The 57,671-nt window shown below is 29.6% G+C and carries 52 protein-coding genes, 1 tRNA gene and 2 pseudogenes (2 of these 55 running past the window's edge); 31 read left to right on the top strand and 24 right to left on the bottom strand.

Features of this window, described 5'->3' with window-relative positions:
* The 21 genes from N5A56_RS13345 to N5A56_RS13440 all read left to right on the top strand — a co-directional run.
* A protein-coding gene (locus N5A56_RS13345) for a GDSL-type esterase/lipase family protein (protein ID WP_265725889.1) crosses the window boundary here: on the top strand, positions 1–370 show its 3' portion. It extends 281 nt beyond the left edge of the window; 370 of the gene's 651 nt are visible here — the last part of the coding sequence; its start codon lies off the left edge, out of view; the stop codon is at positions 368–370.
* A 52-nt stretch (positions 371–422) separates the two neighbouring features.
* Positions 423–1,523: a beta-N-acetylhexosaminidase gene (locus N5A56_RS17535; RefSeq protein ID WP_337994812.1), complete on the top strand. Its 1,101-nt coding sequence runs from the start codon at positions 423–425 to the stop codon at positions 1,521–1,523.
* Between the two features lie 38 nt (positions 1,524–1,561).
* Positions 1,562–2,752 (top strand): family 20 glycosylhydrolase, encoded by a 1,191-nt coding sequence (locus N5A56_RS17540; RefSeq protein ID WP_337994813.1) that lies wholly within the window; start codon positions 1,562–1,564, stop codon positions 2,750–2,752.
* Positions 2,753–2,755: 3 nt separating this feature from the next.
* Entirely contained in the window at positions 2,756–4,102 is a 1,347-nt protein-coding gene (locus N5A56_RS13355) for an alpha-L-fucosidase (RefSeq protein ID WP_265725891.1), read from the top strand.
* Between the two features lie 177 nt (positions 4,103–4,279).
* On the top strand, positions 4,280–5,383 hold the full coding sequence (locus tag N5A56_RS13360) for a PNGase F N-terminal domain-containing protein (protein ID WP_274270480.1): 1,104 nt from the start codon (positions 4,280–4,282) through the stop codon (positions 5,381–5,383).
* Between the two features lie 196 nt (positions 5,384–5,579).
* Complete coding sequence (locus N5A56_RS13365; protein WP_274270481.1) at positions 5,580–8,936, top strand: glycoside hydrolase family 2 TIM barrel-domain containing protein; 3,357 nt, start codon at positions 5,580–5,582, stop codon at positions 8,934–8,936.
* 19 nt (positions 8,937–8,955) lie between these two features.
* On the top strand, positions 8,956–12,072 hold the full coding sequence (lacZ, locus tag N5A56_RS13370; RefSeq protein WP_265725895.1) for a beta-galactosidase, LacZ type: 3,117 nt from the start codon (positions 8,956–8,958) through the stop codon (positions 12,070–12,072).
* Positions 12,073–12,474: 402 nt separating this feature from the next.
* Positions 12,475–12,588 carry a sulfatase-like hydrolase/transferase gene (locus N5A56_RS13375; protein ID WP_265726154.1) on the top strand — a complete coding sequence of 38 codons (114 nt, stop codon included), beginning with the start codon at positions 12,475–12,477 and terminating at the stop codon, positions 12,586–12,588.
* A gap of 294 nt (positions 12,589–12,882) precedes the next feature.
* On the top strand, positions 12,883–14,424 hold the full coding sequence (locus N5A56_RS13380; RefSeq protein WP_265725896.1) for a hypothetical protein: 1,542 nt from the start codon (positions 12,883–12,885) through the stop codon (positions 14,422–14,424).
* 37 nt (positions 14,425–14,461) lie between these two features.
* On the top strand, positions 14,462–15,505 hold the full coding sequence (locus N5A56_RS13385) for a hypothetical protein (protein WP_265725897.1): 1,044 nt from the start codon (positions 14,462–14,464) through the stop codon (positions 15,503–15,505).
* 538 nt (positions 15,506–16,043) lie between these two features.
* Positions 16,044–16,934: a sulfatase-like hydrolase/transferase gene (locus N5A56_RS13390; RefSeq protein ID WP_274270482.1), complete on the top strand. Its 891-nt coding sequence runs from the start codon at positions 16,044–16,046 to the stop codon at positions 16,932–16,934.
* Positions 16,919–17,581, top strand: a complete 663-nt coding sequence (locus N5A56_RS13395) for a sulfatase-like hydrolase/transferase (protein ID WP_274270483.1) — start codon at positions 16,919–16,921, stop codon at positions 17,579–17,581. Before N5A56_RS13390 ends, N5A56_RS13395 begins: the two co-directional genes overlap by 16 nt.
* An 8-nt stretch (positions 17,582–17,589) precedes the next feature.
* Positions 17,590–19,185, top strand: coding sequence for a sulfatase family protein (locus N5A56_RS13400; protein WP_265725898.1), 1,596 nt, complete (start codon positions 17,590–17,592; stop codon positions 19,183–19,185).
* A 159-nt stretch (positions 19,186–19,344) separates the two neighbouring features.
* Entirely contained in the window at positions 19,345–20,868 is a 1,524-nt protein-coding gene (locus tag N5A56_RS13405; protein WP_265725899.1) for a CotH kinase family protein, read from the top strand.
* Between the two features lie 122 nt (positions 20,869–20,990).
* Positions 20,991–21,560: a TMEM175 family protein gene (locus N5A56_RS13410; RefSeq protein ID WP_265725900.1), complete on the top strand. Its 570-nt coding sequence runs from the start codon at positions 20,991–20,993 to the stop codon at positions 21,558–21,560.
* Positions 21,561–21,572: 12 nt separating this feature from the next.
* On the top strand, positions 21,573–22,448 hold the full coding sequence (locus tag N5A56_RS13415) for an AraC family transcriptional regulator (RefSeq protein ID WP_265725901.1): 876 nt from the start codon (positions 21,573–21,575) through the stop codon (positions 22,446–22,448).
* A 24-nt stretch (positions 22,449–22,472) separates the two neighbouring features.
* The gene (locus N5A56_RS13420; RefSeq protein ID WP_265725902.1) at positions 22,473–23,360 is read left to right on the top strand and encodes a pirin family protein; all 888 of its coding nucleotides are present in this window, start codon (positions 22,473–22,475) and stop codon (positions 23,358–23,360) included.
* 328 nt (positions 23,361–23,688) lie between these two features.
* The gene (locus tag N5A56_RS13425) at positions 23,689–24,402 is read left to right on the top strand and encodes a pirin family protein (protein ID WP_265726155.1); all 714 of its coding nucleotides are present in this window, start codon (positions 23,689–23,691) and stop codon (positions 24,400–24,402) included.
* A 30-nt stretch (positions 24,403–24,432) separates the two neighbouring features.
* Complete coding sequence (locus tag N5A56_RS13430; RefSeq protein WP_265725903.1) at positions 24,433–24,720, top strand: GNAT family N-acetyltransferase; 288 nt, start codon at positions 24,433–24,435, stop codon at positions 24,718–24,720.
* 7 nt (positions 24,721–24,727) lie between these two features.
* Complete coding sequence (locus tag N5A56_RS13435; RefSeq protein WP_265725904.1) at positions 24,728–25,159, top strand: DoxX family protein; 432 nt, start codon at positions 24,728–24,730, stop codon at positions 25,157–25,159.
* Positions 25,160–25,171: 12 nt separating this feature from the next.
* Positions 25,172–25,693, top strand: coding sequence for a YceI family protein (locus N5A56_RS13440; protein ID WP_265725905.1), 522 nt, complete (start codon positions 25,172–25,174; stop codon positions 25,691–25,693).
* A gap of 114 nt (positions 25,694–25,807) precedes the next feature.
* Here N5A56_RS13440 and N5A56_RS13445 read toward each other — a convergent pair whose 3' ends face one another.
* The 8 genes and pseudogenes from N5A56_RS13445 to N5A56_RS13475 all read right to left on the bottom strand — a co-directional run bounded on the left by N5A56_RS13445 (position 25,808) and on the right by N5A56_RS13475 (position 34,409).
* Complete coding sequence (locus tag N5A56_RS13445; RefSeq protein ID WP_265725906.1) at positions 25,808–26,146, bottom strand: hypothetical protein; 339 nt, start codon at positions 26,144–26,146, stop codon at positions 25,808–25,810.
* Between the two features lie 57 nt (positions 26,147–26,203).
* The gene (locus N5A56_RS13450; protein WP_265725907.1) at positions 26,204–26,518 is read right to left on the bottom strand and encodes a hypothetical protein; all 315 of its coding nucleotides are present in this window, start codon (positions 26,516–26,518) and stop codon (positions 26,204–26,206) included.
* 159 nt (positions 26,519–26,677) lie between these two features.
* The gene (locus N5A56_RS13455; RefSeq protein WP_265725908.1) at positions 26,678–28,903 is read right to left on the bottom strand and encodes a beta-N-acetylglucosaminidase; all 2,226 of its coding nucleotides are present in this window, start codon (positions 28,901–28,903) and stop codon (positions 26,678–26,680) included.
* A 19-nt stretch (positions 28,904–28,922) separates the two neighbouring features.
* Positions 28,923–29,048, bottom strand: coding sequence for a hypothetical protein (locus tag N5A56_RS13460; protein WP_265725909.1), 126 nt, complete (start codon positions 29,046–29,048; stop codon positions 28,923–28,925).
* A gap of 84 nt (positions 29,049–29,132) precedes the next feature.
* Positions 29,133–29,354: pseudogene (locus N5A56_RS17755) on the bottom strand (DUF4091 domain-containing protein); the annotation flags it as partial.
* Entirely contained in the window at positions 29,245–30,687 is a 1,443-nt protein-coding gene (locus tag N5A56_RS13465) for a glycoside hydrolase domain-containing protein (protein ID WP_265725910.1), read from the bottom strand. The gene N5A56_RS13465 and the pseudogene N5A56_RS17755, both read right to left, overlap by 110 nt.
* A 2-nt stretch (positions 30,688–30,689) precedes the next feature.
* Positions 30,690–32,309 (bottom strand): beta-N-acetylhexosaminidase, encoded by a 1,620-nt coding sequence (locus tag N5A56_RS13470; protein WP_265725911.1) that lies wholly within the window; start codon positions 32,307–32,309, stop codon positions 30,690–30,692.
* 15 nt (positions 32,310–32,324) lie between these two features.
* The gene (locus N5A56_RS13475) at positions 32,325–34,409 is read right to left on the bottom strand and encodes an alpha-L-fucosidase (protein ID WP_265725912.1); all 2,085 of its coding nucleotides are present in this window, start codon (positions 34,407–34,409) and stop codon (positions 32,325–32,327) included.
* Positions 34,410–34,593: 184 nt separating this feature from the next.
* On the opposite strand from N5A56_RS13475, the gene N5A56_RS13480 reads away from it, so the two are divergent.
* Positions 34,594–34,944: a hypothetical protein gene (locus tag N5A56_RS13480; RefSeq protein ID WP_265725913.1), complete on the top strand. Its 351-nt coding sequence runs from the start codon at positions 34,594–34,596 to the stop codon at positions 34,942–34,944.
* Positions 34,845–37,202: a sodium:solute symporter family protein gene (locus tag N5A56_RS13485; protein ID WP_265725914.1), complete on the top strand. Its 2,358-nt coding sequence runs from the start codon at positions 34,845–34,847 to the stop codon at positions 37,200–37,202. The genes N5A56_RS13480 and N5A56_RS13485 overlap by 100 nt, the downstream gene beginning before the upstream one ends.
* Before the next feature lie 1,168 nt (positions 37,203–38,370).
* Here the strand turns inward: N5A56_RS13485 and N5A56_RS13490 are convergent.
* Together N5A56_RS13490 and N5A56_RS13495 are read right to left on the bottom strand one after the other, a co-directional pair.
* A complete protein-coding gene (locus N5A56_RS13490) occupies positions 38,371–39,144 on the bottom strand; it encodes a M15 family metallopeptidase (RefSeq protein ID WP_265725915.1) in 774 nt (257 codons plus the stop codon).
* A gap of 1 nt (position 39,145) precedes the next feature.
* A complete protein-coding gene (locus tag N5A56_RS13495; protein WP_274270484.1) occupies positions 39,146–40,414 on the bottom strand; it encodes an SH3 domain-containing protein in 1,269 nt (422 codons plus the stop codon).
* Positions 40,415–40,469: 55 nt separating this feature from the next.
* Here N5A56_RS13495 and N5A56_RS13500 point away from each other — a divergent pair, with 55 nt between their 5' ends.
* On the top strand, positions 40,470–40,709 hold the full coding sequence (locus tag N5A56_RS13500) for a helix-turn-helix domain-containing protein (RefSeq protein ID WP_265725917.1): 240 nt from the start codon (positions 40,470–40,472) through the stop codon (positions 40,707–40,709).
* A 214-nt stretch (positions 40,710–40,923) separates the two neighbouring features.
* Here N5A56_RS13500 and N5A56_RS13505 read toward each other — a convergent pair.
* The 4 genes from N5A56_RS13505 to N5A56_RS13520 all read right to left on the bottom strand — a co-directional run bounded on the left by N5A56_RS13505 (position 40,924) and on the right by N5A56_RS13520 (position 42,344).
* Positions 40,924–40,994: transfer RNA gene (locus N5A56_RS13505), tRNA-Cys, on the bottom strand.
* A gap of 61 nt (positions 40,995–41,055) precedes the next feature.
* The gene (folB, locus tag N5A56_RS13510) at positions 41,056–41,412 is read right to left on the bottom strand and encodes a dihydroneopterin aldolase (protein ID WP_265725918.1); all 357 of its coding nucleotides are present in this window, start codon (positions 41,410–41,412) and stop codon (positions 41,056–41,058) included.
* A gap of 70 nt (positions 41,413–41,482) precedes the next feature.
* Entirely contained in the window at positions 41,483–41,866 is a 384-nt protein-coding gene (locus tag N5A56_RS13515; protein ID WP_265725919.1) for a VOC family protein, read from the bottom strand.
* A gap of 262 nt (positions 41,867–42,128) precedes the next feature.
* Positions 42,129–42,344 carry a zinc ribbon domain-containing protein gene (locus N5A56_RS13520; protein WP_265725920.1) on the bottom strand — a complete coding sequence of 72 codons (216 nt, stop codon included), beginning with the start codon at positions 42,342–42,344 and terminating at the stop codon, positions 42,129–42,131.
* 176 nt (positions 42,345–42,520) lie between these two features.
* Between N5A56_RS13520 and N5A56_RS13525 the strand changes: the two genes are divergently transcribed.
* Together N5A56_RS13525 and N5A56_RS13530 are read left to right on the top strand one after the other, a co-directional pair.
* On the top strand, positions 42,521–44,140 hold the full coding sequence (locus N5A56_RS13525) for a glutamine--tRNA ligase/YqeY domain fusion protein (RefSeq protein WP_420793211.1): 1,620 nt from the start codon (positions 42,521–42,523) through the stop codon (positions 44,138–44,140).
* Between the two features lie 44 nt (positions 44,141–44,184).
* Positions 44,185–44,490, top strand: a complete 306-nt coding sequence (locus N5A56_RS13530; protein WP_265725921.1) for a DUF6370 family protein — start codon at positions 44,185–44,187, stop codon at positions 44,488–44,490.
* A gap of 15 nt (positions 44,491–44,505) precedes the next feature.
* On the opposite strand, the gene N5A56_RS13535 is transcribed toward N5A56_RS13530, so the two are convergent.
* Positions 44,506–47,130 (bottom strand): DUF5916 domain-containing protein, encoded by a 2,625-nt coding sequence (locus N5A56_RS13535; RefSeq protein WP_265725922.1) that lies wholly within the window; start codon positions 47,128–47,130, stop codon positions 44,506–44,508.
* Positions 47,131–47,368: 238 nt separating this feature from the next.
* Here N5A56_RS13535 and rplM point away from each other — a divergent pair, with 238 nt between their 5' ends.
* From rplM to tsf, 4 genes are all read left to right on the top strand, one after another.
* Positions 47,369–47,824 (top strand): 50S ribosomal protein L13, encoded by a 456-nt coding sequence (gene rplM, locus N5A56_RS13540; RefSeq protein ID WP_265725923.1) that lies wholly within the window; start codon positions 47,369–47,371, stop codon positions 47,822–47,824.
* A complete protein-coding gene (gene rpsI / locus N5A56_RS13545) occupies positions 47,824–48,210 on the top strand; it encodes a 30S ribosomal protein S9 (RefSeq protein ID WP_036827435.1) in 387 nt (128 codons plus the stop codon). Before rplM ends, rpsI begins: the two co-directional genes overlap by 1 nt.
* A gap of 153 nt (positions 48,211–48,363) precedes the next feature.
* Positions 48,364–49,155, top strand: coding sequence for a 30S ribosomal protein S2 (rpsB, locus tag N5A56_RS13550; RefSeq protein WP_265725924.1), 792 nt, complete (start codon positions 48,364–48,366; stop codon positions 49,153–49,155).
* 13 nt (positions 49,156–49,168) lie between these two features.
* The gene (gene tsf / locus N5A56_RS13555; protein WP_265725925.1) at positions 49,169–50,140 is read left to right on the top strand and encodes a translation elongation factor Ts; all 972 of its coding nucleotides are present in this window, start codon (positions 49,169–49,171) and stop codon (positions 50,138–50,140) included.
* A 32-nt stretch (positions 50,141–50,172) separates the two neighbouring features.
* On the opposite strand, the gene N5A56_RS13560 is transcribed toward tsf, so the two are convergent.
* Positions 50,173–50,736, bottom strand: a complete 564-nt coding sequence (locus N5A56_RS13560) for a hypothetical protein (RefSeq protein ID WP_265725926.1) — start codon at positions 50,734–50,736, stop codon at positions 50,173–50,175.
* Positions 50,737–50,980: 244 nt separating this feature from the next.
* Here N5A56_RS13560 and N5A56_RS13565 point away from each other — a divergent pair, with 244 nt between their 5' ends.
* The gene (locus N5A56_RS13565; protein WP_265725927.1) at positions 50,981–52,822 is read left to right on the top strand and encodes a PLP-dependent aminotransferase family protein; all 1,842 of its coding nucleotides are present in this window, start codon (positions 50,981–50,983) and stop codon (positions 52,820–52,822) included.
* Between the two features lie 94 nt (positions 52,823–52,916).
* Here N5A56_RS13565 and truB read toward each other — a convergent pair.
* From truB to N5A56_RS13605, 8 genes and pseudogenes are all read right to left on the bottom strand, one after another.
* A pseudogene (gene truB / locus N5A56_RS13570) lies at positions 52,917–53,611 on the bottom strand (tRNA pseudouridine(55) synthase TruB).
* A gap of 24 nt (positions 53,612–53,635) precedes the next feature.
* Positions 53,636–54,430 carry an undecaprenyl-diphosphate phosphatase gene (locus N5A56_RS13575; RefSeq protein ID WP_265725928.1) on the bottom strand — a complete coding sequence of 265 codons (795 nt, stop codon included), beginning with the start codon at positions 54,428–54,430 and terminating at the stop codon, positions 53,636–53,638.
* Positions 54,431–54,433: 3 nt separating this feature from the next.
* On the bottom strand, positions 54,434–54,676 hold the full coding sequence (locus N5A56_RS13580) for a DUF3098 domain-containing protein (protein ID WP_265725929.1): 243 nt from the start codon (positions 54,674–54,676) through the stop codon (positions 54,434–54,436).
* Between the two features lie 4 nt (positions 54,677–54,680).
* Complete coding sequence (locus tag N5A56_RS13585) at positions 54,681–55,559, bottom strand: cell division protein FtsX (RefSeq protein ID WP_265725930.1); 879 nt, start codon at positions 55,557–55,559, stop codon at positions 54,681–54,683.
* 107 nt (positions 55,560–55,666) lie between these two features.
* Positions 55,667–56,068, bottom strand: coding sequence for a methylmalonyl-CoA epimerase (mce, locus tag N5A56_RS13590; protein ID WP_265725931.1), 402 nt, complete (start codon positions 56,066–56,068; stop codon positions 55,667–55,669).
* Positions 56,069–56,322: 254 nt separating this feature from the next.
* Entirely contained in the window at positions 56,323–57,024 is a 702-nt protein-coding gene (locus tag N5A56_RS13595; RefSeq protein WP_265725932.1) for a LytR/AlgR family response regulator transcription factor, read from the bottom strand.
* A 20-nt stretch (positions 57,025–57,044) separates the two neighbouring features.
* The gene (locus tag N5A56_RS13600; protein ID WP_265725933.1) at positions 57,045–57,359 is read right to left on the bottom strand and encodes an Hpt domain-containing protein; all 315 of its coding nucleotides are present in this window, start codon (positions 57,357–57,359) and stop codon (positions 57,045–57,047) included.
* A gap of 24 nt (positions 57,360–57,383) precedes the next feature.
* On the bottom strand, positions 57,384–57,671 hold the 3' portion of the coding sequence (locus N5A56_RS13605; RefSeq protein WP_265725934.1) for a response regulator. The gene runs 120 nt beyond the window's last position; only the last 288 of its 408 coding nucleotides appear in the window; the start codon falls outside the window, past its right edge; its stop codon occupies positions 57,384–57,386.

The following is a 57,671-nucleotide window of genomic DNA, read 5'->3' on the forward strand; positions in this document are numbered from 1 at the left end:
ATTAATTGGTACAAATGATATAGCTCGTGGTAAAAGTATCGATTATGTTTTAGAAAATACAGAAAAAATTATTTTACAAATCAAAAGTCAATCACCAAAAACAATAATTTATCTACAAAGTATTTTACCGATAAACCCAAATATAGGTAAAAAGTTTTCTGGGCATAAAAAAAATAATCAAAAAATTATAGATGCTAACAAACGTTTAAAAGAGTTAGCCAAAAAGTTGAATGTAAAATTTATCAATCTAAATAAAAAAATGAGAAATGGTAAAAAACACATCAAAGCAAAATATACTTATGATGGCTTGCATTTAAGCAAAAAAGGTTATCAAAAATGGAAAAGAATAGTTCGTAAATATGTAGAATAAATGACAACAAAAACAGTAATTATAAATAAAAGAATCATATAATTATAAAGAGATGGAAAAAATAAACAAACTTTTAATGTTGGTTATAATAACCACAATTTTTTCTTGTAATAACAACCAAGAAAACAAAAATTTTACAGAAAGTGATATTGCAATCATTCCAAAACCTGCAAAATTACAATTAGATAAAGGTGCTTTTCAGTTTGATAAAAACACCCAATTTATAGTTGCAAATTCTTCTCAAAAAGAAATTTATAGGGTTTTAATTGATAAATTTAAAAACATATCTAGTTGGAATTTAGAAGTATCAGAAAAAGTGCCAAAAGATAATTTTGTTCAATTTATTATTGATGATAATATTGAAGATGAAGGCTATAAATTGGTTGTAAACTCAACTAATGTTACAATTTCATCTAAAGGAAATACAGGTTTTATGTATGGTATAGAAACGTTAAGACAATTGTTACCTGTTGAAATTGAAAGCGAAAACGCTGTTTCTGGTAAAGATTGGTTAATTCCAAATTTAACAATCGAAGATAAACCACGTTATAAATACAGAGGTTTAATGTTAGATGTTTCTCGTCATTTTTTTGAAATAGATTATTTAATGAAAACCATAGATCGTTTGGCAATGCTAAAAATGAATGTATTGCATTTACATTTGGTAGATGACCAAGGTTGGAGAATTGAGATTAAAAAATACCCGAAATTAACAGAGGTTGGTGCTTGGAGAGTAGATCAAGAAGACAAACATTGGGATGGAAGACGTAAAACCTTGCCTAATGAAAAAGGAACGTATGGAGGTTTTTACACTCAAAAACAATTAAAAGATTTGGTGGCCTATGCAGCAACAAAAAACATCGAAATTATTCCAGAAATAGAAATGCCAGCACACGTTTCATCCGCAATTGCAGCGTATCCAGAATTGTCTTGTTTAGAAAAACCAATCGGAGTTCCTTCTGGTGGTGTTTGGCCAATTACAGATATTTATTGTGCAGGAAAAGAACATACTTTCGAGTTTTTAGAAAATGTGTTGTTAGAAGTTATGGGAATTTTTCCATCAAAATATATTCATGTTGGTGGAGATGAAGCTACAAAAACAAACTGGGCAAAATGTGCAGATTGTAAAAAAGAAAAAGAACCGAAGGTTTAGAGAATGTTGAAGAGTTACAAAGTTATTTTATAAAAAGAATGGAGCGTTTTATCAACTCAAAAGGAAAACGTTTAATTGGTTGGGATGAAATTTTAGAAGGTGGTTTAGCACCAGAAGCAACAGTAATGAGTTGGCGAGGTGTAAAAGGTGGTGTAGAAGCTGCAAAAGAAGGGCATGATGTAATTATGACTCCAGGAACGCATTGTTATTTTGATCATTATCAAGGACCACAAAATGAAGAACCTTTAGCTTGGGGAGGTTACACACCATTAAGTAAAGTGTATACTTTTGATCCTGTTGTAGAAGATTTAACAGACGAAGAATCAAAGCATATTTTAGGCGGACAAGCAAATTTGTGGTCAGAGCAAATAAAAACAGAATCACATTCAGAATACATGATTTATCCAAGATTGGCAGCTTTGTCTGAAACACTCTGGTCACCCAAAGAATCTAGAAATTGGGAAGATTTTTCGAGCAGAATTGTTACCATGTTTAAACGTTACGAATATTTAGGTATCAATTATGCAAAAAGTGCCTATTTAGTTACAGAAGATGTAAAAATTGATATGGAAACCAAAGAAGTTTCATTACGTTTAAAAAACGAATTTACAAACCCAGATATTCGTTATACTTTAAATGAAAATAAACTTACAGAGCGTGCCACAAAATATACATCACCTTTAAAAATTGATAAAACAACTACAATTCACGCCTCACTTTTTAAAGATGATACACCTGTTGGAGTTCCTTTTAACAAAACAATTGAATTTCATAAGGGAGTTGGTAAAAAAGTAACCTTTAAAGAAATATATAGCAAACAATATCAAGGAGAAGGCGCGTTTGGTTTAGTAAACACTTTGCGTGGCACTAAAAACTTTCATGATGGACATTGGCAAGCTTGGTTAAGTAAAGATATGGAAGCTGTAATTGATTTAGGTGAAGAAATGGTAATTACAGAAGTAACTTTAGGAGCTATGGAAAATCAAGGTCCAGGTATTTATTATCCAACAGCAGTAACTGTTTTTGTTTCTAAAGATGGTAAGAATTATAAAAAAGTGGGTATTCAAAAAAGGGCTTATGCTAAAAACCCAGCATCTGAATTAAAAGATTTTAAAATTTCTTTTGAAAAAGAGTCCACACGTTTTGTAAAAGTGTTTGCGAAAAATTTAACAAAAGCACCAAATGGAGGTGGTGTTTGGTTATTTGTAGATGAAATTATAATTAATTAAAAGATGAAAAAATATAAACTAGTTATTATTTTATTTTTCTTGTTGATAAATACTGTTTTTTCACAAGAAAAACCAACAAAAGAAGAAAGATTATCCTGGTTTAAAGATGCTAAATTGGGTGTTTTTATTCATTGGGGTTTATATGGTGTAAATGGAATTGGCGAATCTTGGTCTATGTATCATAAACGTATTTCTTATGATGATTATATGGCACAAAGCAAAAAATTTACTGCTGAAAATTACAACCCAGAAGCTTGGGCGAAATTGTTTAAAAAAATTGGTGCTCGTTATGCAGTTTTAACTACAAAACATCATGATGGTGTTGCTTTATGGAACACCAATTTTAGCAAATTAAATGTTGTTGATAAAACGCCAGCAAAAAGAGATTTAGTAATGCCTTTTGTAAACGCTTTACGAAAGGAGAATCTAAAAGTTGGTTTGTATTATTCTCTAATAGATTGGTCGCATCCAGATTATGATGTAGTTTTTTCAAGACCAAATACACACAAAAATTATCCACAGAAAAAACAAAATCAATTAACTCCTTGGCAACGATTTATTAAGTTTAATAGTAATCAATTAAATGAATTAAATAGTAATTTTAAACCAGATTTATGGTGGTTTGATGGCGATTGGGAAAAAACAAGCGAACAATGGCGAGCAGAGTCATTAAAGAAAACTTTATTAAATTGGAATCCAAATGTAATTGTAAACTCCAGGCTAAAAACGCATGGAGATTATAGCACACCAGAACAAGGGATTCCTGTTGTAAGACCAGAAGGAGCATGGGAATTTTGCATGACCATGAACGATAATTGGGGTTATTTTCCTACGGATAAAAATTACAAACCCATAGCACAAATTATTAGAACTTTTGTAGAGGTAATTGCGTCTGGTGGAAATTTATTATTAAATATTGGTCCAAAACCAGATGGAACCATCGCAAAAAAGCAAGTAGAACGTTTAGAAGCTTTAGGTAGTTGGATTAAAAAACACGAAAAAGCTGTTTTTAGTACAAAAGCAGGTTTGCCTTATGGTCATTTTTACGGCCCAACATTATTAAGTAAAGACAATACTAAAATTTATTTAGTTTTGTTTGATTCGCCCAATAATTATATCTCCTTAAAAGGAATTCAGAATAAAGTAAAATCAATAAAAGTTGTGGGTACAAACCAAGAATTAAGTTTTAAAAGAAATGGTGGTGCAGCTTGGAATAATATTCCTGGAATATTAAGAATTGAAATTCCCAAAGAAAATAATTTAGATAAAAATGCAACTATTATAGAGGTTGAATTAGAAGGCGCTTTAAAATTATATAGAGGTCATGGAAATGCAGTTGAATTGAATTAATTTTCAAAATAATAAATCTTACAAAATTTTAAACTCTTCCTTCAAGGTTTTTAAAAACTTGTAGGTTTAAATCTAAATACTGATACATAAAATTACCACAAAATGAAATTAAACTTTCTACTTATAACAACATTCTTTTTTACTGTGTTTTGTATAAATGCACAAAAACCTTTAAACGTGAAAATTTTCAATAAACAACCCATAAATTTTATGGGAGAAAAAGGAACAGATTCAGAAACAGTTCGTTTAATGGACGGTCGATTGGTGTATAAAAAAGTAACAGTACCAAATTTTAAAAATGGTACAGATGTAAATATTAAAATTACAGTTCGTTCTGCTGGAGATATTTGGGATAAATCTGGCTCTGCTTTTGTGATAAAAGATTTAGAAAAATTATCGATACTTTCTATTGCAGAAAAGGGTGAAAAATTTCCAAAAGATTCTTATATCGATGAAAAATTTCCAGGTTTTATTAACGGAAAAAACTTTAACACAACTGTAGAATTAATGCGTTTTATGACTCCTTTTGGGGTTGGATATTATAGTGATAATAAAGTAAAATACAGAAAACCAGTATATATACCAAGTTGGGAAAAACAAGTAGTTTGGGAACAAGATATTACTCCTTTAGAAAGTCTTGTAACAGGAACATTTTATGTTGGAGTTTGGATTGATTCATGGACAGCAGAAGGTTATGACTTTGATTTAAAATTAACATATTCCAACAGGAAACAACAAAAAGTGAAGGTAATTCCTTTGGTTAACACCATTCCTTATGTTGGTGGTCAGAAAATACCAGATAATTTTGCACATAATGATTTAGAGCAAGTTATAAATTTAAAAAAAGACGCAAAAAATGTAAAATTACATTACATAACAACTGGTCATGGAGGACATAGTGGAGGTGATGAATTTATCAAAATTAAAAACAGTGTTTATTTTAATAATAAATTGGTTTTAGATACCATTCCTTGGCGAGATGATTGTGCTTCTTTTAGAAGGTTTAACCCAACTTCTGGTGTTTGGATTCGTAAAGATTCTGCTTCTTATATCGACTCTAAAACAAGATCATATCAAATTAAAGAAATAGAAGAACGGATTGCATCATCAGATTTGTCGCGTTCTAATTGGTGCCCTGGTTCAGCAGTAAAGCCAATGGTGGTAGATTTAAGCGATTTAAAAGCTGGCAACCATACGTTTAAAATTAAAATTCCTGCAACACCTGTAGATGGTGATAAATTAAATCATTGGTTGGTATCTTCTTATATGACTTATGAGTAGTTTAAGATCGATATTTTAAGAAATAAAATTTAATAAATATTTATATGTATAACATAATGCAATAAAGGTATTTTGAGTATTTTAGCTAATTAAAATTAGTTTGATTTAAAAACGTATTTTACTGCAGATTAAATAACAATTATTATTTTTATTTTAGAAAATTAGTATCAATTTTTACCATAAATATTCAAATAGAATGACAGTTTTAAAGAAGAATTTTTTACAAGCATTTCAACTCTTATTTGTAGGTTTTGCTGTTTTAAATGTAACAGCACAAGAAAAAAATCCAATAACGGATTATCAACACTACATAGAAAATGAAGCGGTTATTAACGAAAATAAATTAGATGCACGTGCATCGTTTACATCATTTACTTCAGAAAAAGATGCGTTGAATAACAATGCAAAGTTTCATCAATCTTTAGATGGTATTTGGAAATTTAATTGGGTAAAAAACCCAAAAGATAGGCCAACAACTTTTATGAATGCTAATTTTAATACTTCTTCTTGGAATGATATTAAGGTTCCTTCTAATTGGGAGGTAGAGGGTTTTGGTGTACCTATTTATGTAAATCATCAATATGAGTTTAACGATTATAAAGCACCCATTGCAGATGATATGGAACGTGTTGGTAAAGTTTATCCAAAAGATCCTGGTAATGTGCCAGACGCCTATAATCCTGTAGGAACCTATGTTAGAGATTTTACAATTGCAGAGAATTGGAATGGAAAAGAAATTTTCTTACAAATTGGTGCTATGAAATCTGGCGGATTTGTGTGGTTAAATGGGCAATATATTGGCTATTCTCAAGGTAGTAAATTACCAGCAGAATTCAACATTACAAAAGCAGCTAAAACAGGAAATAATAAAATAGCAATCCAAATTTTTAGATGGACAGATGGTTCTTATTTAGAATGTCAAGATTTTTGGAGAATATCTGGAATTGAACGAAGTGTTTACATTTATGCACAACCAAAAGTTAGAATTTTAGATTACGAAGTAGTTTCTGTTTTAGATGGTGCATATAAAGATGGTGTTTTTGGATTAACGGTTGATGTAGAAAATAATTTGTCAAAAAAATCAAAAGGTTCTGTGGCTTATAAAATTTTAGATGCAAATAACAAAACTTTAGTTTCAAGTGAGAAATCAATCAACATTGATAAAAAGCAACACAATACTATAGATTTTTCTGCAACCTTACCAAATGTTAAACAATGGAGTGCAGAGCATCCAAACTTATATACTTTATTCATTGAAACAAAAGATAAAAAAGGAAGAACCATAGAAGTTACAACGTCTAAGATTGGTTTCAGATCTGTAGAAATTAAACGTGGTTTACTTTTAGTAAATGGAGAACGTATTACTTTAAAAGGTGTAAATACACAAGAAGCAAATCCTGAAACAGGTCATGTAGTTTCTGAAGAATTAATTATGAAAGACATTAAACTTTGGAAAGAAAATAACATAAATGCAGTGCGTTTAAGTCACTATCCACAGCAAAGACGTTTTTACGAATTATGTGATATTTATGGTTTGTATGTGGTAGATGAAGCCAATATAGAATCGCATGGAATGTATTATGGAAAACATTCTTTGGCTAAAAAAGACAGTTGGGAGAATGCGCATGTAGATAGAATGGTTAGAATGGTAGAAAGAGATAAAAACCATCCTTCTATAGTAATTTGGTCTATGGGAAATGAAGCTGGAAATGGTGTAAATTTCTTTGCAGGTTATGATGCCATTAAGAAAAACGACAAATCGAAAAGACCTGTACAATATGAGCGTCCTTATAAAGATTATGATGGAAGTTTATGGGATATGGAATCGAATACAGATATTATTGTGCCTCAATATCCAACGCCTGCAAGGTTTGAAGCTGTAGGAAAATCAAAAACAGACAGACCTTACATACCAAGTGAATATGCACATGCTATGGGAAATAGTACTGGTAATTTTCAAGATTATTGGGATATTATAGAGTTGTATGACAATTTACAAGGTGGTTTTATTTGGGATTGGGTAGATCAATCTATCTGGAAAACCAACGAAAAAGGCGAACGTTTTTATGCGTATGGAGGAGATTATGGTAAAAATATGCCAACTGATAATACGTTTTTGAATAACGGAATCGTGTTTCCAGATAGAACGCCACAACCTGCTTTATACGAAGTTAAAAAAGCGCACGAATTTATCAATTTTAAAGAAAAAGGAATCAACAGACATAATGAATTAAGAGTTTTAGTAGAGAATTTATATGATTTTACAGATTTAGACCAGTTTAATTTTACTGCAGAAATAAAAGCTGATGGAAACGTTTTAAAAACGATAACTATCAAAGATGTTTCAGTAGAACCTCAAACAGGAAAAATTGCAAGAATTTCTTTAAGTGATGTTGATTATCAAGAAAACACAGAATATTTTGTAGAAATTTCTGCAACCACAAAAAAGGCTTGGGGAATTTTACCAAAAGGTTTTGAAGTTGCTCATGAGCAAATTGCTTTGTCTCGTAAATTCAGAAAAGAAATTACAGAGATTAAAGAAAAAGAGTCTTTAAAAATAGAAAAATCAACTGAAAATATTGTGGTTTCTAACAGCAATGTAAAAGTAGTTTTCAATAAAGAAAAAGGGCAAATTACTTCTTATATTTTTAACGGAAATGAATTGTTAAAAGATGGAAATGGACCAAAACCAAACTTTTGGAGAGCACCAACAGACAATGATTTTGGTAGCCAAATGCAAGCCAAAAACATCGAATGGAAAAAAGCATCTATCTTTATGAAAGTGGCAAAATTATCATCAGCAGAAAACAAAGATGGTAGTGTAAGTATTTATGTTACTTATAATTTACCTGGCATAGAAACTACATTTGATTCTCATTATCATATTCTTGGAAATGGTGTTGTTAAAATTGATAATACCTTACACGAAACTACGTATAAAGCAGATTTACCAAGATTGGGTATGCGTTTACAATTACCAAAAAAATATGAGATTATGACTTATTTTGGTAGAGGTCCTTGGGAAAATTATACAGACAGAAAAGCGTCTGCATTTATCGATTTATATGAATCTAAAGTTAAAGACCAATATGTGCCTTATGTACGTCCGCAAGAAAACGGATACAAAACAGATGTACGTTGGTCTGCCTTTGCTGATGCTAATAATAACGGATTGTTAGTGGTTGCAAATAACCAATTACAAGGTTTGGGAATTAGTGCTTTACACATGCCAAATGAAGATTTTGATACCACTGAAAGTATAGCATACAGTGGAAATGAAACTTTAAAACAAGAGTTTAGAACAGATGGAATTCCGCAAATAAACGCCTCAAAACATATTAATGATATTAAAGAACAAGATTTAGTTCAATTAAATATAGATTTAGGACAACGTGGAGTTGCAGGTGATAATAGTTGGGGTGGAAAACCACAAGAAAAATATTTAATGAAAGGACAAGAAAAACAATCATATAGTTTTTATCTAATTCCGTTTAAAAATGGTTCTAAACAAGACTTTATAGCATGGAGTAAATTGTATGCGAATCAAAAATAATTGCATTAAAGAATCAGAGATGAAATACATTAATAATTTAGCGAAAGTAGTATTCTTATGTTTTTTAGGAATCAATTTTTTACAAGCACAAACGCTTGATGCTGTAATTGAAAATCCAGATGTAATTGGTATCAATAAATTGGATGCAAGAGCAACATTTTTTCCTTATAATTCTTTAGAATTAGCAAAAGAAGATAATGTGTCAAAAGCAGAAAATCATCTTTCTTTAAACGGAACGTGGCAATTTAATTATAGCGAAACTCCAGAAAACAGACCTGTAGATTTTTACAAAGAAGGTTACAATACATCTAATTGGAACTCCATAAAAGTACCCTCAAATTGGGAAGTAGAAGGTTATGGTGTTCCCATTTATGTGAATGCTAGGTATCCTTTTCAAAAAGGATATTTGAATCCACCAGATATTCCTGATGGAGATAATCCTGTTGGTTCTTATAAACGTACTTTTAACGTGCCAAATAATTGGGATGGTAAAGATATTTTTATACATTTTGGTGCTGTAAAATCGGCTTTTTATATTTGGGTAAATGGCAAAAAAGTTGGGTATAGTCAAGGTTCTAAATTACCAGCAGAATTTAATTTGACCAATTTTGTAAAACCAGGAAAAAACAGCATTGCTTTAGAAGTGTATAGATGGAGTGATGGAAGTTATTTAGAATGCCAAGATTTTTGGAGAATTTCTGGTATTGAAAGAGATGTATATTTATATGCAAGACCAAATATGCAAATTGCAGATTATTTTGCAAAAGCAGGTTTACAAAATAATTATACAGATGGTGTTTTTAATTTAGTTTTAGAGATAAAAAATATCGCATCAAAAAAGCAAAAGGGTACAGTTTCAATTGCAATTACAAGAGACAATAAAACCGTTTTTGCTGCAAATTCTAAATATGAATTAATAGCAAATATAAACAAAACCTTAAATTTTGATAAAATAGTACCTAATGTAAAAACGTGGTCAGCAGAAATTCCTAATTTATATCAATTAGAGATTATTGTTAAAGATAAAAAAGGAAAAACTGTAGAGGCAATTTCCAGAAAATTAGGTTTTAGAACATCAGAAGTAAAAGGCAGCCAATATTTAGTAAACGGAAAACCGATTTTATTTAAAGGTGTTAACAGACATGAACATGATGCAAATACAGGTCATGTGATTTCTAGAGAAGATATGTTGCGTGATATAAAAATTTTTAAACAATATAATATCAATGCCGTAAGAACTTCTCATTATCCAAACGATCCTTATTTTTATGAATTATGTGATGAATATGGAATTTATGTGGTTGATGAAGCTAATATAGAATCGCATGGAATGGGCTATGCTTTAGACAGAACTTTGGCAAACAATCCTGCTTGGTTACAATCTCATAAAGAACGAGTTGGACGAATGGTAGAACGTGATAAAAATCATCCTTCAATAGTAATTTGGTCTTTGGCAAATGAAGCTGGAAATGGCTATAATTTTTACGAATCGTATTTATTAGCAAAAAAAATTGATAATACAAGACCAGTACAACATGAAAGAGCAGTACATGAATGGAACACAGATTTATTTGTACCCATGTATGCAACTCCAAAAGATATAGAAGCGTATGCCAAAAATGATAGAAGAACAAAGCCTTTAGTACAATGTGAGTATGCACATGCTATGGGAAATAGTATGGGTGGCTTTAAAGAATATTGGGATTTATTTGAAAAGTATGATAAATTACAAGGAGGTTTTATTTGGGATTTTGTAGATCAAGGAATAAAAACCGTTAAAAATGGCAGAGAAATTTATGCTTATGGAGGTGATTATGGTCCTGAAGGCACACCAAGTGATAACAACTTCTTAAACAATGGTTTGGTACAACCAGACAGAAAAGTAAATCCACATATATATGAAGTTGCACACATTCATCAAGATATAAAGTTTTATGAAAATAATCTTAAAAATGGTGTAATTGATATAAAAAACTGGTATTTCTTCAGAGATTTAGCAAATTACACCTTAAATTGGGAAGTAATTGCAAACGGAAAAATAGTAGAATCTGGAACTATAAAATCTCTTGATATTGCTCCACAAACTAAAAAAGCAATAAAAATTCCTTTTACAACAACTTTTATAAATAATGTAGAATATTTTTTAAATGTTTCTGTAATTTTAAAAGCTGATGAACCTTTATTAAAAGCAGGTCATCAATTAGCTTATGAGCAGTTTCAACTACAAAAAGCTACAGTTGTTGTTCCAGAAAAAGCATCAAGTGCTATAAATTATACTGTTAAAGATGAGTTGATTAATGTAACAGGAAATAATTTTAAAATTCAATTTAATCAACAAAAAGGAACCTTAACAAACTATACTTTTAAAAACAAAAGTTTATTAGAAAATGGTCCTGAAATTAATTTTTGGAGAGCACCAGTAGATAATGATTATGGTGCTAGAACTCAAAATAAATTTAAAGTTTGGAAAGATGTTGCTCAAGATTCAAAAGTAGAAACTACTGTAAAAAATGGTTCTAAAAATGAAGTAGAAATATCATTTTCAAGAACTGTTTTGAATGGAGATGCACAATTAATTCAAACCTATTTGGTTGATGGAAATGGTGCTGTAAAAATTACAAACCATTTAAAAGCGATCAAAGGAGAATATCCTAATATGTATAAGTTTGGGAATAAATTAGTGTTACCTGAAGCGTATAAGAACATCACTTTTTATGGTAAAGGACCTTTTGAAGCCTACACAGACAGACAACATGCAGCAAAAGTTGGTTTGTATAAACAAACTATTTCAGCCCAATATTTCCCTTATATTCGTCCACAAGAAAATGGAAATAAAAAAGATATTCGTTGGGCAACTTTAACCAAAAATGATGGTTCTGGATTGCAGTTTTTAAGTGAAACATCTTTTCATATTTCTGCATTAAATTATAGCGAAGATGATTTAAGTTCTGGTGATAAAAGAACACAAAAACACGCAGGAGAATTAGACCCAAGAAAAGAGGTTTTTGTAAATATTGATGGTTTTCAGCAAGGAATTGGAAGTATAAATAGTTGGGGAAGATTGCCAATGAAACAATACAGATTGCCTTATAAAAGTTACTCTTATTCATATTGGATGATTCCTGTAGAAAAATAAAATTATGTATGTAAAATAGACTAATATCGACTTTTGTTTTTGTAACAGAAGTCGATTTTTGTTTTAAAGTATTAAAAATTAAACATTTAGATTAAGGATATAATAAAAATGGAAATAATTAAATTAGCATTGCAAGGGATTGGTTTTTTAACTTTTATCTATTATTTGAGAGAATTTGTTAAATTTTTAGTCAAGTATTTTAAGTTAGATAAGTACCGTTTTTTTGCTTTTGAAGATAAAAATAAGAATTATAAGTAGGTCTATTTTTTTCAAAATAATTTTAAAAAAATAAATATGAAGTTTTTAAAAAACCTTTCGATTTTATTAGTTTTATGCTAAACTTTTAGCTGTCATAATAACATAATAACTAACAAAACCAACAAAAAAACCAATATCATTTATATTTTAGCAGATGATTTTGGGTATGGAGAATTAGGTGTTTACGGACAAACAAAAATTGAAACTCCAAATATAGACGCACTTGCAAAAAATGGAATGTTATTTACACAGTATTAAACTTACTATTGTTAACTCAAGGTTGGAGGTGCTTTGGATGGAATGAGCAAAAGCTAAAATCGCAAAACCCATTAAAAACAACACAGTTAACTAATGGAGTAGAAGGTGAGTTTACTTAAATATAGCCACCAATGTTAAGTCAATATTTAGAATTCTAAAATAGAATAATATGCACAAAGATTTTTATATTCCTTTGATTAAGCACATTCATAAAATTGTATTAACAATATTATTCTCCTTTTTTTGCCCATTCTTTTGTGGTCACAACAAAATAACGTTTCTTCACACGCTTCATTGGCTGAGAAAATTTATTTGCAGTTTGATAGCAAGGTTTATACAAATGATAAAACCATTTGGTTTAAGTCCATTGTTACCAATGCTATCGATCATACGCCTACTATATTTAGTGGAGTACTATATGTTGAGCTAATAGATTCAGATGAAAAAATAATTGAAAAGAAATTGATAAAAATAGAGAATGGTATTGGAGATGGTTTTTTTCAGTTAAGTGAAAACTATTCTGAAGGTCTTTATTTAATTAGAGCCTACACAGAATGGAACAAAAATTTCGATACAGATTTTATCTTTAAAGAATACATTCAAGTATTTTCAGCTTCAACAAAAGAAAAACCAGATCCTATAAGCAATGTTACACTTGTAGAAAAGCAAAATAATGAACGTCGTCTTACAGCATATTTTAATCCATTAACAATAGACAATCTTCACAAAAAAAATCTCACTCTTTTTATAACCCTAGATGATAAGAAAGACAGTTTGTCAATCAAAAAGAATAAAGAGGGCAAATACCTAATCGATTACACAATCCCTGATAAATGCCAATTTGTTACATTACAAATTCAAACTAAGAACCTTTTCAGGTATTCAAAAACCATTGCTTTGAATAAAGATCATCTTGATTTGCAATTTTTCCCTGAAAGTGGAGAGTTAGTACACGGAATACAAAGTATAGTAGGCTTCAAGGCATTAGACTATCTAGGAAAAGGAAAAAGCATAGAAGGAGAAATACTGAACGGAAAAGATGAGGTTATTACTAGTTTTAAGAGTAATCAATTAGGTATGGGAATTTTTACACTAACCAATGTTGACAGCAATACTACTTATTATGCTAGACTGAAATCACAATCAGAAGAAGGGCTATCATTAATTTATCCTTTACCAGATGTTGCGGCCATAGGTAATGTATTGTCAGTAATTAAAAAAGAGGATGAAATACTCGTAACAGCCTCTACCAACTATATGAAAAATGACAGTATTTCATTAAGGATTTCTTGCAGAGGATTCGTTTATTCTGATATAAAGGGTCGTTTTAAGGAAGGGACACTTCTATTTTCTTTGCCAGCAGATAAGCTTCCTGAAGGTATCATTGCCTTTACAATGATGAATAGTTCAAAACAACCAGTTGCAGAAAGACTTTATTTTAATGAAAGACCAGAAAGCAGAATAAAAATTGGACTCTCTACTAATAAGAATACGTACACGCAACGCGAATTGACAAAACTAAATATTGAAACCATAAATAATGAAAACGAACCGGTTAAAGCCAATTTATCATTGCTGGTATTGAACAAAGAACAAATGGGACAAATGCAGAATACGCGCCAAAATATATTGTCTTACTTTTTGTTGAGTTCAGACTTGAAAGGAAAGATAGAAAACCCTGGATTTTATTTCAGCAAAGAAAATACCAACCATAACAATCTAGATGCTTTATTGCTCACTCAAGGTTGGCGAAAATACCATTATACAAAGCCTATACAAAAGATTTTTTTCAACCAGAGCTCAACCTCTCTATATCAGGCTCAGTTGATGGGGTAATTTTTAAGAAAAAAAGAAAGAAGTAAATTTATCATTAGTGACTTTTGGTGAGACTCGATCTATTCAAACACAAATAACAGATAGTTTGGGCAGATTTAACTTCAATATAAATGATGAATATGGACAAAATCTTAAAATTTTAATACAAAGTGCCAAAAAATCTGGAAAGAAAAAGAGTTATCACATTACACTAAATAAAAAAGAATCTCCGCCTATTTATTTTGATCTTATAAAATCGGTAGAAAGAGTAGATAGTACAGTGCTTGAATTTGTAGAAAAAAATAGAGAGTACAAAATGATGGAAGATTCCTATCAGTTTTCAAAAGGGGTTACTATCTTAGATGAAGTTGTTGTAAAAGGCTATAGGCTTACTCCCAACAGAAAGAAAGTAATGGAAAAATATGGAAAGCCAAATACTGTAATTAAAGGAAAAACCATACTAGAAAAGGAGAAAAAATGGTCTTATGGGTTGTATAGTGTCCTTTTGTTCAATTTTCCAGATAAGGTAAAGATTGAGAGAGTTAATGAAGATGGTGGCTACTTGCGTGCAAAAGTGCATAATGCTGATGGTCCTACTCTTGTGGTAATTGATGGTATTCCTGTTAGGGATCATGCATTACACCTTATTTCTAACATTCCGCCCAGTGAAGTTAGCAGTTTTGAAATCATCGAGAATGCAGAACATTTTTCACAGCTCTATAGAGAAGTATATCCTCTAGAAGTATTGCCACCACCAAGGGGAAGCGTCATTGCAATATACACTTATGCAAAAAAAGGGCTTTATGGAGTGCGTAAACCAATAGGTATAATGCAAGCAACAATTCCTGTATTTTCGTCACCTCGTGAATTCTATGCCCCAAAGTATAAAGATAGTAAATCTATTGATTGGCTTAAACCAGACTTGCGTACGCTGGTGCATTGGCAACCTAAAATAATTATTGATAGTAAAGGTAAGGCTTCTACAACTTTTTATAATGCGGATAACATTGGAGAGATGCAAGTAGTGGTTGAAGCTATTTCTGAGAAGGGAGAAATAGGATATCAGGAGATCGTTTATGAGGTGATAAAAGGAAACAAGTGATGCTTATTTTATCAGGAATTCATTATTAAAGTTAAATATAAAATGTAAATTCTTATAATTTGATACCTATTTGAAATAAAGTAATTAATACTATTGATTTTAAAATCAACTTTTTTTGTAAGGTAGAATGTTTATATCTATTTTTAATGGAAATTAAATTACACAGCATGAAAAAACTAATAACAGACAAGAACCTTACAATCATAAACTTTAGTATAGTTTTCTACTTTATAGCAATTTATCTAATAAATGTTTACAAACTAGATATTGTAATTATTGATGTATTCAGAGAACTATTAACCATCCCTTTTTTGTTAGCTCAAGTGGTATTTGTGTTTTTGGGGATTTATCACCTTGTAAAACATAAAATAAAAATACTAAATCTTGTAAGTCTTATAGCATTAGTAATATCTGCAATTTATACAATAGGAAGCTTTTTTTAGAAAAAGAAATTTAAAGTTCATCTGATTCATCGATTTTAAGAATTAAAAATACAAATTATGAAATTTTATAGCAACCTTTTTTTTTAGGTTTTTTATTGATAATAGGTAGCTGTCAGCAAAAAACATCAGTAAACTCAAATCAAAACCAAACAAAAAAACCAAACATTATCTATATTTTAGCTGATGATTTAGGATATGGTGATTTAGGTGTTTATGGACAAACAAAAATAGAAACTCCAAATATAGATGCACTTGCAAAAAAAGGAATGTTATTTACACAACATTATACTGCAGCTCCAGTTTGTGCACCAGCAAGAGCATCACTTTTAACAGGAAAACACGGAGGAAATGCGAGTATAAGAGGTAATGATGAGTGGCAAGAAAGAGGAAATGTGTGGAGTTATAAAGCAATGTTGCAAGATTCTACTTTAGAAGGGCAAAGACCAATGCCAAAAAACACCACAACAATTGCACAATTATTAAAATCAGCAAATTATAAAACAGGTATTGTTGGTAAATGGGGTTTAGGAGCACCACACACACATTCCATTCCTACAAAAATGGGTTTCGATTATTTTTTTGGATACAATTGCCAAAGACAAGCACATACCTACACACCAGTGCATTTGTACGAAAATGAAAATAAATATCATTTAAAAAACGATACAATTGCACCACATTCAGGTACAGAAAATGATGGAAATCCTTTAGATGAGAAAACGTATGAAAGATTTTATCAACCAGATTACAGTCCAACTTTAATTTTTGATAAAATGATGGGTTTTATTGATAAAAACAAAAAAGAACCCTTTTTTATGTATTGGGCAAGTCCTATACCTCATGTGCCTTTGCAAGCTCCAAAAAAATGGGTAAATTATTATGTAGATAAATTTGGTGATGAAAAACCCTATTATCACAAAAAAACGGAAGTTATTTTCCTGCAAGAAATCCAAGAGCTACTTATGCAGCAATGGTTTCGTATTTAGATGAAAATGTTGGAAAATTGGTTGCTTATTTAAAAAAAGAAGGTTTGTATGAAAATACGTTAATCATTTTTACCTCAGACAATGGACCAGCAAGTCCTGGAGATGGAGGAGCAAGCACAAAATGGTTTAACAGTTCTGGAAAATTTAATAATAATTATGGCAGAGTTAAAGGTTTTACTTACGAAGGTGGCATAAGAGTGCCAATGATAGCAACTTGGCCAGCAAAAATTAAAGCCAACTCTAAAACAAATCATATTTCTTCTTTTTACGATGTTTTACCAACTTTTAATGAAATTGCAAACGTAAAAACCAATTATAAAAGTGATGGAATTAGTTTTTACAACACACTTACAAATTCAGAAAAACAAAAAAATCACGAATATTTATATTGGGAATTTGCTGGATATAATGGACAAGTAGCAGTAAGAATGGGTAAATGGAAAATGATTTGGAAAAATATAAAAAAAGGCAACAAAGAAGTAGAATTGTATAATTTGGAAACCGATATAAAAGAAGAAAATAATCTGATGGAAAATCATCCAGAAATGAGAGTAAAATTCTTTGAAATCATAAAAAAAGAACATCAAACACCAGAAAATAAATCATTTATTATCGATGGTTTAGAAGAGGTTTATCATCAGAAATAAAAACAGTTATGAAATTCGTTAAATTAAGTGTCATTTTTATTTTTTTAGCAAACATATTTTCTTGTCAACAAAAAGAAAAATCAAAAGAAAAAAATCAAAAACCAAACATTGTTTTTATCATGTCAGACGATCATGCTTATCAGGCAATTAGTGCTTATAATGATCAATTGATTCAAACACCAAACATTGATCGTATTGCAAAAGAAGGGATGCTTTTTAGCAATGCCAGTGTTACCAACTCTATTTGTGCGCCTTCAAGAGCTGTAATTTTAACAGGCAAACACAGTCATATTAATGGTAAAATAGACAATTTAAGCAAGTTTGATACGACCAATGTTACGTTTCCTCAATTGCTGCAAAAGGCGGGCTATCAAACTGCAATGTTTGGCAAATTACATTTTGGTAATAATCCAAAAGGCTTTGACGAATTTAAGATTTTACCAGGACAAGGTAATTATTACAATCCGAAATTTATTACCCAAAAAGGAGATACCATAATTGAGGGATATGTAACAGATATTACTACCGATTTAACCTTAGATTGGATGAAAAATAGAAGAGATAAAAAGAAACCTTTTCTATTAATGTATTTACACAAAGCACCTCACAGAGCTTGGTTGCCTAGTGAAAAGTATTATAAAGAATACACACAAAAAACGTTTCCTTTACCTGCAACTTTATTTGATAATTTTAAAACAAGAGAAACTACAGCACAATCAGCAGAAATGGGCATTTTTAAACACATCTCGCTTACAAATGATAATAAATTAACGCCTAAAACCGTAAAAGAATTGGGCATTAAAGAATGGAGCAGACTAGGTGAAAGTTTATGGAGTTTGAATAAAGAACAACGTGCCAAATGGGATGCTGTTTATAAACCCATTAATGAAGATTTTAAAAAACGCTATCCAACTATGAATGATTCTACATTTACAGTTTGGAAATACCAACGTTATTTGCAAGATTATTTAGCAACCATTGCTTCTGTTGATGATAATGTTGGTAGAGTTTTAGATTATTTAGAGGATGAAAAAATGACAGAAAATACCATTGTTGTATACACATCAGACCAAGGTTTTTATTTGGGAGAACATGGTTGGTTTGATAAACGTTTTATGTATAACGAATCTTTTAAAACACCATTATTAATAAAATGGCCAAATAAAATTACAGCAGGAATTACCGAAGATGAAATGGTACAAAATTTAGATTTTGCACAAACTTTTTTAGAAATTGCAGGTGTAAAAGCTACAAAAGAAATGCAAGGAGAAAGTTTAGTGCCTTTATTAACAGGACAAAAAAATAAATGGAACAGACAAGCTGTGTATTATCATTATTATGAATATCCTGCAGAGCATGCTGTAAAAAGGCATTATGGAATTGCAACTAAAGACTACAAATTAATTCATTTTTATCATGATGTAAATACATGGGAATTGTATGATAGTAAAAACGACCCCAATGAAATAAACAACGTTTATAACAATCCAGATTATGCTAATATTGTTATAGAAATGACTAAAAAGCTAAAAGAAATCAGAATAAAATACAAAGATTCTGAAATTTTAGATAAAAAATTTATTGAGCAATATCAAAAGAATTAGAGGTAACAATCACCATTAAAACACCACATTTTTATAGATTTCTACTCCATTTTGCTTAAAAACTATACCCAATAATTTTAATGTTATTCTATCTTTATTCTTCTAAAATAAGGTTTTAATAATCAGAATAATTCATTAATATATTTAAGTAATAAAATCATGAATAATATATTTAAACAAACAACATTCAATTATTTATTTTTAATAACTTTATGCTTAGCAATTGTTGGTTGTTCAAAAGAAGATTCAGAGTTTTTACCGCAAATAGAAGATTCAGAATTAGTATTAGAATCTTTCATTTTTGAAAAAGAAAATAATCCGCATTTAAATGAAGATGTTGTTTTTAATATTAATGAAAACACTGTAAGTGGAGAGCTGCATAAGTATTTTTACAAAGCGATTCCTACTTTTACAACAAATGCTAAAATTGTTACAATAAATGATGCAGCACAAACTAGTGCGAGTTCAATTGTAGATTTTAGAAAAGATATTATCTATAGTTTAGTATCAGAGTCTGGAGCTACTAAAACGTATCAAATTAATCTTTCTTGGGATGATGAACTAGCACATATTTATATAGATACAGAAGGTAGTGCAAACATTGATTCTAAATACGATTATTTAAACGCAAAACTAACGATAGATGGTAAAGGTAAATATGAAGACCGTGTTTTTGAGTTTAGCGAAAAGGCTAGAATAAAAGGAAGAGGAAATACAACTTGGGCTTGGCCTAAAAAACCGTATAAAATTAAATTAGATAGCAAAGAAACTTTGGTGTCTGCAAAAGATCCTTTAACTAGATTATTGCCAGAAAAAGATTGGGTTTTGTTAGCTGATTATCAAGATGGGGTACATTTATTAAATAATGTAGCCTTTACAATTGGCAGAATGTTAGAAATGCCATTTACAAATACAATTATTCCTGTAGAGGTTACTGTAAATGGAAACTACCTTGGTGTTTATGGGCTAACAGAACAAGTAGAAATTAAAACCAATAGAGTAAATGTTGGTGATAAAGGTATTTTACTAGAACTAGACCAATATTTTGATGAAGATTGGCAGTTTAGGTCTGCAAATTATAATTTACCAGTGATGGTAAAAGATGCAGAAATAGAAAATCAAGCTGATTTAGATCTCGTTAAAAACGATTGGAATAATTTTGAATCCTTAGTTGCAAATAATAATTTTCCGAATAATAATTATTTAGAATATATAGATGGTGCTTCTATTGCTAAATATTTTATTGTGTATATGTTAACTTCTAATCAAGAATTGAACCACCCAAAAAGTACTTATATCCACAAAACTGAAGGCGGAAAATATACAATGGGGCCCATTTGGGATTTTGATTGGGCTTATGGTTATGAAGGCGTTGAAAGACATTTTAGCAATCCTACAGAAAGTTTATTTTGGGATGGAAATAAAAGTGGAACAATTTTCTTTAAAAGGTTTTTAACAGATCCAAAAATAAAATCATTATTAAAAGAACATTGGTCCAATTTTACAGCAAATCATTTAAACGATTTAATGAATCATATAGATGAGCATTCTTTTATTATTGAAGGTGCAAAAGCTAGAAATCTAAATATGTGGAATAGAGGTTTAGTAACTGATGAAAAAGTTATGAAACAGTGGCTAAATAACAGAGTTACCTATATGAATGCATATATTGGCGGTCTTTAATGAGTTTTTATCATCTTAAAATTATTAAATAAAATAAAACATTTTAGATGAAAGGTTTTTCTTTATGATTTACACTATTTTTATAAGATTAATTATTTTTTTATAAAAATACACAAATACTTATGAAAACAAGTAGATTAGAAGCGTTTAGCGATGGTGTTCTTGCAATAATTATAACCATTATGGTTTTAGAACTTTCTCCACCAAAAGGAACAGATTTAAACGCTTTACTTGCTAAAACACCAATTTTTATAAGCTATATTTTTAGTTTTATTTATTTGGGTATTTACTGGAACAACCACCACCATTTATTTCAAATTACTGAAAAAGTAAACGGTAAAATATTGTGGGCAAACTTACATTTGTTATTTTGGCTGTCATTAATTCCGTTTACAACTGTTTGGATAGGTGAAAACTACGACGCTATTTTACCAATTATTGCCTATGGTGTTGTTTTATTGTTTTGTGCAATTGCTTATTTTATTTTACAACTTATTATCATAAAATCTCACGATAATGAGTTTGTTTTAAAAAAAGCAATTGGTTCTGATATCAAAGGAAAAATTTCTATTACTTTTTATCTTTTAGGTATTGGTTTTTCTTTTTTAAATACTTGGTTAGGCATCGCTTTTTATATTATTGTTGCAATTATGTGGTTAATTCCAGACAAACGAATAGAAAAAAGTTTATAAAAACACTTATAAATGAGCAGTGTAAAAACATATCAAAAAGTAAATTCTAAAAAGGAAAGTGCCAGTTTTGGAATTTCCAAAATGGAAGATGTGTACACCAAAAGAAATGGAAAAATAGACGAACCTCACAGACATAATTTTTATACAGTTTTAATCGTTAAGCAAGCAAAAGGGCAACATAAAATAGATTTTAATAGCTATCCATTAGAAAGTAATCAAATATTTTTTGTAGCCCCTGGGCAAGTGCATCAAGTTATTGAAGAGAAAAAGTCTTACGGTTTTGCAATGACGTTTTCCAATCAGTTTTTGGTAGAAAATTCTATACCATTATCTTTTATAGAAAGTTTAAATTTATTTCAAAATTACGGACAAAGTCCGCCTTTAAAACCAAATGCTGCTCAACTTCATTCCATTGAAAATTTTGCTACAAATATTTTCAATCTGTTTTATAGTGATGCAACTATGAAAAACCTATCTATTGGAGCATTTTTAAAATTATTGCTAATAGAGTGTAATAATATTTGCGCTATTAACCCAATAGAATCTGATGTAGACACTTCTGGAGATAATTTATTACGCTCTTTTAAAACAGCTGTAGATATTAATTATAAAAAAGAACATTCTACCACTTTTTATGCCAATGAACTTTTTATTTCTCCTGATCATTTAAACAGAACGTTTAAATCTAAAACAGGAAAAACAGCCAAAGAATATATACAAGCAAGAATTATAACGGAAGCAAAAAGGTTGCTTTATTTTACCAATTTATCTAACAAAGAAATTGGTTTCGAACTCGGTTTTAATGAACCTGCTAATTTTAGCGCATTTTTTAAAAAACACACGCAATTATCGCCATCAAATTTTAAGAAAAGTGAAACAAACCTATAAAGTATTATTATAAAAAAACATAAAATGTCAAACATCAAATTAATAGTAGAGGAAAGAGCTGCAAATATTGGTAATTTTTTAGTAGGAAGGTTGTTGCCTTTTCGTCAAAAAAGAATGGTTGGTCCTTTTATTTTTATAGATCATATGGGACCAGTGGTAATGAGTAAACGTGAAAATTTTGATGTTTTGCCTCATCCGCATATTGGGCTTTCTACACTTACATTTTTGTTTGAGGGTAGCATAATGCACAAAGATTCTATAGGTACAAAATTAGAAATTAAACCAGGTGCTGTAAATTGGATGACAGCTGGCAAAGGTGTTGTACATTCCGAAAGAACTCCAGAATATTTACGCAATTCTACTTTAAAAATGCACGGTTTACAAATTTGGGTTGCCTTGCCAAAAGAGAAAGAGTTGATGGAACCTGAATTTTCTCATATCACAAAAGAAGAAATACCAGCTTGGACAAAGGAAAATGCGCAATTTAAATTAATTGCAGGAGAAGCTTTTGGTAAAAAATCTCCAGTACCTGTTTTTAGTAAATTATTTATGATAGAAATAAAAAGCACTACAAAACAGGCAATTAATATTGGCGAACATCTTAATGGTGAAGCTGGTTTATATATTTTAGAAGGCGCCATAGAAAGCGATGGAAATGTGTATAAAAATAAACAATTATTAATTGCAAATGATAGTACACTTTGTGCTTTTACAATGCAAAAAAACACCACTATTTATATTTTTGGTGGCGAGCCGTTTCCAGAAGAAAGATTTATAGATTGGAACTTTGTGGCAACAAACAAAGAACGCATTAAAGAAGCCAAGCAACAATGGAAAGCACAAGAATTTCCAAAAATCGAAGGAGATTCAGACGAGTTTGTTCCTTATCCTACTTTAAAACTTAAAAAGTAACTTTTACTTTTTAACTACAAAAAATCTTATTTTTCTTCTTAAAATGATGAAAATCCGATATAATTAATCATATATCGGATTTTCATAAGTTTTTGTCTTTTTTTCATATTCCACACGCTTTACTATCAAACTATCTTTGTACCATCATTACAAAGCAATAAATATGAATCGTAAGAAATTTATTAAAAAAGCATTTTTATCTGGCATTCTTGGAGCAGTTGCTCCACAAATTTTAAAAGCAGAAAACAACAAGCCAAAAAAATCTACTTACGACGTTTTAATGCAAAATGTAGGATTTAATCATTTACCTAATAAAAACATAAAAACTATGAATACAGTAATTCACAAAGCAGACTCAAGAGGCGCAGCAAATCACGGTTGGTTAAACTCAAGCCACACATTTAGTTTCGCTAATTATCACAATCCAGATAGAATGAATTTTGGTGTTTTACGTGTTTTAAATGACGACGTTGTAGCTCCAGGAATGGGTTTTGGCACACATCCACATCAAAATATGGAAATTATTTCGATTCCTCTAGAAGGCGATTTGGAACATAAAGACAGTATGGGAAATGTGGCAGTAATAAAAGAAGGAGATGTACAGGTATTAAGTGCAGGAACTGGAATTACACATTCTGAATACAATAAAAACAAAGACAAAGAAGTAAAGTTTCTTCAAATTTGGGTGTTTCCAAAAGAAAAAAACTTAACACCACGTTACGACCAAGTTTCTATTAAAGAAATTGAAAAAGAAAATGCATTTTACCAAGTACTTTCTCCTAATAAAAATGATGATGGAGTTTGGATTAATCAAGATGCGTGGTTTCATATAGGAAAATTCTCAAAAGGAAATCCAGATGATTATCAAATCAAAAAAGAAGGTAATGGTGTATATGCTTTTATTTTAGAAGGCGATGTAGAAATTAATGGTGAAAAATTATCTAAAAGAGATGGAATAGGTATTTGGGATACTAAAAACATCAACGTAAAAGCTACAGAAAATGCACGTGTACTTTTAATGGAAGTGCCAATGACATTGTAATTAATTAAAAACCTTAAAATTCATAAAAAGATGGAAATAATTCTAAAAGAGAGAGATAACAAAGGTTTTGCAATGGCTAGAGATAATGCTAAAAGGGCTGGAATAATGACCTACTCTATTGCTAGAGAAAATCATATTATTATAGATCATACAGAGGTAGACGAAGCTTTTAAAGGTAAAAGTATTGGTAAACAATTACTTTATAAAATTGTAGCAATGGCTCGAGAAAAAAATATAAAAATTACACCTTTATGCCCTTTTGCAGCTGCAATGTTTAAGAAACTAACAGATATCCAAGACGTATTAAAGAAATCATAATAAAAAAATGAAAACACTAGCAAAAACAATATTCAATTCAGGCGATTACCCTAATAATGTAAATACAGCACTTTTAATATTACGTGTAGTAATCGGTATTTTTATGCTAACACATGGTTGGGGAAAAATGGAAACATTATTTAGTGGCGAACCAATACAGTTTCCAGACCCAATGGGAATTGGGGCAACATTTTCATTAGCTTTAGCAGTTTTTGCAGAAGTACTTTGTTCTGTATTAATAATAATTGGTTTGGGTACTCGTTTAGCCTCACTTCCTTTAATTATAACAATGCTTGTAGCCGCATTTATAGTCCACGCAAATGATGGATTTGGCAAACAAGAATTTGCATTGCTTTATGGTGTAATTTACCTAACAATTGCATTAATAGGTGCGGGTAAATACTCTTTAGACTACTTAATATCAAATAAAAATAAATAATAAATAAAAAAGATGAGTAATAACACAAATTGGTTAATAGACAACGCACATTCAGAAATTGCATTTAAAGTAAAACATATGATGATTTCTACAGTTACAGGGCATTTTGAAGATTTTACTGCAACTGCACAAACAAATGGAGATGATTTTACAAATGCGAAATTAGATTTTAGTGCAAAAACAGATTCTATCTACACAAAAAATAAAGATAGAGATGCACATTTACAATCGGATGATTTTTTTAATTCTGAAAAATTTCCAGAAATGGTTTTCACTTCAAAATCTTTTGATGGCGAAAATTTAGTAGGAGATTTAACGATAAGAGATATTACTAAAGAAGTTACCTTAAATGCAGATTTTAATGGTATTGCAGTAGATCCTTATGGGCAAACAAAAGCAGGTTTCGAAATTACAGGACAAATTAACAGAAAAGATTTTAACTTAACCTGGAGCGCAGTTACAGAAGCTGGTAGCATTGTAGTTTCAGACAAAGTAAGATTGGTTGTAGATGTGCAGTTTATTAAACAAGCTTAAGATAAAAGTATTTTATTAAATTTAAAAAAACGGTTTAAGTGTTAGCTTAAATCGTTTTTTGAGTTTGTTTAATAATCTTAAAACTAATATTTGTATTGATATCATTACCAATAATTAAAGTTTCGCTTTTTTAGTAATAAGATTCTTCACATTAATTAATTTATCCTTATCGTAAGTTTTATCTATTTTATATTCAAACCTATTATCATCTTTTAAACCTATAATCAATTGACCATAGGTTTTATAAACCTTTATATCTCTAAGAAACAAAGTTAATAAGGATACAATTGTAATAAATATGGTGCCTAATATTTGTGGTTTGCCTTCTTTAAATTTACAGAAGGCAATTTCGTCATAAGATATTTTTTGTTTCTTTTTTTCTGATATTTCTAAATACGTTTCATAGAAGTGAAATACAAACGAATCATCATTATTTAAAGATATGCTTCTCATAGTATTTTCTTGTTAATCAAAATGCAACTATACATAGATCTTAGCTTGTTTTTAAAACTAATCCTTTATCTTTTTCCATATTTCATTCATTTCATTACCTAAACCAGTAATATAAATATAGTCTTTTTTAACACGTGCAGAAAAAGAAAAGGAAGAACCTATAAGTCTAGAATAATTTGGACTTGTATGCTTAATTGTTTCTGTTAGTTTTCCTTTTTTTAAACTATAAGCACCCCAAAAATGACCAATTGTATTATTGTTGCTGCTATTTAAAACAATTACAGAAAACGATTCTTTTGTAATAATTTTAATTTTAGCGTTGTTTGCAATACCATTAATATTTTCATCAATAGTACCATCTGGTTTACACATTTGCCAAGTACCAATTAATTTTTTTGAAGTCGCTTTTGCCCATTTGCACTATAACTAATGCTAAAAAATATGGTAAACAATAGAATTGTTGGAATTGATAAGAATTTGATTTTTTTCATTGTATTTGTTTTTAGTATAAAATTGATGATTTATTAGAAATTACTTCAATAAAACCCAAAACTGATTTATCTTAAATGCTAAAACTTTTGAGGTTGCATTTATAACTCTAATATATTTTACCTTTTTATTGATGGATGCTTCTAAAGATTCACCTTTTTCTGAAGTTTTAATTGCAGACCAATTTGTGCCATTTGTAGAAGTTTCTACAATTAAATTTTTATAAGCAGTAGTTGATTCCGCTTTTAAAATCAATTTTGTAACTCTAATTTCTTCTGATAATTCAAAACCAAAATAATCTTTTGGAGCAATGTTTATAACTTCTAAAGGCGGATTTATTGCCAAAGTTCTATCTCTTAAAGTTACAGGTTGATTTCTTAATTGTGCAACATTTGTAAATAATAAATGTGGATTGTAATTAGCATCTACCTCTAAATTTTTACCAAATTCTTTATTATAAGCGTTTGTTAAATGCACAAAACTTTTATCAATGAAAGGAGCTAAAACCAAAGTCGCAGTTTTTATTCCTGGTTGATACGGATTCTGATTTTCTTCTCTATCAATTTTATACATCTCCGTTTTTATTGCCTTTAGAGCGTGGTAACTTCTTTCAAAATCTTTTGTGTTTTCTGATTTTAGTGCAGTGTGCATATTTAACATAGACAAACCAGATTGCCCTAACAATTGAAATTGAGCAACCCAAGCACCAATTTCATCTAACAATACAGTATTGTCTGTACTGTTTGCTAAAATGTAAGATGCTTCTACAATTGCTTGAAACTCTTTCTGAACTACGTTAAAGTTTTTAATTTCTCTATTTGCCTCTAAATCTTCTAAAAAAGCCCTTGCCTCTGGTGCAAAACTAACCGATTCTTTTCTTCTGTATCTGTGTCCATTTGGGCCTAAATCGCTATTGTGTTTTGCAAAAATTTCTAATGCATTATAACTTTCTGGCATCACTACTTTTAATGCTTCTAACCATTTTTTTTCTGGTTGATAGTTTGTCATATTCCAAGAATAATCTGCAACCCCATAAATTGCAATTTTAGAAGCTTCTGCATGTTCCATTGGGTTAGAAACAAAGCCAGACACATCATTAGCAATATCTTTTCCATTGCCATACGTTGGCCCTAAAAGCATATGGTTTCTCACATAGTCAGATACTGGAAAATTCCACCAAATAAATGCCTTTCTGTTTATTTCAGTATTAATCCAATTCATGGTTTCCTTATCAACATCGGCAACAACCGTATTTCCTGTCCACATAATTCTTATGGAAGGATCTAGTTCTTTTCCTAAAGTTTTTAAATAACCTCCTTCAGGTTTAGACCAACCTTTGTTATATTCTGTAGGGCACATAATTAAAGGTTTTACATCTTTTTTCTTTTTTATGAAATTGGTATGTAAGAAATTTAACAAACTTGCTTGCTGTTTTGGATTAGTGCCTTTACCAGAAATGTCATCAAAAAAAACAGCGAAAGCACGCACACCTAAATCATACATTAATTGAAACTTATTAAGAAGATTTTTTCGATCTTCATCATTCCATTTAATGTCTTTTCCAGGATGAATTGCCCAAACAAAATCCACATGATTTAATGCTGCTCTGTCTATTAATTTTTTTAATTGTGCTGCCTCGTTTTCTGGATAGGGTTTTCTCCAATTTGGCGAACTGTGGTAAGCATCGTCTTTTGGTCCATAAATGTAGGTGTTTAACTTATTTTCGCCATAAAAATCAATTTGTCTAATACGATGTTTAAAACTCCAAGGTGTTCCGTAAAAACCTTCTACAGTTCCTCTTGCAGCAACATCTGGATAATCTGTAATTTCTCCTAAAGGTATTTCTTTATGTTGCAATAATGCCAATAAAGTTCTTACACCATAATACGTTCCCCTAGCATCTCTACCAATTACCGTAATATTTTTATCAGTACTTTTAATAAAATAACTTTCTGCTTTTGCAGGCACTTTTCTTTTTAGCTTTCTAGAAATCTTACTATTCACATCACCAATAATTATCGAAAATCCTTTGGTATTTGTATTATTACTAGTAAAAAAAGTACTCAATAAATGATGTGTAGCTGTATCTATATTTTTTTGTTGAATATAAAAATCGGTAGGCATTTTTATAGTTCCTTTACTTACAAATTGTTGGGGTGTAGGGTTTATATTTAAGTTTTGGGCAAAACCAAAGTTAGATACTAAAACGAATGCAACTAAAAGAATTATCCTCATTTTTAAAGTTGATTTTTGTTTTTGACGATTCATAAAAGATGATTTTAAACGATTATTTTTCAGCGAAATTATTAATTGTATTTTTTACATCTTGTAACATCTTTTCTAAATCTATTGGTTTAGTAGAGGTGTTAAAAGTAGCCACTAAATTATTTATGGTTTCTAGTTCTGTTAACATTCCTTTTTTAGTAAACTCTTCTCTTAAAATCCTAACTTTTTCAGCATCTTGTATGCCTTCTCTTAAAGTTTCAAAACGAATAGAACTTCTGTTGTTTGGATATACAATATAAGTATCACCAGCTGGCCACGCTCTAAAACGAGAATCTTGTAAAGGTTTTTTCGTCCAACTATTATAAGACCAACGTAAAAAACCGTCAAAATTTGAGGCAATTGTGTACCAACCTATAAAAACACCTTCTGCAGGAGGTGAAAAGGTAAAGGTGTTTGGAAACTTGTCTGTACAACAAACATAATGCGTACTTATATATTTTTTCTTTTCGCTTTTTTAAATCTTCTTCATCTACAGGATGCCCAAAAGCCACTGACATATCTTTTAAATCATTAGGGTATAACTTATAGCTTTTATGATTGTCTGCAAAAGAAACTCCAAATTCTGGGGCATATTCATTTAGTAGTTTAAGCATTGCTTTCATTTCTTTCGGACCACGTTCATCCATAGCAATTCTTATAATTTTATTCCAACCTTTTGCCTCTAAATGTTTTTTAAATTGATTTAAAAATGGAATCCACAAATCTTCGTACTCTTTAGTTCCTGGTGCCGCTTTTATTTTTATTTCTTTGTTTTTTGCTTCATCAAAATAATAAAATTCATTTCCCCAAGGCACCATAGAATAACAACTAATTTGGTTTTTAACACCCAAATCTAGCATCATTTGCACCCATTTATCAAAAATAGAAAAGTTATAACTCCAACTGCCATCGCTTTTCTTTTTCCACTCAATCATAGATTCAAACTGATCAAAAGTTTGTCCACCCCAAGGTCTTTTATTTAAAGAAACGGTTATAACTTTTTGACCTGCATTTGCCAATCGTTTCATTATGGGTTTTAACAATTTCCAATGTTCTTTAGACCAAAGTTTTACATTATGAAAACGAGCCACTGCAAAAGGGTTTTGCCACATATCTAAATGGAATTTCCAATCGGTTGCTGGTGGTAAAACTTTATCAATTACTTTTATTTTAAAATCAAATTTTTTGGTTTTCTGACCTTCAATTTCGATTTTAAAAGTGCTTGTATAACTTCCTGCTTTTGCATTTGCTGGAAGATCAACAGTTATCCAAATGGGTCTTGTTTCTTTGGCTTTTATAGCGTAAGAATTTATTGGCTCTAAAATATCCGCTGCTAAAGAACTAGCATAATTCTCTGGTTTTCTATAGCCACAACCATTTCCAAACTCGTCTGTAATTACATATTTTACAAAATTTATGCTTGCAATGTTTTTTGATAAAGTTTCTCCTGTATCAGATTTAAAATCTGAAATTCTAGTTTTCACATTTGTTAAAGAATCATTACTCCAAAGTACTAGTTGTGTAGAAATACGTTCGCCTTTCCAAGCAGTTGCTGTAAAAGAGGTTTGTTGCTTAATTTTAGGAATTTCACTTCTTACAAATCTATTATTTGTAGAAGTAACAGAGGCTTGCAATCCTTTAGGAACTGCAGCCCAATTTTCAGTTGTTTTGGGTGATGGATCTTTTGGTTCTTGATAGGTTGTTGCAACTGTAAAACTTTTTTGTTTTTTACAACTAAAGTGTAACATTAAACTGCAGAATAAAAAGATTTTAATAATTAGTTTCATTTTTATTCTCTATAATAATTGATACCTAAACTATCCCAATGTTTTTGCATTTTTTTTAGGGCAATTTTAAAATCATCATAATTTTTATTCTCTAAAGAAGTCCAACCCACTTCTGCATAAGCAGCAATTCTTGGATATGTTTGTCTTTCTACATCTGGATTTGTTGGTGTCCATTCACTCCACATTTGGCAGCCTAAACCATAAATATTTTTGTGGTAGTTTTCATCTAAACCATTAGGAATTGGGTTAAAATCATACGCTTTTTTTAGAGGAATACTTTTATAATTGTAATCTAAATAAGTGCTACTATGTAAAGAATTTACAATAGAGTATCCTTTTTTTGCAGCATCTGTTAAGAGTGCTAAATCTCCTTTCCAAAAATGAACAATGGCATTTTTAGCCAATTCAGTTTCTGCTTCTTTATCGTTTTTCTTTTCACCAAAATCTTTGTGAATATTTTTACCAAGAATTTCATTCCAACCCATCATTCTTCTTCCATTTTTTTCTATATATTTTGATATATTATTGGTAAAATTTATCTGTAAATCTGCAGGAGTTTTAATGTTATTCTCTTTCATATATTTCTGAACAGATTTCGATTTCTCCCAAACTTCATAACCCACTTCATCACCACCAATATGAATTACATCCGAAGGAAAAAGTTGAAATAATTCTGATAAAACATCTTTTATAAATGCGATTACTGCTGGTTTTGTAACATCATAATTGTCATATAATCGTCCGAATTTTACAGGTACATCTATATCTTTACCAGCAGTTCCTAACCAAGTATAAGCAGCAATTGCTGCACTAGAATGCCCTGGCATTTCAAATTCTGGAACTACCTTTATATTTTTGTTTTTAGCATAAGCAACTATGTTTTTTATCTGTTTTTGCGTATAAAAACCTCCATGAGGTTTTCCAGCAGTTTTACCACTTTTCCACGTTTCAATTTCGCTATCTTTTCTAAAAGCACCAACTTTGGTTAAAAGCGGATATTTTTTTATCTCAACTCTCCAGCCAGCATCATCAATTAAATGCCAATGAAAGGTGTTCATTTTCAACAATGCCATTTGATCTAATTGTTGTTTTACAAATGCTTCTCCGTGAAAATAACGCGATTCATCTAACATATAAGCTCGCCATTTAAAACGCGGATTATCTTTAATGTGTATAGCAGGAATTAAATGTTTTATGTGTTCAGAATCTTTTGTTTTTTCTGTTGATAAAAGTTGTTTTAAGGTTTGAACAGCATAAAAATAACCAGCACTGTCATTGGCTAAAATGGTAATTCTTTTAGGAGTTACTTTTAATTCATAGGCTTCTGATGTTAAATTTTCGTCATTTGTAAAAGATATGATTGCACTTTTAGTATCTGAAGTTTTTAGTGAAAAATCAATTTTACTTTTGATAAATTTTTTTAAATCTTCAACAGCAATTATTTGAGCTTTATCATCTGAAAAAATAGTTTGCCCATTTTTAAAAGCAAAAGAATTCTTCTGTAATATAATAGAAGTTGGTTTTGGCAAAATTGCGATTTCAGAAGGTAAAAAAGACCTGTTTTTTTCTGCACAATTTACAAACGTAAAAATTGTTAACATGGCAATGAAAGTATATTTCATAGTTCTATTTTTAGATTATTTTGTGATGATACCCAATTCTGCAATAACAGCAGTATTTTTATCATCCATTATTTTATCAGCAATTATTTTAATGTATTTTACAGATGCTTGTTTTGTAAATAAAACTTTCTGTTCTATTGGGTTAGCTTTGATGTTAGAAAATTCTCCTTTCGCTAATTTTTTCCAATTTTTCCCATTTGTACTACCATAAAAGGTATAATGTGTAATTACGCCAGAAATCCATCTGCTTTGAGTTGGTGTGTATGTAAAACCTTTAATAGTTGTTATTTTTCCTAAATCAATTTTAGTATTAGATAATTTTATTTTATTAGCAGACCAATTTGTAAAAGGGTTGTCATCAATAGCATTTTGGCTAAATTGTTTTCCTTTTGAATCTGTTATTTTCCAAGCTTTTTTACTAATATCCAATGTTTTGGAAATTACATCACTTTTTCGATTGGTTTTGGCATCTAAAGTAAATGCTTTTATAGTTGTAGGAGTATCAACATAAAAAGGATTTTTATATGTTGTTGATGTAGTTGTTGGTGTGTTTCCGTTTAAAGTATAAAAGATAGAAACGCCTTCTTCAGGAACATTTAGGCTTACTTCTCCCTGCTTATTTCTTGTAATCTTAGGCACATCAACAATTAAAGGTGCATTGTAAACGCTAATATTAGAAATTAATGGACAGGCTTTTGCATCTTCTATATTGACTTTAATTTTAGTTGCTTTTACAGTTTTAAAGCGTAAAATACGTTTGTAGCCAATAGTAGTTTGGTTGTCAATTAATTGCCATTTACCATCAATTTCAGCTTCCAAAGAAAATTGTTTTACTCTTTGACCTAATTTTATATATTCTTGAATTAAAAATCTGTTGAATTCTGTAGGCTCATCAAAATTAATGGTAATTGTTGCTTTTGTAACTTCATCATCAGTTGCCCAATACGTTTCTTTATTTCCATCAACTGCATTGTTAGAATCATAATCAGCAGCCTTTCCACGAACATTTGTTGCCAATGTTTTGGCATTTAAAATTAAATTTTTGGCAAAATCTTCTTTTAATTGAGTTGTTAATTTTTTTAATTGTTTTTCATCATTTTCGTGAACCAAACCTCTTCTGTCTACAGGAAGATTTAGCAATAAAGAGCTGTTTTTTCCTACAGAATTATAATATATATCTAGTAGTTGTTTTAATGTTTTTACTTTATCATCTTCAGATTTATGATAATACCAATTTGGGCGAATAGAAACATCTGCTTCTGCTGGTACCCAATGTGTACCATTTTCTTGACCAGCTGCATAGTCTTTAAAATTAGGCATTCCTCCATAAATGGAATCTCTTACTAATGGAGACCAAGTTGTGTTGTAAGCAAAACCGTGTTCGTTTCCAACCCATCTTGCATCTGGGCCATTATTGCTCCAAATAATAGCATTTGGTTGTAATTTTATTATGAGTTTATTGGTGTTTTCCCAATCATAATAATTTTTTTTGTCTACTTTTCTAAATTCTTTGGCACCTCCATAATAACCATCTCCACCATTTGCACCATCAAACCAAACTTCAAAAATATCGCCATAATTAGTTAAAAGTTCTGTTAATTGATTTCTAAAATAAGTTATGTATTCTGGTTTGCCATAATCTGCACGATTTCTATCCCAAGGAGAAACATAAATGCCCATTTTAAGTCCAAATTCTTTACAAGCTTCTGCCAATTCTTTTACCAGATCTCCTTTTCCGTCTTTCCAAGGAGAGTTTTTTATGGAATATTCTGTGTATTTAGAAGGCCATAAACAAAAGCCATCATGATGTTTGTTGGTTAAGATTAAGCCTTTCATTCCTGCTTCTTTTGCCACTCTTGCCCATTGACGTACATCTAATTCTGTTGGGTTAAATAACTCTGGAGACTTATCTCCATAACCCCATTCTACATCTGTAAACGTATTAATACTAAAATGGATAAAGCCATAATATTCCATTTCTTGCCAATCCATTTGAGCATTACTTGGTATTGGTAATACTGGTTCTGGAGGCGGAATAGAATTACAAGATTGAAATAAAAATAACAGAAATACAATTCGAAATATAGTTTGAATTTTCATTTTACAGGATGTATTTTTTACTAGTTTTACTATTTAAAAACAATAAGATATGCAATTTACAAATTAATATGTAGTACATAATACATTTCATTATATTTTATTAACTTAGCCAATCAATTTTAACTTGTTTTTTTGATGATGAAAATTTAGTTGAAAATAAATGTACTAGTTAAACTATTTCAAAATGAAAAAATTTCAGAATACAGTAATTTTATTCCTATTTATTTTAGCTTCATTTCAATCTTTTGGGCAAGAAATTCCCAAATTAACAATTACCGATTTTTCTGATTTACCTGCTGCTAAAGTTGGCGAAAAATCTTTTGGTTATGCAGGTATGTTAGGAGGACATCAAAAAGATGTTTTCATAGTTGCTGGAGGTGCAAATTTTCCTGAAGGATTGCCTTGGGAAGGTGGAAAAAAATATGGAGTAATGAAGTGTATATTTTTGAAGATGGTAAATGGCGATTATCAGCAAAACAATTACCAATTCCTTTGGGTTATGCTGCATCCATATCTACCAAAAAAGGAATTTTAACCATTGGAGGGAATAATGCAGATACTATTAGTGATAAAGTTTTGTGGATTACCTATAATACTTCTGCAAAGGAGATAGAAGTTTCTGAATATCCAAAATTACCAGAACCTTTAGCTTTTGCATCCGCAGTTTTAGTTGATGATTTTGTGTATGTTGTAGGAGGTAAAAATAAAGAAGGAAGTACAAATTCTTTTTATAAATTAAATTTAAAAACAAAAGATAAATGGGAAAAACTAACAGATTTCCCAGGCTTACCAAGAGCATTGCATACAGTGGCTGTTCAAGAAACCAAAACGAATAAAAAAATATTTGTACTTGGAGGTAGAAATGAAGTTGCAGGGAAAAAATCTGAAACGTTAACATCTTATTTATCTTATGATTTAAAAGAAAATATTTGGACAAATGAAGGTGACCTTAAAATTGATGGTGCATCTAGAGTTTTAATGGGAGCTTCTGCAGAAACTATGGGGTCTATGCACATTATGGTCTATGGTGGTAGTGATGAAATACTTTTTGATGAATTAGAAAATATTGGTTTAAAATTAAAAACGACCGAAAATGATTCTTTGGTAAACGTACTAAAGACTAGAAGAAATAAAATTTTAAACAATCACAAAGGTTTTTCTAAAGATGTTTTAGCCTACAATACCATTACTAAACAATGGTTTTTATATGATGTTTTGAAAGAAAAAATACCAGTTACAGCACTTTCTTTTAAAAAAGGAGATGATTTTGTAATGGTTTCTGGAGAGGTTTCACCAGGAATTAGAACAGCAAAAGTAACCTCTTTTAAAGTAGCAGATGCAGCACATCCATTTGGTGTTTTAAATTATACAGTTTTAGCACTTTACTTATTGATATCTGTATTAATTGGTTTGTATTTTGCCCGTAAACAAAAATCAACAGAAGATTATTTTACAGGTGGAGGTAGAATTCCTTGGTGGGCTTCTGGTTTAAGTGTATTTGGTACATTGCTTAGTGCCATTACTTTTATGGCAATACCTGCCAAAGCTTTTGTTACAGATTGGTCTTTTTTCTTTTTAAATATCACAGCAATTTTAATAACACCAGTTATTGCGTTTATTTTTATTCCGTTTTTTAATAAGCTTAAAATAAAAACGGCTTATGAATATTTAGAAGACAGGTTTAATTATACAGCGCGTGCTTTTGGTAGTTTGTCTTTTATACTATTTCAATTAGGTAGAATTGGTATTGTGCTATTATTACCTTCTTTAGCAATTTCTATTGTAACTGGTATTCCTGTGGAAACTAGTATTTTAATAATGGGAATATTGTGTATTTTCTACACCACTTTTGGAGGAATAGAAGCTGTTATTTGGACAGATGTAATGCAAGTTGTTGTACTTCTGGGAGGTAGTGTTTTAGCTGTAGTTTGGATTATGTTGCACACAGAAACTTCTTTTGGTGATATGATAACTTATGCTTCAGACAGAGATAAATTTAATATTGCCAATTTCGATTTTAATTTTACACAATCTACTTTTTGGGTAGTTTTTATTGGTGGGTTAGCTTCTGCAATGGTAACACAAGGAACAGATCAAACCATAGTACAACGTTTTTTAACAAGTACTAGCGTTAAAGATTCTCAAAAAACTTTATACACAAATGCAGTGTTAACACTACCTGCAACTATTATATTTTTTGGTATTGGTACACTTTTATTCATCTTTTATACAGAAATGCCAACCAAATTATCGCCAGCTATTTCTAATAACGACTCTATTTTTCCTTGGTATATTGTAAGAGAGTTACCAATTGGAGTTTCAGGTTTATTAGTAGCAGGTATTTTTTCTGCAGCAATGTCTAGTATTAGTAGTAGTTTAAATTCGGTTTCTACAGCATATTGTAATGATTTTCATTCGCATTTTAAACCAGAGGTAAAAGATAAAAGATTACTAAAAATTGCAAGATTAGCAACTATGGTTACTGGAGTTTTAGGTGTATTATTAGCACTTTGGATGGCAAGTTCTGAAATTAAATCACTTTGGGATCAGTTTTATCGTTTTTTAGGTTTATTTACTGGTGGTTTAGGAGGAATGTTCCTTTTAGGAATGCTTACCAAAAAAGCCAATGCAAAAGGGACTTTAACTGGGTTAGTTTTTAGTGCAATTATTATATGGTATATAAGTGTATTTACAGATATTAGTTTTTTAATGTACTCATTTTTTGGAGTGGTTTCTTGCTTTAGTTTTGGGTATATTTTTAGTTTATTTTTTAGCGAAAAAGCAAAAGCCTAGAGATGTATCTTGTTCTTTTTAAGATATTAAAAGACTTGGCTTTAGTATAATTTATATTTGTTAAATTAATAATATCTTTAAATTCATACCAAGCAGAAAAAAATTACTGAGCTACATCTATTTAAATCTACAAATATTTGAATCTACAAAAAAAAGGACGTAAAGGTTTGCGTTTTCAAAATATGATAAATTAAGGCTTCAATTTTTAAAAAAATAGGAGCCTTATTATTAAAAATAGAGTTGCATTTAGCATATTCTTATCTACCTAAAAAATCATTAATAAAAACACCAAATATGTTACCTAACAATGCTATTTCTTAGTTAGAACTTACGTTAAGTACCATGTGTACTTTCCGCCATTGAGTTTGATGATGGAAAATCATTTGTTGTTACTGTTTTTGAAAGATAATTGCCTGTTAAAATTTTAGCTACGCTTAAATCAATATAATTGTTTTTCAAATTCATAAAGATATTATAGAATAACTAAACTCGGAAGCTTTGCTTAAATTCTCATCTTATTATATTTTCTTCTTAAAAAAATTATAAAAAACATTAATATATATTATTACATTTGATATATAAATCTGTATTTATTTTTTAGTGGTAATAAAAAAACAAGCTAGAAAATTCAATTTCTAACTTGCTTTTTTTAATCTAAAACGTTTTTTCTTCTCCTCATCCAGATAAACATTAGTTGACATGCGTCACTAATCATTCTAGATACTAACTGATTTGAATAATCTCTTTCGTCCATAATTTATATGTTTTAATATTATATAAATAAGGCTATTCATATTAAAAAAAGACCCAATATTTTTACCATTAAAAGCTTAGTATTATCAAAATATAAACAAACCATAAAAATGTAAAGAGTATATCTAAACCAATTATTTTTTTGACTTTTCTTAAAATAAGAAAGCTACCAATAAACTTCATCAAAAATAATATCAAGAAAAAATTAAAATAAACTTGTGATAGTGGATTGATGAGGTTCTTATTTTCAAAAGCTAATAATGATTTAAAATCTCTTGTGATTCCACAAGTTTTACAAATTACATTGTATTTCTCTTTGTAATAACAAGAAACATCTATGATTTTAAAGATGATTAATGCAATCAGAAAAAAAACAATTAACGAGATATTTACAACCAAATAAATGTTAGCATACTTATTTAAAGTTTGTTGAGATTCCATTAACATAGTTTTTGATAATATTCAATTCTTCTGCAAACTCAGACCCTTTAAATCTTTCTATATCTTCCTCTGTAATGTTTTTATTATAATAGTTTAAATATTGCTTCGCTAAAGGCATAAAAGACCAATGCCATTTCTCCATATTGTATCCAGTTATTCCTTTGTCTTTCGAAGTATAAACTTGATGGAATCCATACTTTTTAGCATTGTTTTTTAACCACTCGTATTCTTTTTTTCCTCTTCCTTTATCAAAATAACTGTTGTTGAGGTTGCTGAGGTCTAGATCTGTTCCCCAATGATGTCTTGAAGTTGATGGCATGGAACTATATTCTAAAATTTTCTGTGCTCTTTTTATTGGAGATAAATTATTGTACTTCTTCCATTTTCTTTCCCAAATACTTTTCTGCTCATAAAAATTACGGGTGCCAGAAATGATTCTTAGATTAATATTATCCGCTTTTGCAGCCTCATACATTTTTACAAGTGCATCATAAACTTCTTTATTGAGGTAAATTGTTTTTGAAGCATGTAAATTTTTAACTTTAACAAAAGAAGTATCTTTTCGGTAATTGAATTTTCCTAGCACAAAATTTTTATCAATATCTATAGCTTCAACAGCTACTTTACTTTTCTTAATAGTATCTTTAGAAATTATTGGGGTTACCTTTTTGCTAAACTCTTTTTTGTTTTTACCTTCTTTACAAGAAATAATCGTGAAGCTTATCAATACATATAGAAAATACCTCATCTTATTTTTCTTCAAAACAGCAACCATGTATCCAACCAATATTTCCTGAGGATGTTTTAATCTGATACCAATATTCATTGATCTTATTTCCTTGAATAGTTACCTCTGTCTTATTTTCTGATTTTTTATCTAAGAACTCAACAACCGTATTCAAAGCTAAGTTTTCAATTTTTTCTGCATCAAGATCTGGACTCGTTCTTACTCTTAGATTATCGACTGTAATTAATAATTTTTTATAGTTGGTTGTTTCTTTAACAGTTATCTCTTTTTTCTTTGCGTTATCAACTTTCTTTTTTTCTTCTTTTATAGTGGCTTTTACTTTTTGAAAGTCTTCAATCGTTTTGATGTTAAGAATATTTGAAGATTTGATAAGATTAGAAGTGGCATTGATGTATTTATTTTCATATTTTGAATCTTCTTCTTTTTTTCTACCTATAAAATCTCTATAGTAATTAGGTTTAGTAAAAGTTTTTAAAGCTTCATCTAAAACACTTTTATCATCTAATCCTGGAGTATAGCTAAAACTCTTTTTAAAGAATTTACTACTATTATAATAATCTAAAAACGGATTGGTTTGGCTTTTCTCATAATTATGAGTAACGAAATCTACACCTTTTATTTGTTTTCCGTTAATTAATAATTTAATCTTAATTTTACTTACTGATAATTCAGCATACATTGAATTCATGTATCCGTCCCTACCTTTATCTGTATTCGGAATACTTGATATAACTTTAGTTTTGCCTAAAGGCTTAGTTTCTATAACAGAAACTTTGTATTCATAGTTTAGAGGTAATCCATTTTCATCAGTTACATTGATTTCAGATTTTTTAATATGTTCTAAGACTAATGCAACATCTGTATCCCTTGAACTAGTAACCTTCTTTTCTTTATTCTCTGTTTTATCCTTATTTACTTCTTTTACAAATTCTTTGGTAATCGAATTCAAAGCAGCATATTGTGAGTAAGCAATTCCAGATCCTAACAATGAAAAAATCAAAACTCCTATAATTAAACCTTTTTCATGATTGTGTTTTAGAGCAATTACAAGACCTATTAGTGAAATAGAAACGGCAATAATTCCGAAGAAAATCGCAAATAAACCAAACAAGGGTATAAATGAAATTAATAATGTTAGGATTCCTAAAACTAGTCCTGTGATGCCTAAGCCTTTTGAAATGGATTGATACTTTGTTTTTTTGATGTTTTCTATTTTCATAATATTAAAATTATTAGTTTTTAAAAACAAAGATATAAAAATAGGTTGCATTCGACCTATTGTATTCAATTCGTTGCAAAAAACAGTTTGTTCGCATATTTGATACATGTCAAAACGTGAACGAAAAAAAGAAATTCCAAATTTTTGTGTTGAGTTTGGTAAACATTTGAGGAAACTTCGAAAAGAGAATAATTTAAGTATCGAAGAAATTGCATTCAAGGCAGAAATAGATGCTCAAAATTTAAGAAAATATGAGTTAGGCAAACAAGAAATGAAAATTTCTATGCTTAAAAGAATTTCTGATGCTTTTGGAATTTCTCCATCAGAACTTATTGACTTTCGTTAGAATTTTGAAAAAGAGAGAGGTTAAATATTAATCAATTCCATAAATAAAATTTATAATTTGAAAACCAAAAATGGTCAATAACGAGAAACACAAAAAATACTCAAAACCATCATAAAAAATGACCTAATTTTAGTTTGTAGGAATCTGGTCGGAATTTACACAAAATAAAAATCCCTAACAAATTAATTGCCAGGGATTAAACTGCTTTTCAAAGAGGTGTCTAGCGGATTCGAACCGCTGTACATGGTTTTGCAAACCATTGCCTAGCCACTCGGCCAAGACACCTTTTATTTATTTGGATTGCAAATTTACGCAAATTTACAAGTTTTACAAGCCTTTTTTTATTTTATCGCTTTTTTGTGAGAATTATAACAACTTCCTCCACATTACCGCCAATAGGTGGGTTAATTTTTGCCACAGAAACTTTAGCTCTTCTAATCATTCTAATTTCTTTAAAAAACCGATCTAATATTCTTTGTGCAACCTCTTCTAATAATTTAGAACGTATTCCCATTTCTTCTTTTACAATATGATTTAAATGAACGTAATCTACTGTATCTAACAAATCATCTGACTTTGCAGATTTTCTTAAATCGGCTTTCACCTCTACATCTACTTTATATTCAGATCCTATTTTTGCTTCTTCATCTAAACATCCATGGTAAGCATAGAGTTTAATATTGTTTACTTGTATTATCCCCAAAATTTATTTTTTTATAATTTACACATTCTAATTCTACAAAACTTTATGTTTTATAAAAGTAAAATGTTTACTAAATATCGTTATTTATTTCAATCCAATAGCCATCTGGGTCTTGAAAATAAATTTGCAAAATTCCGTCTTTTCTAATATAATTTTTCTCTTGCGTACCTTTCCAATCAGAATATTCAATTTGTAAATCATTTAAATGTTTTACAACAGCATGTATATTATTGGTTGCTAACGCAAAATGAACTGCTTTATTCGTTTTTATTGCAAATTCTGCACGAGGAATTAAATGTAATTGCTTGTCTTCTGCTAATAACAACCATCTCGTTTTAGAGTTAGATGCAGTATTTTTAATTTCCTTTAATCCTAATACTTCCTGATAAAAAGCAACAGATTTATCAACGTTTTTTACAGAAATTGCTATATGATTAAATAAAAAAGAAAACATCCTTTAAAAACTTTTTATTTTTTCAAAAATACGATAATAAATAAAGATATGTTATTATAAATAATATTTAAAACCACAAGTAATCCTTTGCGTTAGCGATTGAAATGGCATCCTTTTTATGCTTAACTATGTTCTGAATCTGATTAATAATTTTTCAATTTAACTAGTACTTAGATTAAATGTTGAAGTAGATTTAGCATAAAAAGATACAATGTAAAGCGCGACCTTTAGGTAACGCCCAAATATTAAATAGTTACACTTCTTAACTAGTAAAAAAATCGAAAACATTACTAATTGCACTCGTTTTGGTTTTATAAAATTCTGTATACGTACATTTTTTGCAAGTTACACTTGTAAACTTCTTATTTTGTATGTCGAAAATTTTTGAGAACACACCTCCTGTAGCCCTCATTTCATCTACTTTACAAGATTTGTGATTGCATTTTGGACAAGTATAATTTCTTATTTGATTACTCATAATATATATATTGTTTAATTATTAGAGGCTTAAAATCTTTTTTTGTTACAAAAGTGAACATTCGAGTGCATAAAAATACGTAATTTTGTAGCTTAATTTTTCACTTAAATTATGTCTGAAGAAAAAAATCGCTCAATTTTTTAGAGCATATTATAGAAGAGGATTTGGCAAACGGTATGCCTAAAGAAAATTTACGTTTTCGTTTTCCACCAGAACCTAATGGATATTTACACATTGGTCATACCAAAGCAATTGGTATTAGTTTTGGCTTAGGTGAAACTTATAACGCACCTGTAAATCTTCGTTTTGATGATACAAACCCTGCTAAAGAAGAGCAAGAATATGTAGACGCTATAAAGGAAGATATTTCTTGGTTGGGTTACAAATGGGCAAACGAATGTTATTCTTCAGATTATTTTCAACAACTTTTTGATTGGGCCGTTTTATTGATAAAAGACGGAAAAGCGTACGTAGATTCTCAATCTTCAGAAGAAATGCGTGTGCAAAAAGGTACACCAACTGAAGCTGGAACAAATAGCCCGTTTAGATCTCGTTCTGTTGCCGAAAACTTAGAGCTATTCCAAGCTATGAAAGATGGTAAGTTTAAGGAAGGTGAACATACTTTGCGTGCAAAGATAGATATGGAAAACCCAAATATGTTAATGCGCGATCCATTAATGTATAGAATTATGTATAAATCTCACCACAGAACTGGCGATGATTGGTGTATTTACCCAATGTATGATTGGACGCATGGAGAGAGTGATTATATTGAACAAATTTCGCATTCTTTATGTTCTTTAGAGTTTAAACCTCACAGAGAATTGTACAATTGGTTTAGAGATAATGTAGTAGATTTTAGTAAATCTGAATACCCAAACCCACCAAAACAACGTGAGTTTTCTCGCTTAAATTTAAGCTACACAATTATGAGTAAACGTAAGTTACTTAAATTGGTAGAAGAAAATATTGTTTCTGGTTGGGACGATCCAAGAATGCCAACTATTTCTGGTTTAAGAAGACATGGTTATACGCCAGCTGCTATTAAAAGTTTTGTAGAAACCGTTGGAGTTTCTAAACGTGAAAACATTATTGATGTTGCACTTTTAGAGTTTAAAATTAGAGAAGATTTAAACAATACTGCAAAAAGAGTTATGGGTGTTTTAGATCCTGTAAAAGTTGTGATTACTAATTATCCAGAAGGACAAGAAGAAATATTAGACGCTAATTACAATGATTATGAAGAAGGTTTTGGAAGCAGAGAAGTTCCTTTTTCTAGAGAAATTTACATCGAAAAAGAAGATTTCAGAGAAGAAGCTAATAAGAAATTTTTCCGTTTAAAATTAGGAAAAGAAGTTCGTTTAAAAAACGCATATTTTATTACCGCTAATAGCTGTACAAAAGATGAAGATGGAAATGTAATTGAAATACAATGCACATACGATCCATTAACTAAATCTGGAATGGATACTGAGGAAAGTAAACGTAAAGTTAAAGGTACTTTGCACTGGGTCTCTGTAAAACACGCTATTAAAGCAGAGGTAAGAGCTTATGACAGATTGTTTTTAGATGAAGCACCGGATTCTCATAAAGACAAGGATTATATGGAGTTTGTAAACCCAAATTCTTTAGAAATTATAGAGGCTTATTTAGAACCAAGTTTACAATCTGCTACAATTGGAGAACGTTTTCAATTTCAACGTTTAGGTTATTTTAATGTTGATGATGATTCTACAGTAGAAAAATTAGTATTTAATAAAACAGTTGGATTGCGAGATTCTTGGGCGAAAAAATAAAATACACAAACAAGGGATTTTAGTCCCTTGCAAATTTAAATATTATGAAAAAAATACTTTTATTATCAATCTTTATTATTTCATTTTCTTGTTCAAACAAGAAAAAAATAAAGCAAGTTGCAGAAATATCTTGCGGTCAATGTCAATTTGAATTAGATAGTCAAAATGGTTGTGATTTAGCTATTAGAATAGATAACAAAGCTTATTTTGTTGATGGATTTAATATTGATGATTTTGGAGATGCTCATAACAAACAAACAGGATTTTGTGAGGTCGTTAGAAAAGCAAATATTCAAGGAAAAATTGAAAACAACAAATTTTTGGCTTCCTCAATAAAAATGATTGATTAAAACAGCATTAAAACTCTATCTAACAAAACGATAAGTGGCTTTTATTAAAAAAGTATCTTCTATTTTATCATTTGTAATTTGGTTTTTTAAACTTCTAGACAATGAGTGTCTAGGGTTATCATTTGTACTTCCACCTCTTGCCCACACAAAAAATAACTCAGAACCTGGTATGTATTCCCATCTAGCAACTAAGTTAGTTCTTAATTGTACAAAAGAAAAATCGGGCTTTTCGAAAGTATAATCTGTAATCGAATTAAGATTTTCATCTATGCTGTAAATATCATTTTCTAAAGAAATTTGATTTGAGCTATACATAGAAACTCTATCATTTATACTTTTTGCAGTTGGCTCATTAACATAATTAAAATTAGAATATCTACCTCTAGAAATAAAAGGTTGACCGTAAAATTGTATGGAAAAGTTAGGATTTAAACTATAATTTAAACGCAAAGTTGTAGAGAGTGTTTGGTTATCCATTTCACCTAAAACATAACGTTTTGTGGTATTAAAATCACTTTCTGCTACATATTGGGTTTTATTTCTTGCTTTTTCAAACTCTGTATTTATAGACATGCTAAAAGCATCAAAAGGTTGATAGTTCATTCTAAAAACATATCTTTTAAAATTGTTAACACTTTCATCTGTAGTACTATTTACATATCCTAAAGTAAAACTCATTTTTTTACTTCTATCAGACCCAAAAAATAAGGCTATATATTTCTCATCAGCAAACCTCCATCTTGGTCCTCCTCTTAAATAAGCATTACCATAAACTACTGGTATATATCCTGTTTCTAATTCTGTCCACCAATTATTTATCCAATTAACGTTTCCTTGTAACTCAATTTGAGACTTATTTTGATTCCCTTCAAAATCGTAGGTTGTAAATTGATTAAAACGAACTTGAATATCTCTATAAGTTTTAGTTGGTATTTGCCATAAATATCTAATATTAGAGAATTGTATCATTTCATCTGTTTGTCTTAAAAAACCAACATCATTTAATTCTAACTCTGGAGAACGCCAAATAAACCCACCATTATATCTCCAGTTTCCACCACCATTTTTTCCTGCTTCAATTCTACCACCTGTTCCAGTTAAAGAGGTTCTGGTAGGGTCTATATTTACATGACTCGCATCAACTCTTCCAAAATTATGCCTTAATGTTTCTTGTGTTGCAGTAATAGCTTCTTTACTTCCTAAAACATGACTCATTATAATATTTCCATCTAAAAAGTAATCTCTATTGTGCCAATTATGCTGAAAATCTAATCCTCCAGAATAAGCAGCTTTATGAAGTTCATTAAAATTACCATCTAAATTTCTATTTGTAGCTGTAAAAATCCCTCCAATAAAAGAATTTCTTTTATTAAAGTCTTTTTGGGCTCTAGCAATAAAAAAATTGGTAAGAGGCTCTACAATTTCTTCTCTTGTTTTACCTTCAACTTCATGAATCTCTGCATATTCATTAGCTGTTACACTTTCTAAAACACCAATAGACCAACCGCTCTGAGTTTTTCCCGAAAACTTAGCAGCTCCTAAAATTGTAGAGTTTATAGGTTCATTTGCAAACTCTCCTGTTTGCAAACTTGCACTTCTATGTGGATTTCTACCAATTCTTCTACTATAGAAAAGATTATCCCTACCATTTGCAAACTCAAAATCAAAGATGTTTTTATTTTCTACAAAAAAGGGTCTTTGTTCTCTAAAAAATATCTGAAATCCATCTAAAGCTATCGCTCCAGGATCTGCTTCTACCTGTCCAAAATCTGGATTAATAGTTAAATCTAATGTTAAATCGTTTGTAATTCCAATTTTAGCATCTAAACCAGCATTTAATTTAAAATCACTTCCGTCTCTATAAGGATTTCCTACTTCTTTTGGATAATTATCATATTGTAAAACAGTAAATGGTTGAATTTCTAATTGTTTTTGAGAAACTAAATTAATTAATCCATGTAACTCACCTGCTTCACTTATAAAACCAGATTGATCATTAGGAATTCTTTGCCAAAGAGAACGTTCATTTTTTCTGAAAATATTTCTTACAACATTAAACCCCCATATTTGTTCTTTTGCATTTCCAAATCTTAGTTGACTAAAAGGTATTTTCATTTCTGCTGTCCAGCCTTTTGCATCTACTTTAGCGTTTGTGTACCAAATTGGATTCCAACTTGCATCCCAATTATCTCCATTACCTGTTGCAATTTCTTCTCCTTTAACACCTGCAGCTGTGGTGGTAAAAACAAAAGCAGTTCTTTTATCATGATAACTATCAATAATTACATTTACTCTATCTCCAGCAAACCCATCTCTTCTACTTAACCTTTGCTGAATTAAATCTGGCTCTTCATCTAATGCTCTAATGGCTATATATAAAAACTTAGCATCATACATTACTTTAAATTTTGTTTGATGTGTAGGTTCAGTTCCTTCATCTGGAGATTTTTCTGTAAAATCTGTAGACCACTCAACAACATCCCAAGCAACATCAGAAATATCCCCATCAATAACAGGTGTGTTTTTTAACTTTTTTGTGGTATAAATTCTTTTTGGAATTTTATTTCCTGTAGATTCTTGCCCCATACTTTTTGCAGAAGTTAAAGCACAAAAAAACAATATGATATATTTAAATTTCATTTGATTTGGTTGATTTAATCGGTTGTGTTTTAAACAAAAAAATGCTTAAAAAACACAGTACAAAAGTAGGTTTCTCTTTTCTTAAGAATATGTTAATTATTATAAACATAAATTCTTTATAAAAAAAACACTTAAATAAACTAAAGTGCTATTTGTCAATCAAATAAAACTCCGTACATTTGCACTCCTTTTTTAAGGAATAATTAATTATTAACAAACAAAAACTAATAGTGTAATTATGAACACATTAAGTTACAAAACAGTATCAGCAAACAGCGCTACCGTAAACAAGGAGTGGGTTTTAGTTGATGCAGACGGGCAAACGTTGGGTCGTCTAGCTTCTAAAGTAGCAAAGCTAATTAGAGGTAAATACAAACCAAACTTTACTCCTCACGTAGATTGTGGAGACAACGTGGTTATTATCAACGCAGAAAAAATTGTTTTAACTGGTAACAAATGGAAAGAGAAATCTTACATTCGTCATACAGGGTATCCAGGAGGACAAAGATCATTAACTGCTACAGAAATGTTTGAGAAAGATCCTACAAGATTAATCGAAAAAGCAGTAAAAGGTATGTTACCTAAAAATATTTTAGGATCTGCTTTATACAGAAACTTGTATGTATATGCGGGTGGAGAGCACAAACATTCGGGTCAAGCACCTAAAGCTATTAACCTTAACGATCTTAAATAATGGATACAGTACACAAAATCGGTAGAAGAAAAACAGCAGTTGCTCGTATTTATCTTTCTGAAGGAAAAGGTAACATTACAGTAAATGGTAAAGAATATAAAAATTACTTTACAACTGGAACTTTACAATATAAAGTACAACAACCTTTAATGTTAACAGAAAACTTAGAATCTTATGATATCAAAGTTAATGTATACGGTGGTGGAGTTACAGGACAAGCTGAAGCAATTCGTTTAGCAATTACTAGAGCATTAGTTTCTATTAATGAAGAACACAGACTTGTATTAAAACCAGAAGGATTATTAACGCGTGACCCTAGAATGGTTGAACGTAAGAAATTCGGTCAGAAGAAAGCACGTAAAAAATTCCAATTCTCGAAACGTTAATATCGCTGCAGAATTTATTCTGCACTATATTATATCGAGAACTGTTATTATTACATACAATTAATATTAAACAGTTTAGCATCTAAATATATAAGACTCAAAAGACTACTTATATATTGATTTCAAAAACAGAAAGTAAACACATTTATAAAAATGGCAAACGTAAACATTCAAGAATTATTAGAAAATGGAGTGCATTTTGGTCACTTAACTAGAAAGTGGAACCCAAACATGGCTCCTTATATTTATACAGAGCGTAATGGTGTTCACATCATCGATTTGTATAAAACTGCAGCTAAAATAGAAGAAACTTCAGAAGCACTTAAAAAAATTGCTAACTCTGGACGTAAAATTTTATTTGTAGCTACAAAAAAACAAGCAAAAGATATTGTTGCAGAAAAAGCAAAAGCAGTAAACATGCCTTTCATTACAGAAAGATGGCCAGGTGGTATGTTAACTAACTTTGTTACTATTAGAAAAGCTGTTAAAAAAATGGCTCATATTGATAGAATGAAGCAAGATGGATCTTTTGATGCTTTATCTAAAAGAGAAAAACTACAAATTAATCGTCAGAGAGAAAAATTAGAAAAGAATTTAGGTTCTATTTCTGATATGACTCGTTTACCTGGTGCTTTATTTATAGTAGACATTAAGAAAGAGCACATTGCAGTTGCAGAAGCTATGAAATTAAACATTCCTATTTTTGCAATGGTAGATACAAATTCTGATCCTAGATTAGTTGATTTTGTAATACCAGCAAATGATGATGCTTCTAAATCTATTGATAAAGTTTTATCTTATGTTACTGATGCAGTAGCTGAAGGTTTATCAGAAAGAAAAGCAGGTAAAGATAAAGCGAAAGAAGTTGCAGCAGCGCCAAAAGCGGAAAAAGCAGCTCCTAAAGCAGATGCTACAGCTGAAGAAAAAAATAATTATAACATTTAAAATATAAAATAACATGGAAACAGTAAAAGTAAGTGCTGCTGATGTTAAAAAATTAAGAGAAGCTACTGGTGCTGGAATGATGGACTGTAAAAAGGCATTAGTTGAAGCAGGTGGTGATTTTGATAAAGCAATTGATGTTTTACGCAAAAAAGGTCAAAAAATTGCTGCAAAAAGAGCTGATAGAGAATCTACAGAAGGTGTTGCAGTAACAAGAATCAATGCTGATAAGACTGCTGGTGTAGCAATCGTTTTAGCTTGTGAGACTGATTTTGTTGGTAAAAATGATTCATTTGTAGCTTTAGGTGGTCAATTTGCAGATATCGCTTTAAATTATGATACTAAAGAAGCTTTTTTAGCTGCTGATTTTGGTGGAATGACTGTTGCTGATAAATTAGTTGAACAAACTGGTGTAATTGGTGAAAAATTAGAGATTACTGCTTTTGAGAAAATTGAAGCTGCTTATATTGGCGCTTATACTCATATTGGTAAAATCGCTGCTTTAGTTGGTTTATCTGCTGTTGTAGATAATGCTGAAACTTTATCGAAAGACGTTGCTATGCAAGTAGCATCTATGGGAGCAACAACTTTATCTTATAAAGATTTTGATCCTACTTTTGTTGCTGCAGAAACTGAAGCAAGAATTGCTGTTATTGAAAAAGATAATATTGAATTAGGTAGATTAGGTAAAACATTAAAAAATGTTCCTCAATTTATTTCTATGTCTCAATTATCTGATGAAGTTTTAGCAAAAGCTGAAGAAGCTGCAAAAGCTGAATTAGCTGCAGAAGGAAAACCAGAAAAAATCTGGGATAGAATTTTACCAGGAAAAATGGAAAGATTCATTTCTGATAACACAACTTTAGATATGGAACAATGTCTTTTAGATCAATCTTTTATTAAAGATGAAAAGAAAAATGTTGCTCAATACGTTTCTACTTTTGGAGATGTTACTGTAAGTACTTTTAAAAGAGTAACTTTAGGTTAATATTTCTATTAACATATTTAAAAGCCTCGCAATTATGCGAGGCTTTTTTTGTTTAAAATAGTGCTAAAAAAAGTAAATCCAATTCCTAAAGATACACTGTCTAATCTATTGTTTTCGAAACCTATTAATCCTTTTCTATGAAAGTCTAATCTAACTATAGTATTCCATCTCTTTTCTCCTGCAATTTGAGTTCCTAAACCAAAACCGTAATAATTTCCATCTGAGTATTTGTTTGAAGGTCTCCACATTTTACCATAACTCATTTCCATAAAAAAAGTATCGTCTTCATCTTCAGTTATGTTAAACTTTAAACTACCATATGTTGGAAAAGCACTAACAGCATAATTCCAATGATAATCGAAACCAGAATTAAAACTTATGGCAACTCTTCGTTTAAACTCATAACCAAAACCTGCTCTTAAAAAAATTGCTGTTGGTATTATAAATGGTTCTCCATCATCTGGAGTAATTGTATAATTTTCATTGATAGCAAACGTTAAACTTGATGAACCAGTAAAAAATGGTCTTCCTAATTTTTCTTGTGATGCTAATTGTAGCGTAAGTAAAAATGAAACTAAAAGTATTATTTTTTTCATGAACTAGTTTTTGGTTGATTCTATATTAGCAAGAACCATTCCGTTTAGAAAGGAATCTAAAATAAATAGTAAGAAACAAATTGAATTGTAAAGTATTTAAATCAAAAACGACTTATAAAAAATTAAGTTACAATAACATAAATGTCTAACAAGATTATGATCTAAAGTAATAAACAAATCAACATTTATCATTTTAGAAAAAAACTAATTAATGTACCTTGTCAACTTATTAAGGATGAAAAAAATGGAAAACAATACTGCTCAAAATTACGTTAAAAACGTAATTACAAATATGCCTAATAGTTGGTTAAAACTAACAACACATCGACTAGATATTTACAACGAACAACAAGCTAAAACTGAATTTATAGATCAATTTGAAACTTTATTCTCTGAAAATAATTTTGATAAAAGTGTACTTAACAATTTACCTACAGCTTATGATTATATAAGATTAGGCCATCCTTTGTCTTGTATATTAGAATGGACAATTGCTAAATTACAAAATGTAAATTCTGAAAACGTAATAAGTTTTACATCACAAACAATACCTGTTTTATCAATTTTAAGAAAAAATTTACTAGAAAATAAAAAAACACAAATTTTATACATAGACAAATTACCTAGTTTTTTTAATGTAGATATTATTAAAAATATCTATGGATATAATTTTGAATTGAAGCAAATTAAAAACATTTCTGAAATAAATAATTTTAACGGAAGTACTATTTTTATATCTAAAGAAGACAAAATAGAAAACATTAAACTTACTAAAAGTATTGATTTCCTTATCAACCTACAAGAAAATCTAGGTAGTTTTTTAATTGTAAATGGTATACAAAATGAAAATTACATTTCAGACATTCAACATGTAAGAAGAAGAGAAACGATTGCAATGACTCCTTCAAATTCTCTTATTGCTTTACAATCGATTATTACAAGTAATAAAAATGATGCTTCAAATATTGATTCTTCTAGCAAAATAAAAGTTTCAAATTCTATAAATGCAATTACGAATACCACTACTAAATCTTTAGTTGCTTCTAGTGGTTTATCTATTCAGTATGCAATATTGATGGGCTTAATTCATGATGCAAAAGAAAATCATAAAGGAAAAGCTATTAAAATAGTAGTACCACCAAATTGTTATGGAGGAACAAATGATCAAGCAAGAAGAGTTGCTGCTTGTTTAGATAACGTTGCTGTAGTAGATTTACCTGTAGATGGTGAAAATGATATGGTTAAAAGTATTGATTCAGTTTTAAACAAAATTGCTTTTGATGATGCGATCCCTTATATAATTGCAGAAATACCTACCAATCCAAGAGTTGAGGTTCCTAATCTTATCGATTTAAAAGACACTTTAAGCAAACAACGAAAAACCAGCAACGGAGAACTTGCAATAGATCCTGTTTTTGTATTAGATCAAACGTTTTGCCCAAATGTACATTTTTTAGGTAATGAGGATATTCTTTCTTCTGTAAGAACTATTTCTTTTGCTAGCGGATCTAAATTTCCTAGTGGAGGACTTTGTACTGCAGGTTACTGTGTAGGAAACTTAAAGACAAACTCTTTAATTGAAAAAATTGAATTGCACTTACAAATTTGTGATAACGAAGCTACAAGTTATCAATACAATATACTAGCTAAACAAATGCCATCAATGAACCAAAGAATTGTTGATGCTTATAAAAACACACGTGAGTTTGTAAATTATATTAAAGAAACCTTACCAACAGCAAAAATTAACTTTGTGTCTGAACAATTAGCGGAACAAGGATTTACACCTTCGGTTTTTTCTTTAGATTTACCAACAAAAGGAAATACAAACGAAGAAAAAGAGACTTATAAAAGGGCTTTAAATCATAAATTAATTAATTTAATGATTACAGAAATTCCTGATGAAAGTAAATATTGTGTTAGTTATGGTCAGCTTAAAGGTTGTTATTGGACGATACCTGCAACTTCTACTCAAGGAACTACCAAAGAAGGTGATAAAGACTATATAGCAAGAGTTGCGCTTTCTGCAAATATGGATCTTGATCTACACAAAAAAGTGTTTCTAAAATTTGTGAAATCTATTTAAAAAATTAATAAATCAGTTGTAGAACATAAATCAATTTTACAACTGATTTATTATTTAAATAAGTAATAATTAGAATTAAATCTATTTCTATAGGTTAATTCTCTATTTTTAAATCCTCTATAAAACTTTCAATAGAATTTGCTTTTTCTACAGAAAAATCTCCAATTTTTGTTCTTCTTAAAGTTGATAAATGTGCTCCAGAATTTAAGGCTTTTCCAAAATCGAAAGCTAAGGAGCGAATATAAGTTCCTTTACTACAAACTACTCTAAAATCTACCTTTGGAAAATCGATATTTGTAATTTCAAATTCAGAAATAGTAACAGTTCTTGCTTTAATCTCTGTAGTTTCTCCTTTTCTAGCTAATTCATACAAGCGTTTACCTTCTTTTTTAATCGCTGAAAAAATAGGTGGTTTTTGTTGAATATCGCCAAGAAACTGAATGGTAGTTTCTTTTATGAGTTCTTCTGTAATATGGTCTGTAGCATACGTTTGATCAACTTCTGTTTCTAAATCGTAACTTGGTGTTGTAGCTCCCAAAGTTATTGTACCTGTATACTCTTTTATTTGACCTTGATAAACATGAATTTCTTTAGTTTGCTTACCAGTACAAATAATTAATAAACCTGTAGCTAAAGGGTCTAAAGTACCTGCATGACCTACTTTAATTTTTTTATTCCAAACTGTTGTTTTATGTTCCAACGTAATTTATTTACAACTTGAAAAGAGGTCCAATTTAAAGGTTTATCAATCAATAAAACCTGACCATCTTTAAAATCTTCTAAAGTCATTAGCTTATAATATTCAAAAAAGAATTAATTTAAGAAAGAGTAAGCAACAGCTATAACTCCTACAATTGCACAATAAATAGAAAAGTAATATAATTTACTCTTTTTAACTAAGGCTATCATCCATTTACAAGCTAATAAACCTGCAAAAAAAGCAGCAATAAAACCAGCTGAAACAGGTATAATCTCTGAAGATTGAAAATTAATATCACCACTTAAAAGATCTTTAGCAATTTTTCCAAAAATTAATGGTACCACCATTAAAAACGAAAATTTTGCGGCTTTAGTTCTATCAATACCCAATAAAACAGAAGTAGATATTGTAGCACCAGATCTAGAAATCCCTGGTAACATTGCTACAGCTTGTGAAACTCCTATAATTACAGCATCCCAAAAAGAAACTTCTTTATTAGTACTCTTCGCTTTATCTGCAAATAATAAAAGAATAGCTGTTACAAATAACATCATACCAACAAAAAATATTTCACCTCCAAAGAAAGACTCTAATTGTTCTTCAAAAAGTAAACCGATAATTACAGCAGGAAACATAGAAAGGATAATTTTTAATGAAAACTTAAACTCTTCGTTCCATTTAAATTGGAATAATCCTTTAAAAATTTCTGCAACTTCTTTTCTAAAAATAACTAACGTACTTAATGCGGTTGCAAAGTGTAAAACTACGGTAAATGTTAAACTCTCTTCTGGCACAGACGTATCACCCAAAACTACTTTTGCTAATTCTAAATGCCCACTAGAGGAAACCGGTAAAAATTCTGTTAACCCTTGTATAATCCCAAGAACTATTGCTTCTATTACATCCATAGTTTATTTTTTAGGGTCTGCTAAAATTGCGTAAATTTCAATTGCTAAACCAATTATCACTAAAGTTGGTGCCAATCGAATTCTTTGCCAATTATAAATTTCGTTGTTAAATACTTCTGGGTTATCGCTACCTCCTCCAGACATAAAAACAAAACCTAAAGTGATAAACACAATACCAATAAGCATTATTATATAGTTTCTTTTACCAAAAAGGAATTGCTGTTGTTTATTGTTTTCTTTTTGCATATTTTTAATAATAAAGTTCGTCTGTTTTTAAATTTAAGAAACGTTGAGTAGCAAAGAAGGTACTTATCCAAGTAATAATAAATGCTGATAAAAGTACACCACCAGCCAAATAACTTAAAGAAAGATAATCTTTTAAAAGCCCAAGACTTGGTATTGTTTTATCTATATAATAAATTACTACAGCTAAACCAATTAATGCTAAAATAGCACCAAATAAACCTAATTTTATACTTCTCCAAATAAATGGTTTTCTAATAAAAGCTTTAGTAGCACCAACCATTTGCATGGTTTTTATGTTAAAACGTTTAGCATAAATAGATAATCTTATTGAGCTATTTATTAAAATCATAGCGATTAAACCAAAAAAACCGCTGACAATTAATAACCAAAAACTAATTCTTTTAATATTTTTAGTTAATAAATTTATAAGAGGCTTATCATAAGAAACATCTGCTACAAAAGCATTTTTTAAAAATTTAGTTTCTAAGACTTGCATTTTTTCTGGTGTAACATGGTCTGCTTTAAGATAAATATCTACTCCATTTTTAAGAGGGTTTTTTCCTAAAAACTGTAAAAAATCTTCTCCAATTTCTTTACTGTATTTTTTTGCTGCTTGTGCTTTACTTGTATAAATTGCTTTTTTAGTAAATTCTTCTTTCAATAAAGATTCTCTAAATGTTTTTATCTGTTTTTGAGTTACATTATCTTTTATAAAAAGAGTGATTGCAACTTTTTCTTTAACTCGATTAGCAACCTGAGTAGATTTTAATAAAATTAAACCTAAAACACCAACCATAAAAAGAACTAAAGCAATACTAATAACTACTGAAATGTAAGAAGATTTCAGACGTCTATTTTGATAAGAATCAAACTTAGTTGACATTTACTTTTTGCTTTAAAATTGCTGCAAGATACAAATTAGCATTGAAAAAATGAATTATTAAAAAATTGAAAAATCTAAAATTCTCTTAAATTTTAATCCTTATTTAATTATTCTATTTCTTGGCACAATTCTATAAGAACTCCGTTCGTAGTTTTTGGATGTAAAAAAGCAACTAATTTATTATCTGCTCCTTTTTTGGGTATTTCATTTAAAACAGTAAAACCTTCTTTTTTTAATCTTGTAATTTCTGTTTTAATATCTTTTACTGCAAATGCAATATGATGAATTCCTTCTCCTTTTTTATCTATAAATCTAGCAATAGGACTTTTAGGATTGGTTGCCTGTAGTAGTTCTATTTTATTAGGCCCCTTTTTAAAGAAAGAAGTTTTTACACCTTCAGATGCAACTTCTTCTGTTTTATAATGTGTTTCACCAAAAAGAGCGGCAAATAATTTATTAGATTTTTCTAAATCTTTTACAGCAATTCCAATGTGTTCTATTTTTTCCATAAAGTAAAAATAAAAAAAGATTTATATCTATTTCATAATTATCAGAAAAATAACAAAGAGTCTATAAAATGAAAAAGAGCTGAAAAAATCAGCTCTTTTTTACAATTTATAAATCCCCCAACTTATAATTGTTTGTTATTATTGTAAATAACGGTTCAAATATACAAATAATATTGCTAATATTCTTAAAAATCGTTTATTGGTTTTTATTAATCGATGAATGAAAGTAAAGTTACGACAAACAGAAAAACTAATTATAATAAGTTTAATTTTTTCATTAACTCACTCTTATTCGATCTACTAACTGGCACAACATCTTTTCTTACCAAAACACTATTATCTTCAATATCAATTATTTCAGAAACATTAATAATAAAAGATCTATGCACTTTAAAAAACATGTTTGAAGGTAATTTATCTAGTATCTTTTTTAAAGTAGAATGTACTATATAATTCTTTTCGTTGGTTTTAATATTTATATAATCACCTTTTGCTTCAATTAAATAAATACTTGCTATATTTACTTTTACAAGTCTTCTATCTACATTAACATAAATATATTCAGATTTGTTTTTATCATCAATTACATCATTTTCTTTATTAGACAAAGAATCTAACTTTTCTAGAGACTTGTTATATCTTTCAAAAGTAATTGGTTTTACTAAATAATCAACAACACTTTTATACTCAAAAGCTTCTAAAGCTAAATTTTTATCTGATGTTGTTAAAATTATTTTTGGTGGGTTGTTTAAGGTTTTAATAAAATCAAAACCAGAAAACGTTGGCATGTGAATGTCTAAATATATAAGATCTATATTATTATTTGTATTTAGATATTTTATAGCATCTATTGCAGAAGAAAACTCTTCTATAACATTTATTTGATCAGATTTTAAGCAAAATTTCTTTATAATTAATCTTGCTGTTGCATCATCATCAATTATAATACAATCCATAATAATAAAATAGAAATTATTTAAGCGTATAAATATACGTGAATTTTGTTTAAAATTTCTATAAAATTTTCGTGGAGTTCAGTATTTTCATTTTTTAACTGTAATTCAAATTCTGAAGCTAGTTCTAGCCCTTTAACTAAACCTAATAAACTAATTTTGTGTTTTATTTTATGAACGTTATTAGCTGCTTCTTTATATTTTTTTGATGAAAAATTCTGATGATATTGTTCTACTTCATCTGGAAATTCTTTTTTAATGATTTCTAAAATACTATTCTGAAACTCTATATCATCTCCAGCAATCTCTTTAATAAATGATAAATTAGGCTTTTCCATTTTGGTTTCTTATCTTTTATAAACTTAGCATACAACTTCACTTTTAGCCCAATATTCAAGTAATGAAGTTACTTTTTTCGAATATTCAGAGTATTTTAAAGGCTTTGTAAAATAGCCAGAAATTCCAATATCAAAACACTTTTTTAAATCTAATTTATTATTGGAGGTAGACATTATTACAACAGGAATATTTTTAAATTTATTACTTTTTTTAAGTTTTAATAAAAATTCAAAACCATTCATTCTTGGCATATTTAAATCTGATATAATTAAATCATAAGGTTTAGTGTTATCATCTAAAAGTAACAATGC

It is taken from the genome of Polaribacter ponticola (assembly GCF_026191475.2).
Classification (GTDB): Bacteria; Bacteroidota; Bacteroidia; order Flavobacteriales; family Flavobacteriaceae; genus Polaribacter; species Polaribacter ponticola.

Excerpts from the sequence above, each read along its gene's own strand:
- mce (WP_265725931.1), bottom strand. The coding sequence starts at position 56,068 with ATGGAAAAAATAGAACACATTGGAATTGCTGTAAAAGATTTAGAAAAA.
- N5A56_RS13455 (WP_265725908.1), bottom strand. The coding sequence starts at position 28,903 with ATGAATCGTCAAAAACAAAAATCAACTTTAAAAATGAGGATAATTCTT.
- N5A56_RS13410 (WP_265725900.1), top strand. The coding sequence starts at position 20,991 with ATGAAAACAAGTAGATTAGAAGCGTTTAGCGATGGTGTTCTTGCAATA.
- N5A56_RS13365 (WP_274270481.1), top strand. The coding sequence starts at position 5,580 with ATGACAGTTTTAAAGAAGAATTTTTTACAAGCATTTCAACTCTTATTT.
- N5A56_RS13460 (WP_265725909.1), bottom strand. The coding sequence starts at position 29,048 with ATGTTAACAGAACTAGAAACCATAAATAATTTAGTGGCTACTTTTAAC.
- N5A56_RS13465 (WP_265725910.1), bottom strand. The coding sequence starts at position 30,687 with ATGAAACTAATTATTAAAATCTTTTTATTCTGCAGTTTAATGTTACAC.
- lacZ (WP_265725895.1), top strand. The coding sequence starts at position 8,956 with ATGAAATACATTAATAATTTAGCGAAAGTAGTATTCTTATGTTTTTTA.
- N5A56_RS13560 (WP_265725926.1), bottom strand. The coding sequence starts at position 50,736 with ATGAAAAAAATAATACTTTTAGTTTCATTTTTACTTACGCTACAATTA.
- N5A56_RS13405 (WP_265725899.1), top strand. The coding sequence starts at position 19,345 with ATGAATAATATATTTAAACAAACAACATTCAATTATTTATTTTTAATA.
- N5A56_RS13415 (WP_265725901.1), top strand. The coding sequence starts at position 21,573 with ATGAGCAGTGTAAAAACATATCAAAAAGTAAATTCTAAAAAGGAAAGT.
- N5A56_RS13530 (WP_265725921.1), top strand. The coding sequence starts at position 44,185 with ATGAAAAAAATACTTTTATTATCAATCTTTATTATTTCATTTTCTTGT.
- N5A56_RS13600 (WP_265725933.1), bottom strand. The coding sequence starts at position 57,359 with ATGGAAAAGCCTAATTTATCATTTATTAAAGAGATTGCTGGAGATGAT.
- N5A56_RS13400 (WP_265725898.1), top strand. The coding sequence starts at position 17,590 with ATGAAATTCGTTAAATTAAGTGTCATTTTTATTTTTTTAGCAAACATA.
- N5A56_RS13450 (WP_265725907.1), bottom strand. The coding sequence starts at position 26,518 with ATGTGTAAACCAGATGGTACTATTGATGAAAATATTAATGGTATTGCA.
- N5A56_RS13445 (WP_265725906.1), bottom strand. The coding sequence starts at position 26,146 with ATGAGAAGCATATCTTTAAATAATGATGATTCGTTTGTATTTCACTTC.
- N5A56_RS13395 (WP_274270483.1), top strand. The coding sequence starts at position 16,919 with ATGGTTTCGTATTTAGATGAAAATGTTGGAAAATTGGTTGCTTATTTA.
- N5A56_RS17535 (WP_337994812.1), top strand. The coding sequence starts at position 423 with ATGGAAAAAATAAACAAACTTTTAATGTTGGTTATAATAACCACAATT.
- N5A56_RS17540 (WP_337994813.1), top strand. The coding sequence starts at position 1,562 with ATGGAGCGTTTTATCAACTCAAAAGGAAAACGTTTAATTGGTTGGGAT.
- N5A56_RS13495 (WP_274270484.1), bottom strand. The coding sequence starts at position 40,414 with ATGCAACCTATTTTTATATCTTTGTTTTTAAAAACTAATAATTTTAAT.
- N5A56_RS13580 (WP_265725929.1), bottom strand. The coding sequence starts at position 54,676 with ATGCAAAAAGAAAACAATAAACAACAGCAATTCCTTTTTGGTAAAAGA.
- N5A56_RS13480 (WP_265725913.1), top strand. The coding sequence starts at position 34,594 with ATGAAAAAATTTCAGAATACAGTAATTTTATTCCTATTTATTTTAGCT.
- N5A56_RS13490 (WP_265725915.1), bottom strand. The coding sequence starts at position 39,144 with ATGAGGTATTTTCTATATGTATTGATAAGCTTCACGATTATTTCTTGT.
- N5A56_RS13535 (WP_265725922.1), bottom strand. The coding sequence starts at position 47,130 with ATGAAATTTAAATATATCATATTGTTTTTTTGTGCTTTAACTTCTGCA.
- N5A56_RS13420 (WP_265725902.1), top strand. The coding sequence starts at position 22,473 with ATGTCAAACATCAAATTAATAGTAGAGGAAAGAGCTGCAAATATTGGT.
- N5A56_RS13585 (WP_265725930.1), bottom strand. The coding sequence starts at position 55,559 with ATGTCAACTAAGTTTGATTCTTATCAAAATAGACGTCTGAAATCTTCT.
- N5A56_RS13425 (WP_265726155.1), top strand. The coding sequence starts at position 23,689 with ATGAATACAGTAATTCACAAAGCAGACTCAAGAGGCGCAGCAAATCAC.
- N5A56_RS13520 (WP_265725920.1), bottom strand. The coding sequence starts at position 42,344 with ATGAGTAATCAAATAAGAAATTATACTTGTCCAAAATGCAATCACAAA.
- rplM (WP_265725923.1), top strand. The coding sequence starts at position 47,369 with ATGAACACATTAAGTTACAAAACAGTATCAGCAAACAGCGCTACCGTA.
- N5A56_RS13435 (WP_265725904.1), top strand. The coding sequence starts at position 24,728 with ATGAAAACACTAGCAAAAACAATATTCAATTCAGGCGATTACCCTAAT.
- N5A56_RS13475 (WP_265725912.1), bottom strand. The coding sequence starts at position 34,409 with ATGAAAATTCAAACTATATTTCGAATTGTATTTCTGTTATTTTTATTT.
- N5A56_RS13595 (WP_265725932.1), bottom strand. The coding sequence starts at position 57,024 with ATGGATTGTATTATAATTGATGATGATGCAACAGCAAGATTAATTATA.
- rpsI (WP_036827435.1), top strand. The coding sequence starts at position 47,824 with ATGGATACAGTACACAAAATCGGTAGAAGAAAAACAGCAGTTGCTCGT.
- N5A56_RS13440 (WP_265725905.1), top strand. The coding sequence starts at position 25,172 with ATGAGTAATAACACAAATTGGTTAATAGACAACGCACATTCAGAAATT.
- tsf (WP_265725925.1), top strand. The coding sequence starts at position 49,169 with ATGGAAACAGTAAAAGTAAGTGCTGCTGATGTTAAAAAATTAAGAGAA.
- N5A56_RS13525 (WP_420793211.1), top strand. The coding sequence starts at position 42,521 with ATGCCTAAAGAAAATTTACGTTTTCGTTTTCCACCAGAACCTAATGGA.
- N5A56_RS13575 (WP_265725928.1), bottom strand. The coding sequence starts at position 54,430 with ATGGATGTAATAGAAGCAATAGTTCTTGGGATTATACAAGGGTTAACA.
- N5A56_RS13430 (WP_265725903.1), top strand. The coding sequence starts at position 24,433 with ATGGAAATAATTCTAAAAGAGAGAGATAACAAAGGTTTTGCAATGGCT.
- N5A56_RS13470 (WP_265725911.1), bottom strand. The coding sequence starts at position 32,309 with ATGAAATATACTTTCATTGCCATGTTAACAATTTTTACGTTTGTAAAT.
- N5A56_RS13515 (WP_265725919.1), bottom strand. The coding sequence starts at position 41,866 with ATGTTTTCTTTTTTATTTAATCATATAGCAATTTCTGTAAAAAACGTT.
- rpsB (WP_265725924.1), top strand. The coding sequence starts at position 48,364 with ATGGCAAACGTAAACATTCAAGAATTATTAGAAAATGGAGTGCATTTT.
- N5A56_RS13355 (WP_265725891.1), top strand. The coding sequence starts at position 2,756 with ATGAAAAAATATAAACTAGTTATTATTTTATTTTTCTTGTTGATAAAT.
- N5A56_RS13565 (WP_265725927.1), top strand. The coding sequence starts at position 50,981 with ATGGAAAACAATACTGCTCAAAATTACGTTAAAAACGTAATTACAAAT.
- N5A56_RS13500 (WP_265725917.1), top strand. The coding sequence starts at position 40,470 with ATGTCAAAACGTGAACGAAAAAAAGAAATTCCAAATTTTTGTGTTGAG.